The following is a 55,620-nucleotide window of genomic DNA, read 5'->3' as shown; positions in this document are numbered from 1 at the left end:
TTGGTTGCATAGTAAACAGGAACAAGTGCGGCACCGCCGAGTAGAACAGCGACAGCGATAGGTAGGGCCTTACTCATGTAGTATTCCAATATAGGGTTACCGTTAATGTTCAGTCCATCTTAGCAGAAAATTTTCAGAAATCTTGCGTCTGTGACGGAAATTTACTTTAGCATTCGATGGGCTTAATTAGGCCATTAAAAAAGGCCAGAGTAGTTCTGGCCTTGGGGTTTAATGAATTAAATCCAGATCAATACATCACGATACTGCGTGCATTCAGTAAGAGAATAATTGCTTATCTAGAGGGAATTCAATCCCGATTGAAGCACCACCATCCTGGCCATGCAAGTCGGAATCGCTGATCCAGCCATTCACTTTTAAAGGAATATCTGAACGCAGATAATGGGTCCAGGTCAGATCCAGCGCTTTGATTTCATCTTGCGCTGGAAAGGCTAAATTAGTAGTTCGGTTGGATTCATTCAGCTTGGCAAATAGCACTCGAGCATTCAGTCGGTTTAAAGGATCAACACGAAGATCACCCCCCACCGAAACCATTTGTCCATCTCCTCCCATGGCATGTGCCAAGGGATAACCATGCTGGTAGAAGCCATCTGTATAGGTGCTGTTGTGGTTGTAGGAGACACCCCGAGCTGTGCCATTGGTGCGTGTATCGGCCCATTCTGTATAGAGTTGATAAGGCATATTGTTATAGCTGGAAGAATAATCGATACCGGCCAGATACATTTTTTTAGACGGCAGGCCGCCTGCTTCATCTTCACCGACATATTGGGCATAGACACCCATCGGAATCTGAGCAAGAGACTGCAGGTTTAAACGGGCATCAAAGCCGGCAATCTGGTTGGATGGATCTGGCTCGCCGGTTCCTCCATTATCTTTATTCCCTACAAAGGCATCCCAAAGTGAGCTAAAACTTTCCGGGCGACCTTCACCTCCCCACTGAATTGCTCTGGATGCGCCCAGTTCTAAAGACTGCAAGGGTTGCGCTGTCACACGTAAACCAATCAGCTTGGCATCTGGAACCGCAGTATAGTCATCTAACTGACCGGCAAAAGCCTGGTATTGCCATGGACCGATCCAAGAAAGCCATTTCGTTTCAAACGCATGCTGTTCAGCACGCTGTAGACTGACCCCATATACCGGTCGGCTGGCATCGCCACGAATTAAACTGCCATCATGGCCAGGTCCCCAAAATGTCGGAATCTGACCGGCGATTATCCATTGATTCCACAGCTTGCCAGCGATATAGGAACCTTCCAGATTAACGTCCTGGTCATGATCAATCTGTGGGTCTTTTTCTGCATTGACCCGGAGTCTGGCATCCCAGGACTGACCACCCGCATTCAGTTCCAGGCCGGCCTGATACTGGGCTTTTTCCCGGTCGGCAAAGGCCTGTGGTATATTTTTCTGTTCAGTTTCTGCAAACAGGGAAGCTTTCAAGAACTGATTATTGGCATTTAAATGGGCCAAGACACTATCAATCACTTTTTGTTGGTTGTGATCACTGATGTTTGCTTGAGAAAGAGCACGTTGAATTTCGTCCCCACTCATCGGCCAGGTCGAAGTACTGATTTGAATCACACCTTGCTGGTTCAACCAGTTTAAATCGGTACGCAGGTTCTGGTCATTTAACACAATACCTTGGGCAAAGGTCAGTGAGGAGCTCAGTGCCAGGCTAGCGAGCAATATTCTTGATTGAAACATTCTTATCTTCCTAAAGCTTTTAAATAATTGTTAGCAGAAATGGTCATCAGAATCAGGGGGAGGTCAATTGAGTAGATCGATTGAGGCGAAATATCAGCGCAGTGAATGGTCCAGTTGCCATAACCAGCTGGACCATTCAGCGAGAGAACAGATTAATCCTTATCTTTCTGTGCAGTATAGGCATAGGCATAATTATAGCCGTAACCATAGCCATAGCCGCCATTGGCTTTTTGGACATCATTGAGAATCACACCATTGACTTTGATATTGGCCTGTTCAAAGCGATTTACCGTGATTTCTAGTTCTTTGATCTGAGTTCTGGCATGACGGGCCACCAGCAAGTTCACCCCGGCAGACTGGGCAATAATAATCCCATCTGTGACCGCGAGAATCGGCGGAGTATCAATCACCACATGATCAAAGCTGGCTGAAGCCTGATCCAGAAAGGCCTGAAAATGCGCCGTACTCAGCAGCTCGGAAGGATTGACCGGACTTTTGCCACGCGTTACAAAGAACAGGTTGTCGACATCTGAACGCTGGACCACAGAGTCATAACTGTTTTGCTGATTTAGCAATTCGGACAGACCCGGCTGGACTTCACTGTTAAAGTATTTATGCAAATAGCCACGACGCAGGTCACCATCAATCACTAAAACTCGTTTGCCACCTTGGGCTAGAATCGTCGCCAGGTTAACCGTGATAAAGGATTTACCAATTTCCGGAGCCGGGCCAGATAAGGCAATGACATTGTTTTTGGCACTGGACAAGGCAAAATGAATCGCGGTACGCATACTGCGCAGGCTTTCAATCGCAATATCACCACTGTCTTTAACCGCAAGAATAGGAATATTCTTTTTCTTTTTCCGCAGTTTGATCAGGCCTTCCTGAGTCAGCGAGCGGGGCACGGTGGCATAGACCGGCAAATCCAGCTGATTTTCAATTTGTGCTGCATCCTTAATCCCGCTACGCAGCATATTACGTAACAGGGCGATTAAGGTGCCGAGGAAACCACCGAGGAAAATCGACAGAATCAGAATCTGCAGTTTTTTTGGTGCAATTGGCTGAAGGGGTTCAACAGCGGTATCGACAATACGCACGTTGCCAATTTCACCTGCTTTGGCAATTCGTAGCTGCTGATAAGAGTTTAACAAGGCAGTATAGAGCTGCTGTTTCACTTCAACTTCACGGAAGAGTTGCAAGTATCGGCGTTGCAGGTCGGGTAACTGCTTTAAAGTAGCTTCCAGCTCGTTAATTCTTTTATTGATCGCACCCAGTTGCGCATTCATCTGCTGCATCACGGGATGTTCATTGGTGTATTTGGCAGAAGCCTCAGCTACTTGCTGCTCAAGCTGTGATTTCTGGGTTTCCAGGCTAATACTTTGGGTCAGATACAGTTCCGATTCTTTGGTGACATCGACCGTGTTGAATTGCTGACGGAAAGTATTGAATTCCCGCTCAGCTACATCCAGTTGCTGACGCAATTCAGGTAACTGTTCATCCAGAAACTTAAGCGTTTGTGCCGTTTCTGCAGAACGACGTTCAATATTTTGCTGGCTATAGGCAGCGAGAATGGCATTGAGAACTTCAGTGATATGCTGTTTGTCAGTACCCTGATAATTCAGGCCTAATACACCGGTCATTTTGCCTTTTTCTGCAACCGAGTAATTGGCAAGAATTGATTTGACCGCAGCGGGCAGAGATTGCTTGCGAACAATATAAGATGCATTGAACTGGTCCTGGGTATAAATGGCAACTTTCCACTGACCATGTTCAGACTGCAATTCACTAGGCTGATTCAATGGGGCAGAGAAGACCACTTGTTTTGTGGCCGGATCAGTTAAAGTGTATTTACCCTGCTGAAAGTCAAGACCTAAATTTTTGTCATTGAAATAAGCAGGCACTTCAAACTGACGGATATCAAAGGATTTAGCATTGTCTTTAAAAAGAACAGATGTTTTATTGTATTCGCTTTGATAGTCATGCGGTGACAATAAACGGTTCGTAAAGCTGTTTTCAGTTCCAGCAATGCGAAGATCGAGATTTAAAGCCTGAATGGCTGAACCCAGCACCAGACGCGACTTTAATAGTTCTATTTCTGCCTGAGCAGGCTGCTTTTGCTCGATCATGTTGGATAGATCACCCAATAAGGCAGCAGAAGCCCCTTTGTTTTCTTCGACTTGTACCAGCGCATCGACCGAATAGGTATCTGGTGTAACACGTAAATACAGTAAAGCCGCCACAATACTTAAAATGACGCAAAGGGCAATGAGTTTCCATTGAGCAATCAATGAGAAAAAGAGTTCTTTTAAGTCAATGGTATCTTCAGTGTTGGTGGTTTGGCTCATAGTTTATTGTCATTCAATTATTTAAAGATGGGATATCCAGTCATTTACACACTGTTGAATCTGCTCAAAGGTGTGGTCAAAAAAGAGTTGATCCTGCTGGTAGGGGTCAGCAATATTTTTTGATTGCCAGTGCCCCAGGCGAAAAGTTTTTCCTTTGGCAAAAGGCCAGTGCTGCTCTAAATACTGTTGCTGATTTTTACTCATGACCAGCACCAGATCAGCCTGTTTAATCATGTCCCCAGTCAGTTTTTTGGCACGATGAGCCTGCATATCCAGTCCGATGCCTTGCATACAGCGCTGGGCTTTCTCATCTGCCGGATAGCCGATCATCGCTGCAATACCGGCCGAATGGATCTGCCGTTCAGGTAGAGCCTGCTTGAGTAAATATTCAGCCATGGGACTGCGGCAGATATTGCCGACACAGACCACCAGAATATGCTTAAACTGCATTATTGTCCCAGCCGATCCAGATTATACAAGGTGTTCGAGAATGGAATTATCTGGTTCAACACACGTTGCCAGCGTGCCAGACCTGAAGCATCGACATAGACAATATCATTACTGCGCATCTGAAACTGGTTGGCCAGGCCAAAGTCGGCAATGCTGGTCAAGTCTAGATGATAGACCTCAGTATGTGCAGCACTCGGTTGACTACGCACGACATAAATTTTACTGCGACTGGCAGAGAGTGGATTTAAGCCTAAACTTTCACCTAATACATCACTTAAACTCATCCCTTGATCACGCAGTGGCAAGGACTGGTTTTTGCCAGATTCACCCATGACATAGATTTTTTGATTTTCGCGATTGTTCACATATAAAGTGTCATTTGGCTGGATCAGCAAGTTATGCAGTGAAAAACCTGCTTTTTCCAGTTCTACCGTGTTCAGGGTATAGGTCTGTCCCTGACGAACCAAGGTAATGGAAGCATTATTTCCCTGTTGTGCATTGACACCACCGGCCATACCCAAAGCAGTATAAACACTCACCGGCTGATCGCTTAAATAAAACTGCCCGCCTTTGATGACATTGCCCTGAACGGAATAGCGCTGGCCTTGATAGGACAGAACTCGCACAATCACATCCGGAGTTTTTAAATAACGTGACAGCTGGCTGCGTAATTCGCGGTTAACTTGAGTCAGGGATTTGCCTGCAGCCTTGTAGCGGCCTATCATCGGGAAGTGAATATAACCACTTTGGTCAATTTGGTAGCCTTCACTTCCTGAAATATCTGGATAGGCCCATAGGGAAATAGATAAAATATCACCCGGACTCAAACTATAGCTACGATGCGGGGTGCTAAACAAATGGGCATAGTCTTGTTGAATATTTTGTACAGCAGGCTGAACGGCCAGCATAGAGTCCTGGGTGAGTCGAATCACATTGACTGAAGTCCCCAGCTCGGTTTGATAAACACCTTCAGTCGGTAAATCATAGGTTTGCAGACCAGAAGTTACTGCACAGCTGGTCAAAGCGAGACCGCAAGTCAGTAAAAAAGCCAGTTGAGTTTTTCGCACATGAAATCCCGTTTTTAATATTTAATTCGTTAAATCTGCGATATTCTACCTCAGAACTTTGATTTTATTATAACAAAATGTATCTGATTTTAACTGAATAGTGAATGAAGACAATAAACCCTGTTCGCTCAATAAAATCTTTTCCCAAAGTCTTCTTTCATAAGCTTAGTTAACCTGAATCATGGATAAGAAATTCAGTTGAAAAAAAGATGACTAAGTTGATAAGAGAGTTACTCCACAAACCAATCAACTAGCCATCCTATGTTCGAGTTTATAACTTTATTCTGTACGTTTGACGATTTTTTTCAGAAAAATGAAGCCGTCTATTTGCAATACCTAAAACAAGAAAATCCGAAGGTCAGGCAGAGATCAGGTGTTCTTTGTTTATCTGAGATCATTTTTATCGCGGTCTGGTATTAGAACTCTCAATTTCATCATTTCAAAGTATTTTATGGCATGATACAGCGGTTTTATTATAAGCTTTTCAAAGCCCTACCATCCTATCAGCGGATGGTTTATTTAATCAATCAACATCAACTTGCACTTCAAGCATTGCACATTTCTTTAACTTCTAGTGCTCAAACAGCCTGTGCTTGGGTTGATTCTCCAACTCTACCAGTATGTAAAAATCAGCGTATTCAACGTCACAAATCTTTAAAACAGATTGCTACACGAGGTAAAAGCTCAATGGGTTGGTTCTATGGATGCAACTTGCATGTATTGGTGGATGCTCAGGGGCAATTTGTTCAGACTCAACTGTCGAATGGCTATACTTCAGATATAAAAATTCTGCCGAAGCTAGCTCAAGGCTACATCGGTAAGATCTTTGGCGATCGTGGCTACATCAGTGAAGTTTAAAAGATAAATTAGCGAAGCAAGATATTGAATTAATGACCTATCATCGCGAGAATATGCGGCCAGTGGAACTATCATCAGACGATGAAGCAATGCTGAGACAGCGGAATAAAATAGAGACCATCTTTAGCTTATTGAAACAACAATACAACTTGGTAAGCAGTCGCCATCGTTCCATTTCAGGTTATTTCGCTAGGATTTATGCATCGTTATGTGGTTATCAAATCTGTTATCAAAATAAGCCTCAATTTACAATGATATAAAACTAGGCTTATCCATGATTTGGATTAGTTAAATATTTTCTTATTTTTTTGTTTTTTGGTGTTAAATCACAACAGAATTTTCATATTTTTCTGCTAGTATGCCTGCCGAAAGATTTAATCTTCATAAGTACAGTACATAAATAAGGCGTTGAAATGCTATCTATTGCAGATTTAAAAATTGCGGTGATTGGTTTGGGCTATGTGGGCTTACCACTTGCAGTTGAATTTGGGAAAAAAGTACCTGTAGTTGGTTTTGATATCTACCAGAAACGAATTGATGAACTTAAAAGTGGTCAAGACCATACCCTTGAAGTTTCCCCAGAAGAACTCAAACAGGCAAATCAACTGAGCTATTCAGCAAATTTAGAAGATTTTAAAAGCTGTAACTTTTTTATTGTCACTGTACCTACGCCAATTGATGAATTTAAACAGCCAGATTTAACGCCGCTTGTTAAAGCCTCGACCAGCATTGGACAGGTACTGAAAAAAGGCGATGTGGTGGTGTATGAGTCTACGGTATATCCGGGTGCGACTGAAGAAACCTGTATTCCGGTTCTGGAGCAAGTGTCAGGCCTGAAGTTCAATCAGGACTTTTTTGCTGGTTATAGCCCAGAACGTATTAACCCAGGCGATAAACTGCACCGCGTCACCAATATTCTGAAAATTACCTCAGGTTCTACTCCTGAAGTCGCAGAACTTGTTGATCAAGTGTATAACCTGGTGATTGAGGCAGGTACACATAAAGCGACTAGCATTAAAGTGGCTGAAGCGGCAAAAGTGATTGAAAATACCCAGCGTGATGTCAACATTGCTCTGATTAATGAACTGGCTGTGATCTTTAATAAAATGGGAATTGATACGGAAGCAGTTTTGCAGGCTGCCGGTACCAAATGGAATTTCTTGCCATTCCGTCCAGGTCTGGTCGGTGGACACTGTATTGGTGTTGATCCGTACTATTTAACCCATAAAGCGCAGTCTATCGGTTACCATCCTGAAATCATTCTGGCAGGCCGCCGTTTAAATGACGGTATGGGGGCGTATGTGGTTACCCAGCTGGTCAAGGCGATGATCAAGAAAAAAATTCAGGTCGAAGGTGCCAAGGTTCTGGTTTTAGGCTTAAGTTTTAAAGAAAACTGTCCGGATATTCGTAATACCAAAATTATTGATATTGTCAATGAACTGACAGAATACAATATTTCTGCCGATGTGTATGATCCATGGGTAGATGCAAGCGAAGCTCAACATGAATACGGAATTACTCCAGTCGTAAATTTGGAACAGGGTCACTATGACGCAGTGATTCTGGCTGTTGCCCATGATCAGTTTAAAGCTATGGGCGCTAAAGCATTACGTGCCTTGGGCAAGTCAGCACATATTTTATATGATCTAAAATATGTACTGGATCAATCTGAATCTGACCTTCGTCTGTAATTTATAGGGACCATAAAAATGAGCCAATATCAAACTGTATGCGAGCAATTACAACAAGTACCAAAAACCTGGTTAATTACCGGTGTGGCAGGCTTTATTGGCTCAAATTTACTGGAAACCCTGTTAAAGCTGAACCAGAATGTAGTGGGTCTAGACAATTTTGCTACAGGTCATCAGCATAATCTGGATGAAGTGCAAAGTCTGGTGAAACCTGAACAGTGGGCAAACTTCAAGTTTTATAAAGGTGATATCCGTAATTTTGAAGATTGCCAGACAGCATGTGCAGGGGTGAACTATGTTTTGCATCAGGCTGCTTTAGGTTCTGTACCCCGTTCGATTGCTGACCCGATTACCACCAATGCAGCCAATATTACCGGCTTTTTAAATATGCTGACTGCTGCACGTGATGCAGAAGTGAAAAGCTTTACCTATGCCGCCAGCAGTTCAACTTATGGTGACCATCCGGCACTGCCTAAAGTTGAAGACAATATCGGCAAGCCACTTTCGCCTTATGCGGTCACCAAATATGTAAATGAGCTGTATGCTGAAGTCTTTGCACGGACTTATGGGTTTAAAGCCATTGGCCTACGTTACTTTAATGTTTTTGGTAAGCGCCAAGACCCTAATGGGGCTTATGCCGCAGTTATTCCAAAATGGACCGCAGCCATGATTGCCGGTGATGATGTATTCATTAATGGTGATGGTGAAACCAGCCGTGATTTCTGTTTTATTGAAAACACGGTTCAGGCCAATATTCTGGCAGCCACTACGCAAAATGATGAAGCCAAAAATCAGGTTTATAATGTCGCAGTAGGAGATCGTACCACGCTAAATGATTTATTTAATGCCATTAAAGCAGCATTAAATGAAGCTGGTGTGACGTATACGAAAGAGCCTGTATATCGGGACTTCCGTGCAGGAGATGTTAGACATTCACAAGCCAGTATAGAAAAAATTAAGAAATCACTTTTTTTTAGGCCAGTAAAGAAGATTTCTGAAGGAATTACTGAAGCGGTAGCCTGGTATAAAAGTTAATAAAATTGTATGTCAAATAAAAAAATATTTTTTAATACTATATTCTTATATTTTAGGACGGTATTATTATTACTAATTTCTTTATATACTACTAGGATTATTTATAATATTTTGGGGGTAAAAGATTTTGGTATATTTAGTTTAATAGCCGGTTTTATAATTTTATTTAGTTTTTTAAATTCTGCAATGAGAAGTGGAACTCAAAGATATCTAAACTATGCACTTTCTAATGATAAAAATTATAATGTTGGTGAGATTTTTAAAATTTCATTAAAAATACATGTAGTTATTTCATTATTTATATTTTTTATTTTAGAAACTGTAGGTTATTGGATTTTAAATAATAAATTAAATATTCCTTCAGATCGAATGCCTGTTGCGAATATTGTTTTTCAGAGCTCAATATTTATTTCTCTAATAAGCGTATGGGTTGTACCATATCAATCCTTAATATTGGCTAAAGAAGAAATGAAAGTTTATGCTTATATTGGAATATGTGAAGCCTTTTTGAAATTAATTCTTGTTATTATTATTTCATATATTAATTTTTTTGATAAACTTGCAGCCTATAGTTTTATTTTAATGGTTAATTCGTTAATCATGTTTTTATTATATTACTGCTATGTAAAGAAAAATTATAAAACAGAGTTGCATTTCAAAACTAAAGAAAATAAAAAAGTTAAGAAAGAAATGATTATATTTTCAGGTTGGAATATATTTGGTCAGCTTGCATCAGTTTTAAATACTCAAGGGATTTCTATTATATTTAATTATTTTTTAGGGGTTTTAATTAATGCCTCAATAGCTATTTCTAACCAAATTAATTTTATAATATTTACATTTGTTTCTAACTTACATTCGGCTTTTAATCCTCAAATTGTAAAATCTTTTGCAGAAAAAAATTTCAAAAGGCATGTGGAGTTGGTAATTAATTCTTCTAAGTATTCAGTATATCTAATAACACTAATATCATTGCCATTTTTTATAATAACAGATTTTGTATTAAAAATATGGCTGGGGGATATTTTACCTGAATATGTTTCATTTTTATGTAAGGTGATTGTTATATGTGGAATATTTAGTGCTGCTTCAGGTCCATTATGGATGTCTACTTATGCACAAGGGAATATAAAAAAGTATCAAATCATTATATCTGGTATATTGCTACTAAATCTTCCACTCACTTGGATACTTCTTATTAATGGTTATTATTTGGAATTAGTTTTTTCTTCTACTATTCTCATTAGTATTTTAAGTTTTAGTTATAGGTTTTATTTTTTTTATAATAGTATAGTTTTATGTAGGAACATAAATTTAAATCTGATTAAATATTTTTCTGATATATTGTATTGTATTTTAATTTTATTAGGAGGATTGTTTATTTATGAAAAAATTAAAATAAATGATTCTTTTTTACTAAATATTTTTTATATATTAATCTTAGAAATTTTTTCTATACTATTCTTTTATTTTAGGCTTAATGGTATTGAAAAAAAGTTTATCTTAAATGTTTTATTTGATAGAATAAAAAAATTACTATGAGGTGTTGTTATGTCTGAAAAGAAATTTGGTATTTTAGTTTATGAAGAGCTAAAAGGAAGATTTAATATTGGTGATTATATTCAAAGTTTAGCTGCTCAAAGTTTTTTTGAAAACTATACAGCTAAAATAAACAGGGAGAAATCTGCATATTATGATGGAGATGAAATTAATTTAATTATGAATGGTTGGTTCACCCATACAACAACTAATGAATGGATTCCTTCAGAAAAAATAAAACCACTGTTAATTTCATTTCATTTAAATCACTCTTCTGTACCATATCTACTAAATAAAGAAGGAATTGAATTTTTTAAAAAGAACCAACCTATAGGATGTCGAGATGAGTTTACTGTGAATGAATTTAAAAAAAGAGGTATAGATGCATACTTTAGTGGTTGTTTAACTCTTACTTTGGATAGATATAAGAAGAGTAATGTTAAAAGAGAAGGTATATATATTGTAGACCCTTTATATGATTATCCTCAAAAAATGTATATTATGGAGAGCTATAAATCTTTAATAAAATCAATGCTTAATGGGGATATCTTTAAAACTAAAAAAATTGAGAAACATATGAAAAAAATATTTTCTCAAGAGTTACTTGAGCAAGCTGAATATATAACACAAGTTTTACCAGGGGATAAATATACATATGAAGAAAAATTCAAAATAGCAGATTCTTTATTAGAAAAATATTCTACCGCTAAACTTGTAATCACTTCTAGAATTCATTGTGCTTTGCCATGTTTAGCAATGGGAACACCTGTTATTTATATTAATGGTTTCGATAGTTTTTTTGACACATGTAGATTTGAAGGTATTTTAGAACTATTTAATAGAGTTGATGTTAATAAAAAAACAGGTTCTTTTATAGCTAATTTCGATTATAAAGGTGAAAAAATAACATCTGATATTGATATTCATAATAAGGATGATTATTTAATATTGGCTAATAAGATGAAAAAAATTTGTGAAGATTTCGTGAAATGAAAATAGCTTTTTTAATTAATAATCTTTCAAATTCAGGGGGCACACAACGTATGTTATGTGTTCTCAGTAATTTGTTGATAGACCAGTTTGATATTACTATTTTTGTTCATAAAGCAGGTGCTTCATTTTATCAATTGGATACGCGTGTAAATATTATTGATTTATCAAGTGAAAAAAGTGGGATTTTTTCTAAAAATATTAAGATATATAAGATTTTAAAAGAAAAAAGAATTGACTTTTATATTAATTTAGATTCAAATTCAATCTTGTTTAATGGATTTTTTTTGCCTCGAAAAACTAAATTAATTCTTTGGGAACATTTTTCTCTAGAAACTAATTATAACAAATTAATATTTAAACTATCGAGATTTTATGCTGTATTAAAATGTTTTAAAATTATTGTCTTGTCCCAGTCTGAATTAGTTGCTTGGAAAAAATATAATAAATTATGTATAGATAAGTTGTCTTTAATATATAACCCTTTAACAGTTAGTCCTTTACTTGCCCCTCCAAGTCTGTTAAAGAAAAAATTTCTCGCAATCGGGAATGATATAACAGTTAAAGGCTTTGATATTCTTTTAGACGCATGGGAATTACAGAAAAATAAAGAGTGGTCTTTACAAATTGTAGGTTTAAGTAAGAGTGATATAGATATGCTTAATCGGATCATATTTGAAAAGAAGTTATCTAATATTCAGTTGTTTGGGCGAATAAGTAATATTGAGAAATTTTACCAGAATGCAACAGTATTTCTTTTACCTTCTAGAAAAGAAGCGACCCCACTGGTGCTGATAGAAAGTCAAGCTTATGGACTTCCCGCTATTGTCTTTGATCATTTGCCAGGAGTTTTAGAGTTGCTCAATGATTCTGGTATTATTGTCGATTATAAACAAAAAAGTACTGGTTTTGCAGCCGCAATGGATAAAATTTCAAATGACTTTGAATATTTAAAATCTCTTTCTAGCGCTGCTATAATGAATTCGCATCGATTTAACACCGAAAGCTTCAAAAAGTCTTGGGTAGAAATTTTTAATGATTAGAGTATTACACATAGTTGGAAAGATGGATAGAGCTGGTGCAGAAACTATGCTTATGAATCTATATCGCCATATTGATCGTACACAAGTGCAATTTGACTTTATTACCTTCACACAAGAAAAAGGTGATTATGATGATGAAATACTGGCATTAGGTGGCAAAATCATTCCGATTATTGCGAGTAACTCATTAGGTAGAATGATCAAGTTATATCATTTTTTGAAATCCCACCCAGAGTACCAAACGATCCATAGCCATGTACTTCTGAACAATGCATTTCATTTAACGGCAGCATCCTTGGCAGGTGTGAATACAAGAATTTCACATTCACACAATACTAGCAATGGTGGCTCAAACACTTTTACGAGAACCTATGAAATTTTAGCTAAATTAGCTATTAACAAATTAGCTACCCATAAGATTGCTTGTGGTGATGAGGCTGGAAAATATCTATATAAAGATGATCAAAATATATTGATATTACCCAATGCTGTTGATGTTAGAGAAATCCACCGTATCGTGGAGGAAAGCCATAAATCACCTAATGAGCAATTTGATAAGGATAAGTTAAATATTATCCATGTGGCTCGATTCATGCCGGTAAAAAATCATGCATTTATCTTAGATATTGCGGAAGAACTTATTAAGAAGCAAGTAAAATTTGTCATTCATCTAGTAGGTGATGGCCCACTGCGTGCACATATTGAACAACAAATTCAAGCGAGAAACCTTAGTGAATATATCAAGTTATTAGGTTTACGTTCTAATGTAGTTGAGCTAATGGCAAATGCAGATGTCATGATTTTACCATCACTCCATGAGGGATTTCCCGTTGTCTTAGTAGAAAGTCAGGCAGTAGGATTACCAACCTTAGTAGCAGACACTGTTGCTGAAGAAGTAGATTTGGGTCTTGATCTTGTTAATTTTATACCATTAGATAATGCTCGCGATTGGGCTTTAAAGTTACTCAGTCGTGATAAGAAAATAGTATCTAATGAAAAAATTTTGGAAAAGTTATCTAAGTTAGGATTTGATGTATCACGAAATGCTAGATTGTTAGAAAAAATTTATATAGCGTGAATAAGGGAGAATATATTATGAACTTACCTTCTAATAGTCAAAAAAATCTTATCTTTGGTAATGCTGTAGCTCGAAAATTGAAGCTGCCTAGTATTTTCTTAGATAATCAATTGTTTGCAAGTAGTTTGTATAGTGTATATCAAGGGTATAGATACTTTAAGTATCACTTACATAATATGACATATACCAAAAATAATAATGGGATTAAGCCAGTTAATTTTAAACCTTACGATTTTAAGCCATCACAATTTTTAGGGTTTGACTACGAGTCAAGTGTTAAATTAACTATTATTGTGCCAGCATATAATGTTGAAAAATATATCATCCAATGCTTGGATTCGATTGCCAATGCACTCACAGGGTTCAATGATTATGAAATTATTGTTGTAGAAGATTGTTCAACAGATAATACATTGGAATTATTGAAAGAAATTAGTTCAAATTACAAAAACCTAAGATTATTAATAAATGAAACAAATCTTGGCTTGTCAGGAGCTCGTAATAAAGCTTTGAAGTATAGCTTGGGTCATTATGTTACTTTTGTTGATTCTGATGATATGCTTTCGTACGGCATATTAACGGCTGTTGCTAAAAAAATTGATGAAAATAATAATATTGATATTTTTGAGTTTGATTTTAAGCACTATGTTTTAGAAACAGACGTTAGTATTTTTTTAAATAATACACTTCCTTCAATTGGGGAAATAACTTTATTAAGCAATACTAATGAATTTTATGAATTTTCTAAAGGGTTTGCTTGGGGGAAAGTATACAAACGAGACCTGTTTGAATTGGTTAGATTTCCAGAAGGTTTGTACTGGGAAGATGCTATTATTAGTAATGTCATCCTGCGTAAGGCTAAAACTTACATGTATTTAGATGCTATTGGTTATTTATATCGTATGAATCCTAATGGTATTTCTAATTCAGTAAAAACTAGAAATTTAGGATATGATCAGTTTTATGTTACAAGATATTGTTTAGAAGTCGCTAGATACTCTAATCTAATTGTCGATAGTGATTTCTATAAAAGGTTGTTTTTAGAGGCATCAATTTTTCTGAATAATCGCACTTCTTATCTTGACGATGTAGATATCTTATATATGTTTAATGAACTTGAGCCTATATTTAATGATGTTAATTTAGAAGATAATTTAAATGCTAGACAAAAACTTATGATTAAAGCTATGCGTGATAAGAATGTTGCAGCTTGGCGTGCCATTACGTTTTGAAAGTGATTATATGATTCCATATTTTATAATTTTATTTAGTATTCTTCTGTGGCTTAATCTTGAAAAATATTCACTTAATAGAAAGGCTTTTTGGGTTCCATTATTGCTACTTTCTATATTTGCCGGCGTGAGAAGCAGTAGGGTTGGTACTGACTCAGGAACATATACCTCTGATTTCAGAAATCAGCTAAATCTTGAATATTTTGTTTTTAGGGAAGATATCGAGTATGGTTATCAATTATTAAGCTATATTATTTTAAATTTTACTCATAACTATTTTTGGCTTTTTTTTATTTCTTCTATAATAGTGGTAGGTAGTTATTTACATTTATTTAAAAAGATATCTAAAGATTACTTTTTGTCAATTTATATATTTATAACATTTGGTTTTTATACTTTCTATTTTAATGGGTTACGTCAAGGATTAGCGATGGCAGTAGCCATTTGGGCAACTCCATATTTGATAGAAAGAAAAATATTTAATTTTAGTTTGTTAATAGTAGTTGCTAGTTTTTTTCATAAATCTGCTTTAATAATGTTTTTCATGTATTTAATAGTTAATTTGAAAGTAAAACTAGAATACAAATTAGTATCTACATTTTTGGGATCATTTTTCTTAAGTAGCTTGGTAATTGAGTATTTGGCTTCTGAGAATGAAAGGTATACTGCATATACTAGTTCTTCTGAAAATGCAGGAGGATATTTAGTATTAGGGATTTTTTTATTATTTGGAATTATTTTTTATTTTTTAAATAATACAAAAAATATCTTTGATAGATCGGAATATATATTATTACAATTGTATCTTATTGGCTTGACATTTTTAATACCAGTGGCCTTATTGGGAACTAACCCTTCTGGTCCACAAAGGCTTTTGTTTTATTTTGTTTGGCCGATAACTATACTTCTACCTACCATTTTATTAAAAATAAATATAAAATTAATTTATTTACTATTTATAACTTTATCTGGTATATACTTTTATTTAAGGACTTCAAGATTTTCTAATTTAACCCCTTATCAAATTAATGAAATTTTTAGGATCTTTTAGATGAATGTTACTATTGGTATTCCTTTTTATAATGCAGAGAAATATTTAGAAGATGCTATTAAATCGATATTAGCCCAAACATATTCTTGTTGGGAGTTGATTTTAATTGACGATGGCTCAAAAGATAACTCTCTACAAGTGGCGCAAGAGTATGCTAAAGTAGATAGTCGGATTAGAGTTATTTCAGACGGAACAAATAAAAGGCTACCTTATCGTTTAAATCAGATTATTTCTGAAGCTAAAGGTTGCTATATAGCTAGAATGGATGCTGATGATTTAATAGCTGTAGATCGTCTAGAAAAACAAGTAAACTTTTTAGAAGAAAATAAACAATTTGATCTTGTATCGACAGGTATTTTATCTGTTAAAAATAATTTATCTTTAGTTGGTTATAGAGGTTCTAAATCAAATAAAAAACCAAATCTTGCTGATGCAGTATTAGGAAGAACCGGTATTATTCATGCTTCCATATTAGCTAAAAAAAATTGGTATGATAGAAATTTATATAATGTAAATAATAAACTAGCAGAAGATTATGAATTATGGCTAAATGCTTATTTAAAAGGTGACTTGACTATAGGTTTTATCGAAGAACCACTCTATTTTTATCGCGAAGAGCAAAGCATTAAACTGGATAAACTAATTACAGCTTACAGTACCCAAATCTCAATCATTCAAAATATTGATAATCAACTATTATCTAATAAAATAAAAAATAGATATATAGCAAAAATAAAAAATAAAAGAATTATAGCGAAGATATTGTTTTATACAAAAATGAATCATATTCTTCATAAAAGAAGAGTATCAAATCAAAATTCAATCGAATATGAAGAATTTTTGAAAAATCAGATTAAAATGATTGGATTGTAAATTTTAGGATTATTATGAAACGTAAAATCGCTTTAGTAGTATCAACGCCGTCTACTTTTAATTCTTTCTATCGTAATCATATTAAGGTATTAAGTCAAAATTTTGATGTCACATTGATTGCAAATTTTAAGTTAAGTGAATGTGACATAGATAATGTTAAGAAGATTCATGTTGATATTCAAAGAAAACCATCTTTAGTTGTAGATATAAAAGTATTATTTGAATTAATTAAGATATTTAAAGAAGAGAGATTTGAAGTTGTTCATTCAACTACTCCTAAGGCCGGTTTACTTACACAAATTGCTGGTAAATTAGCGAGAGTTAAGTTCAGAATTCATACTTTTACCGGTCAAGTCTGGGCTACAAAAACTGGTTATAAACGTGAAATATTAAAAAAATTAGATAGCCTAATTGCAGTCTCAGCAACACACTTATTGGCTGATAGCTTTACACAGAGAGATTTTTTAGAAGACCAAGATGTTGTTCCTAAAAATAAAATCCAGGTGCTTGGATTAGGTTCTATTTCTGGTATTAATACGGATAAATTTAGGCCTCTTAAAACTGATAATTTAAGAGAAGAGCTAAATATATCAAAAGAGAGCTTTCTATATTTATATTTAGGTAGATTAAATAGAGATAAAGGGATTCTTGATTTATTGGCTGCTTTTGAAAAGGTTTATAGTAAAAATCCTAATACGTATCTCTTGCTTGTTGGAAGAGATGAAGAACAATTAGTTCCTATTATTGAAAAACACTATTTATTTAAAAAGTCAATTTCATATCTGAATTTTACAAAACAACCAGAAAAATTTATGTCTATGGCAGATGTATTCTGTATACCCTCATATAGAGAGGGTTTTGGCTCAGTTGTTATAGAAGCTGCAGCATGTAAAACGCCAAGTATAGGCTCTAATATTTACGGTTTGTCTGACTCAATTGAGGATGGTAAGTCTGGTTTACTATTTAAGGTTGGTAATATTAATGATTTAGCTAATAAAATGGACTACTGTTATAATCATAGTGAAGATTTAAAAAAATATGCTGAATATGGTTATGAAAGAGTTTGCAAAAACTTTACACAAGAAATTTCATCAAATGATCTGCTTATTTTTTATAAAGAAAATATAGGAAAAAATTTGTAATGAAAAGATTGCTAGATATTATTATAGCTTCAATAGCACTTATATTACTTAGCCCACTTTATATATATGTCGCATATAAAGTACGTAAAAATCTAGGATCACCAGTTATTTTTCGTCAGGTTCGTCCAGGTTTACATGGCAAACCTTTTGAAATGATTAAGTTCCGTACCATGACGGATGAGCGTGATGCAGAGGGTAATTTGTTGCCTAATGAACAGCGGTTACCAAAGTTTGGAAAAATGTTACGTGCGACGAGCTTGGACGAAATGCCTGAACTTTGGAATGTGATCAAAGGTGATATGAGTATTGTAGGACCACGTCCCTTACTTATGGAATACTTGCCACTTTATAATGAAGAGCAAGCCAAACGGCATAATGTACGACCAGGTATGACTGGTCATGCACAAGTGAATGGGCGCAATGCGATAAGCTGGGAAAAGAAATTTGAACTTGATGTTTGGTATGTGGAGAATCAGTCAATCTGGCTGGATTTTAAAATTATGTTCCAAACTGTGAAAAAAGTATTGTTTAAAGAAGGGATTAATCAATCTGAAGAAGTAACTATGACAAAATTTACCGGTAATAAAGAAAAATGAGCATTGTATATGCGGTTTATGGAGCGGGCGGCTTTGGACGACAAGTATTAAGTTTCTTTAAACTACAATTTGCGAGTAATAAGCAAAAAGATATTCTTTTTTGCTATATCGATGATAATTCTAATTTAGATTCTATTGATGGAGATAAAGTTCTTTCTTATTCTGAATTTTTAGAATTAGATTGTCCAAAAAAGTATATTAATATCACTATTGCTAATAGTGTAATACGAGAGAAGATTTCTAATAATCTCCATTTAGATAGAGCTAAATTGTTTTCGATTATATCGAACCAAAGTACTATTCTTTCTCCCATTAAAGCTGATATTGCGCTTATTTTAAGTCCTTATACTGTTATTAGTACGAATGTTTATATAGGAAAATTTTGTCATATAGGATTTCATAGTTCTATTTCACATGATTGTACCATTGGGGACTATGTCACTATAGCAACAGGGGTACGATGTAATGGAAATGTTTGTATAGAAGATCATGCCTATATCGGTAGTGGAGCTGTAATTAAACAAGGAACGCCAGAAAAACCATTGGTGATTGGTAAAGGGGCAGTGGTCGGGATGGGTGCTGTGGTCACCAAGAGTGTTCCACCAAGCGTGACAGTAGTCGGTAATCCGGCACGGATCTTAGAGAAAAAATAAGTTTTTAAATTTTAAAAATTCAGGAAACATCATGTTAAACACTGCATTTGAACCATGGCCAAGTTTTACTCAGGAAGAAGCGGATGCGGTTTCCCAGGTTTTGTTGTCGAATAAAGTCAACTACTGGACCGGACAAGAGTGCCGTGAGTTCGAAAAAGAATTTGCCCGGTTTGCAGAAACTCAGTATGCCGTGGCATTGGCCAATGGAACTGTAGCGCTGGATGTCGCACTCAAGGCATTAGGTATTGGCGCAGGGGATGATGTGATTGTCACTTCACGTACCTTTCTGGCCTCGGCCAGCTCCATTGTAACAGCTGGGGCAAACCCGATTTTCGCCGATGTTGAACTAGATTCACAGAATATCTCCGCTCAAACTATTGAAGCAGTACTTACCCCAAATACCAAAGCGATTATCTGTGTGCATCTAGCAGGCTGGATGTGTGACATGGATCCGATCATGCAATTGGCTGCCGATAAAGGCCTGTATGTGATTGAAGACTGTGCACAGGCACATGGCGCGAAATATAAAGGTAAATCGGCCGGCTCAATTGGTCATATCGCGGCTTGGTCTTTCTGTCAGGACAAGATCATGACCACAGGCGGTGAAGGTGGTATGGTCACCACCAATGATGAAGAGCTGTGGAAAAAAATGTGGTCCTATAAAGACCATGGTAAGAATTTTGACAGTATTTATAACAAGCAGCATCCGCCGGGTTTCCGCTGGTTACATGATTCTTTTGGTACTAACTGGCGCATGCTAGAAATGCAAGCGGTGATTGGACGTATCCAGCTTAAAATGATGCCGGAATGGACTACAAAACGTATTGCCAATATGGAAAAAATTTATGTTGCATTTGCAGACAGTCCATTTTTTACCGTACATCGCCCATCAGATGATTATATCCATGCTGCATATAAATGTTACGTACAGGTCAATAGGGAGGTTCTACCAAAAGAGTGGTCGCGTGATCGCATCATAAATGAACTTAATGCGCTAAATGTGCCCTGTTTTAGCGGTTCCTGTTCAGAAGTCTACTTGGAGCATGCTTTTGATGATACGCCGTGGCGTCCACTACAGCGTTTGCCAAATGCGCAAAAACTTGGTGAAACCAGTCTGATGTTTCTGATCCATCCTACTTTAAGTGATGAAAGTATTAACAGAACAGTGACGGCAATCCAACAAGTGATTCATAGAATAGTTACTTAAACTTTTGTAAGATAAGTGCACCGTATTCGGTGCATTTCTCTACATATTATCGCTCTAAGTTATTAATAAAGTCATGATTCATTAAAAATTTATTAAAATTGAGAAAACGTACCCAGTGAAATCGATCATTACACCCTTTGTAGAATCACCACGAGTCGCCAAACTCGCATTTTTGATTATTCTGGATTTCTGTGCTTTTCCAGTCTTGATCTGGCTTTGTTACGCCATTCGCCAATTTGATCTCGGGGCAGATGTGGTACCGAATCTGGCTCTTGGTACGCTCTGGGTCAGCGTAATTGCAGTAGCCTCACTTTTTATCTGTGGGGTGTATCGCTTTATTGTCCGTACGTATAATGAAGCGTTTATGATCAAGATGGGGCTGGCGACGGCATTGACGGTCGCTGGCCTTTACGCCTTGGCTTACTTCACGCCTGCCTTTATTCCGACTTCTATTCCTCTGATGTTCGGCTTTATGATGTTTGCCTGGATCTGGTTTAGCCGGGGCATCATCCGTTTTATTATCCGTTCCTACTTGCAGGCCGATGTACAGAAAAAACGCATTGCGATTTATGGTGCGGGTCATGCCGGTCAACAGGTTGCTGCTGCACTGTATCGTTCCAATGAACATTTGCCGATCATGTTTATTGACGACAAACGCTCGCTGGCGGGACAGCAGCTGGGTCGACTTAAAGTCTATGATGCCCAGACTGCCTTAAAACTCATGCGCAAGCAAAAAATTGACGAAATCCTGATTGCGTTGCCTTCGGTAGGGCGGGTCCGTAAAAGTGAAATCATCAAGTTTTTAGAACCGGCTCATTTAAAAATTACTGAAATTCCAGGTCTGACCAAACTGGTCGATGGTGAAATTCGAATTTCTGATATTCAGGAAGTAGATATTATTGACCTGCTGGGACGTGATCCTGTTCCGCCGGTTCCTGAGCTGCTGGCCAGAAATATTCAAGATAAAGTGGTGATGGTCACAGGCGCGGGTGGTTCGATTGGTTCAGAGCTGTGCCGCCAGATCATTAAAAACCAACCGGCAAAAATTATCATTTATGAACTGACTGAATTTGCGCTCTATAGTATTGAAAAAGAGTTACGCCTCACGGCAAGCTGTGAAATTATTCCGATTCTGGGCTCTGTACTGGATGAATCCAAGCTGGAACGGGTGATTGAACAATATGGCGTACAGACGATTTACCATGCTGCCGCCTATAAACATGTACCGCTGGTGGAATGTAATCCTCTGGCAGGTCTGAAAAACAATGCCGTCGGAACTGCTTTTAGTGTGAATGCTGCGGTGAAAAAAGGCGTCGAAACCTTTGTATTAATTTCAACCGATAAGGCGGTACGTCCAACCAACGTGATGGGGGCGACCAAGCGTATGGCCGAGTTGTATTGTCAGGCCATGGCAGAGGCTCAGGATCAGACCCAGATCAGTATTGTGCGCTTTGGCAATGTACTCGGTTCTTCGGGCTCGGTGGTGCCGCTGTTTAAACAGCAAATTGCCAAAGGTGGTCCGATTACTGTGACTGATCCAGAAGTGACCCGGTTCTTTATGACCATTCCGGAAGCTTCGCAACTGGTGATTCAGGCCGGTGCTTTGGGTACAGGAGGCGATGTGTTCCTGCTGGATATGGGCGAGCCGGTACGGATTCAGGATCTGGCACGACAAATGATTGCCCTTAGCGGACTCAAAGTCAGAGATAATAAAGACCCGAATGGTGATATTGAAATTCAATATACTGGGCTACGTCCAGGCGAAAAACTCTATGAAGAACTGCTGATTGACGAAGAAAATACAGAAATTACTGCGCATACGCGTATTCTACGATCTGTCGAAAAACATTATCCATTGGCAGAAATTCTGGCAGTATTTAACCGTATACATGAACTTACCGTGACTCAGGCTGATATTGAATGGGCACTGGCACAACTGGAATATTATGTCGACGGTTATGTACGCGGTAACGAAATTAAAGTGAACTAGGTTTTTATAGATATGATTAAGAAAGCAATTCTCCCTGTGGCTGGTTTAGGTACGCGTTTCTTACCTGCCAGTAAATCTATTCCCAAAGAGATGGTGACTGTCGTGGATCGCCCTGCGATTGAATATGTGGTGCGTGAAGCAGTTGCTGCCGGGATTGAGCAGATTATTCTGGTGACCCATTCTTCCAAGGCCTCGATTGAAAACTATTTTGACCGCAACTTCGAACTTGAAACTACCCTTGCGCAAAAAAACAAAACCGACTTACTCAAAGAAATTACTGAAATTTTGCCTGCGGGTGTCAGTGTGATTAGTGTACGTCAGCCGCAGCCTTTGGGTCTGGGCCATGCGGTACTGTGTGCCAAAGCGGTGATTGGCGATGATGATTTTGCGGTGTTATTACCGGATGTACTGGTCAAGGATCAGGATCCGGAAAATGACCTATCACGCATGATTCAGCGCTATGTACAATCTCAAGCTTCACAAATCATGGTGGAAGCAGTGCCTGAACATCTGGTCGACCAGTATGGCATTGTTGATGTTGCTGCATCACCTGAGGAAGGTGAAAGCATTGTCATGCAAGGGATCGTCGAGAAACCGGCCGTCGGTACTGCACCTTCAAATCTGTCTGTGGTCGGACGTTATATTCTGCCGGCCAAAATCATGCAGCTTTTAGAACAGACACCACGCGGGGCAGGCAATGAAATCCAGCTCACAGATGCGATTGCCATGCTGCAGCAGACAGAAGCTGTAGAAGCCTACCGCATGAAAGGCCAGACCTTTGACTGTGGCAGTAAGTTAGGTTATCTAAAAGCTGTTTTACATTATGGCATCGATCATCCTAAACTCGGTAGCGAGTTTAAAGCATTGATTCAGGAACTTGCTTTATAAGAAAGGAAAATTATGAAAGTCGCAGTATTGGGAAAAACCTTATTTTCCGGAGTCATGTCGGCTCTTTTATCTGAATGTGGTCACCAGGTGGTCTGGTGTAATAGCTTCAATGCAGATGAGTCAGCCCGGCCCTATTTCCAGGATGAATCTCTACAACAATTACTGCAAAAACAGGAAAAATCTGGCTTTTTAAACTGTTGCGATTTTCAGCATCTGGATTTTAATCAGGATGTGTTTTTCTTTAGTTTTAATGCGACTGAAGAACAGCAGGCGTTTCAGATGCTGGACACCATCCGGCATGCCTGTTTTGCCCATCCCAAACTGATGATTAATGCCTCGACCTTTGGCTTGCATGGTACCCAGCGCTTTCAGCAGTTGCTGCCGAATGATGACTGGATTTATCTGCCAGATATTATTCAGGAAGGCAATGCACTGCGTAGCTTTACTCAGGCCACCCAGCTGATTGTGGGCTGTGATCATGCAGATATCCAGCCTAAAATCAAAGAACTCTTACGTCCCCTTTTTCCACGTGCGCAGCAGTATCTATTTATGCCGGTTCTGGATGCCGAATTTACCAAGCTGAGTATTTCCGGCATGCTGGCCACCCGGATCAGTTATATGAATGATCTGGCCAGTGTGGCAGAAAAGCTTGGCATTGATATTGAACAGGTAAGGCAAGGCATGGCTGCGGATAACCGGATTGGTTCTGCCTATCTGTTCCCCGGCGTTGGTTTTGGTGGAGAGAATTTCTCTCATGATATCCGGACTTTGACACATGCAGTGGCAGATTCGGGAGTAAAAAACCAGCTGCTGGAACAGGTCTGGGATATTAACGAACAACAAAAAGAACTGCTGTTCCGTAAACTCTGGAACTATTTCCGTGGAGATCTGAAAGGCAAGGTCATTGCGATCTGGGGGGCAGCCTTTAAGGAAAATACACCGAGTATCCAGCAGTCTCCGGTACATGCCATGCTGACCGCTTTGTGGGCGCAAGGCGTGACGGTCAAACTACATGATCCGCAGGCAATCGCAAATATTGAAAAAGTCTATGGACCACGGGAAGACCTGATCCTGTGTAAAGACCAGTATCAGGCCGTGGAAGGGGCGCATGCCTTGTGTCTGATTACGGCATGGAAACAGTACGGCAGTCCGGATTATCCGTATTTGATCAAACTAATGCAGCATCCCCTGATTCTGGATGGGCGTAATCTGTATGATCCGACTTATGTCAAGACACGTGGTTTTAATTATATTGGGGTAGGACGTTAATGTTGAGCCATTTTAATCCAAATCTCGACACTGAAACTGTGTGTCAGAAACTCGCCTCGAATAAAGAACAACTTGATGCGGTGCATCTACGAGAACTGTTTGCCGCAGACCCCCAGCGTTTTAACAAATATTCAATTCAGTTTGAACAGCTGGTCTTCGATTATAGTAAACACAGAATGAACAGTACGGTGATGCAGGGCCTGATTGAATGGGCAGATGCACAAAACCTAAGATCCTGGATCGGGTCTTTATTTTCAAATCAGGATATTAATTATACCGAGCAACGTGCTGCCATGCATTGGGCATTACGCTTGCCAGCACAGGATCAGCAGCATGCGGATCTGGCCGCTGATGTGCATGCTCAACTTGAGCGCATGTATGCCTTGGTCGAGCAAATTCATGCCGGGCAGCGTCGTGGTGCCACCGGGGAAGTGATTCAGGATGTAGTCAATATTGGCGTGGGCGGATCAGATCTTGGCCCTCTAATGGTCACCCATGCCTTATCGGATTTTAAATACCAGTCTGCCCAGCCACTCAATGTGCATTTCGTCTCGACCATGGATGGCAGTCAGCTGTCCGAGTTGTTGCATCAACTGCGTCCGGAAACCACGCTATTTATTATTTCGTCCAAATCATTTGGCACGATTGATACTCTGACCAATGCCCAGACAGTACGCTTGTGGTTAGAAAAGGCCTTGGGTCAGCATCCCTATATTCTGAAGCATCATTTTATCGGGGTATCGACCAAACCGGAAAAAATGACGGCCTGGGGAATTGCTCCGGAAAACCAGCTCTTATTATGGGATTGGGTCGGTGGTCGCTATTCACTGTGGTCCTGTATCGGATTGCCGATTGCACTGAGTATCGGCATTGAAGGTTTTAAGCAGCTGCTGGCCGGTGCCTATGCGGTTGATCAGCATTTTCAGTACCAGCCTTTTGAGCGCAATATTCCGGTGTTGATGGGGCTCTTGGGGGCATGGAATAACAATTTTCTGGATATTCAGACCCATGCCATCCTGCCTTATGATGGACGACTGAAATACTTTGCTTCTTATTTGCAACAGCTGGAAATGGAATCCAACGGTAAGTCGATTCAACGTGATGGTGAAAAAGTCCAGCTGGATACCTGCCCGATTATTTGGGGAGAGGTCGGTCCGAATGCGCAACATGCCTTCTACCAACTCCTACATCAAGGCACACAGTCGGTTAGCTGTGACTTTATTGCCCCTGTAGAGCGCTATAACAGTCAGCAATATACCTATGCCGATAGTGCTGAGGCATTAATCGAGCAGCATCATTTGGCATTGTCGAATTGTCTGGCGCAATCGCGTTTACTGGCCTTTGGTAATGAAGCGCTGGATCAAAACGAATTGGCGAGCTTGCCGGCTTATAAGCAGTATGAAGGCAACCAGCCAAGCAGTACTTTATTATTGCAAGAACTGAATCCCTATAGTCTGGGCATGCTGATTGCATTGTATGAGCATAAGGTGTTTGTTCAGTCGGTGCTGTGGAACATCAACCCATTTGATCAGTGGGGCGTGGAAAAAGGCAAGGAAATTGCCAACCAGTTGCTGCCTATTTTGAATGGTGAACAGTCTGAGCTAGGTGGTCTGGATGGTTCAACTCAAGGTTTAATTAACATTTTATTAGGGAAGCAGCATGGCTAAAATTCTGGTAACGGGCGGGGCAGGCTATATTGGTTCGCATACTTGTGTTGAGTTATTAAATGCCGGCCATGAGGTGGTGGTTTTAGATAATCTGTGCAATAGCGCTGCTGAGTCTTTAAATCGGGTGCAACAGTTGACCCAAAAAAGCCTGACATTTATACAAGGTGATATCCGTGATGCTCAATTATTAGATCAGGTATTTCAGCAACACTCGATTGAGGCCGTGATTCATTTTGCCGGTCTGAAAGCGGTCGGAGAAAGCCAGCAAATACCATTGGCTTATTTTGACAATAATATTGCCGGTTCAATCAGCCTGGTTCAGGCGATGCAGCGCGCACAGGTTTTTAAACTGGTGTTTAGTTCCTCAGCCACGGTCTATGGCGAAAATAATCCTTCACCTTTAAACGAAGAAATGCCTACCGGAATGCCGACCAATAACTATGGCTATACCAAACTTATTGTTGAGCAGCTCTTGGAAAAGTTGTCTGTGGCGGATGAACGTTGGTCGATTGCCTTATTACGTTATTTTAATCCGGTCGGCGCGCATAAAAGTGGCCAGATTGGAGAAGATCCACAAGGTATTCCCAATAACCTGATGCCTTTTGTGACTCAAGTGGCAGTCGGTCGTCGTGAAAAGCTATCTATTTTTGGTCATGATTATGACACGGTGGATGGGACTGGTGTGCGCGATTATATACACGTAGTCGACTTGGCCAATGCACACTTATGTGCTCTCAATAATCGTCTAACTGCGCAAGGTTGCCGTGCCTGGAATATTGGTACAGGGAATGGGATTTCAGTGCTACAAGTTAAAGATACGTTTGAGCAAGTGAATGGTGTGGCGATTGCATTTGAATTAGCCCCTCGTCGTGAAGGCGATGTGGCCACCTGTTTTGCAGACAATACCCGTGCAGTCCAAGAGTTGGGCTGGCAACCTCAGTATGGTTTAGAGGATATGCTCGCTGATAGCTGGAACTGGCAGAAGCAGAATCCGAATGGTTATCGCTAAAATCTTTATAGCGATATAAATAAAAATGGGAGCTTTTGATGAACAGCTCCCATTTTTATTGTACTGTATGCGTGAAGATTAACTCTGAATCAGCTGAGTCAATTCATCGACATAGTCCTGCATTGGTCGGGGATTATGATCACGATGGCTTTCAATATTTAGACGCAATAGCGGTTCAGTATTCGATGCACGCACATTAAAACGCCATGCACCAAAATTAAGGCTGACCCCATCGGTCTGATCGATCTCCGGCTGCTGATCGGCATAATGATCGAAAAGTTTTTGGATGGTTGCTTGGGTATCGGCGACTTTAAAGTTGATTTCACCACTGCATGGGAACTTGGCGATCATCTCCTCCACCAGAGAAGATAAGGATTTTCCTGTTTCAGACAGTACTACTATCGCCAGTAACCATGGAATCATGCCGCTATCGCAATAGGCAAAGTCACGGAAATAATGATGGGCACTCATTTCCCCACCATAGGCCGCATTATGCTCACGCATCACATCTTTAATAAAGGCGTGACCTGATTTTGACTGAACCGTGATCCCTTGGAATTGTTCCACGATATCCAGCGTATTCCAGACCAGACGTGGATCATGGACAATTTTCTCACCAGCCTGTTTCAATAAGAAAGCCTGTGCTAACAGACCGACAATATAATAACCTTCAATAAACTGGCCTTTTTCGTCGAACAGGAAGCAGCGGTCAAAGTCACCATCCCAGGCAATACCCATGTCTGCTTGATGTTCTAATACTGCATTACGGGTGCTGTCACGGTTTTCAATTAAAATCGGGTTAGGGATTCCGTTGGGGAAATTGCCATCGGCTTCATTGTGAATTTTCACGAATTCCACTGGAATCTGCAGCTGTTGAAACTTCTGTTCAATTGCATCAACGACATGACCTGCAGCACCATTACCGGCATTCATCACCAGTTTCATCGGGCGGATTTTTGCCGGATCAATATAAGTCATCAGGTGATCAATAAACTCAGGCAAAATATTGTATTTTTCAGTATGCCCTTTTTGTGCAACTTCAATAAACTGACCTGATTCTGCTAAAGCCTGAATCTCTTTAAGACCAGTATCGGCACTGATTGGACGTGCATTTTCACGTACCAATTTCATGCCATTATAGTCCATAGGGTTATGACTGGCCGTCACTTCAATACCACCTTGCACATCGAGGTGGAAGGCACCAAAATAGACTTCTTCAGTCCCTGTCATGCCAAGATCAAGCACATTGACTCCAGCATCATTTAAACCACCAATGGTGGCCTGTTTTAAGCCTTCACTGCTGAGTCGAATATCACAGCCAATCACCACGGTTTTTGGTTGATAGATCTGTCCATAGGCACGACCGATCCGATAGGCAATATCTTCATTGAGTTCAGTATCGAGTTTGCCACGAATATCATAGGCTTTAAAGCAGGTCAGTTTGGTCATGTAAGTCATTAAAATCCCTGAAAATAAGAAAAAGATATAATATATGCTAGTAGTATAGAGCCAAAATTATTTAATTCAGCTTCCTTCATTCGTAATTTTGTGAGCCAGCATTCCAGAATATTCAGCCAGTAATTGTAAGATCTCACGATCAGTACTTTTGTTAGAGAATAACTTTGGAGATTTATGGTGAGTCATATATAGATTTCCATTTTTCTAGAATGCGCTGTGCCCAGTCTGCATGATAAGTATTTGATACAACGTGATCTTTTTTTGAAATATGGTTAATCATTATATATGACTGGATATTACAAACTTTGTTAATAAAGTCTTTTGGCCAACTTAAAGACTGTGACAAAATTGCAATTTTGAAAGATTCTAAGGTTTTGTTCAAGAAGATTTTATTTGCATTAACATCGTATGGTATCAGTAATGTGGAAATATTCTTTTTTCCATCAGAGGTATCAATTTCACATAAATAAAAAAGCTCATTATCTTCTCTGTCGAGTATTAGATTTACATAAAATCGGCGATTTTGACCATTAGTCAATTTATGCCCTCTGAATCGGCCATATTTTATGAAAGACTTATTATGAATTTGTTTGACTTTATAGCCTTTGCCTTCTATTTTTTTCAGCATTTTGCTAAGGTCTTGATAAGTTGAACTTGTAAAATTATTTTCTGCCTCTATGCCAAATCCTGGCCGGGTGCCTTCGTCTTCTCCTTCTCCACCAGCAAATGGTTGGTCCTCATAAAGAGCTTCCCCACTTGTATTTCGTCTTGTTATATTAATTTCTGAGCATGAAGTATTTAGTGAGATTTGTAGGTCTTCTATGGTATAAATTTCCCCCACAATATTTTTGAGTTGTGTAATTTCCTGATCAATATCAGCGTTAGCTTCATCATCAAATTTAGATTTATCCTGACTTGTCTGTTTTTTAGTATGCTGGTTTTTATCTAGTATATCTTTAGCCTGTCCAAAACTTTTTTGGGATAAAAAATGAAATTTAACAGGTTTATGTATTCCTGTTTCTAAATTTCCGAATGAATTGATACGTTCGATCCGAAATATTTTGCTGTCTGAATAAATACATCCATCAACATCAAGTTCAATGTTTTTGAGGATAGGGGCATCCATATCAAAATCATAGGCTTTAGATTGAGCTTGGTTTTTAATGGTTTTTTCATAAATACTTAAAAAAGATTGATTTAATTCAGGGTGTAATAAAATTAATGCTAGTTTTTTTAGAAAAACAGGGTCCTTCAGATCCTTGGCTGTTATTTTTCTGTTTGGTGCAACAAAAATATGAAAGGCTTTAGCATCATTACGATCAATTAAGACATCAGTTGTATATCTTTCAGAAAATAATGCAGCACGTAATAAATACGGATGAGAGAAAAAAAGATCTCGTGCGAGTACCAGTTTAGGTAATTGGATGGTCCACCCCTCCAAAGCATCTCCTGGATTGTGATATTGGAAACTGAAGCAGGGACGATTGCGATATGCCGGACGGGTATTTACAGTTGAATTTTCTGCATTGGTCTTGTTCAAAAATCCCAAATTGATTTGAGTGAGCTTATGGTTGACTAAACGGACAGGGAAAACACTGCTCAGTGGTGTTTTGTAGTGGTATAAAAGGATACTTTCAATTGGTCTTTTTGAATGAAAAAAACGCTTTTCTTCGGGATCGCGCATTGTAGTTTCAATATTGAAACGAGTTTCACCACGATGAGTTATCTGTGCTGCACTGTAGTATTGTGTTGCTTCAGGTAAACATACGAATGGAAGGTTAGCCACTTTTATTTCCCCATAATATTCTTAAAAAATCGACGTGCTTCTGGCGTTAATCGCTGCTCACTTAATCCGGATTCACGTAAAAAAACACTTGGTGGATAGTCTTTATTATCAGTTTGTTGACGAATATAGGTTCGAGTCAGACGACGTATTTGATAACAATCCACAGACTCAGCGTAACGATCTAGAAATGCAGCAGTCAATGGGAAAAAATTCCAGTTTTTTTCAATCATACTCACTGAACCCAGTTGTCTAATAAAAAACTTTTTTGTCCATTGTGGGGAGTCTAGATCTTCTAATAATTCATTCCGTATTTTGATAAGTTGTTTAACAAACTGTCGATCTCGAGCTCTCCAGTCAATACGTGGTTTAGGGACAGAAGGAGGAGGAGTTAAAGCTGATTTATTGATAAATAATAGCCAATCTTTATGATTGCGATATAAGCGAGCATACAGTGAGCCATTTTGTTGGCGAGCCTGTTTGACTGGGCTTTCTAGGATTAATTTTGTCCATTGTTTTTGGTCCTCAGATAATGTTCGATCTACTTTATTATCCATACATATTGTTACTGTTGTGGTGGCTTCCTCTAGATCCATTGATGCTAGGTGAATATATTGCTTATATGTTTCAATCGGATTCTTCTCTGGAACAAGAGCTTTTAATACGATGAGATGCTCAAGATAAGAAAATGCTTTACGATGTTTTCTTAATATATTTTTCAGCCAGCAGTTTTCACTATCTAAATCTGCTAATTGATAATATGCAAGAAAACTTTCGCCCCAATATTCAATGACTAATTGACGGACTTTTTTGTAATTGATATTTTTACGGCCTGAGAGTAATTCGCTATCTTTTAAGATAAGAAAATAAGCATCTGATACAGTAGAAAAATCCTGCACATTGAAGGGTGTTGAATGACCGAGTAGCTCTTCAATCAGTCCCGAAAGCTCGATATGGTGATTTAAGTCCTGAGGATTAAGTACAAGCTGTGAAGAACTTTTCAGGGCATTTAAGTGAGCACAGTAAAATTTTCTGTCTATCCCGTTGCAAGGGATAGCACTCACAAAGAGAGGTTGCTCATGTTGGGTACAGTACTCGTATCCAGTAATCTGCCAGCTACGTTTCCAGTAAACTTCACCATATTGCTCCATCTGGTCTTTCCAGCAATGAGGACAGAATCGAAAAAAACTCACAGCTTTGATCCGCGATGCATTTTTTCCCAATTTAGTATGCAGTGATTGATACTGTTCATTTCGCAATGCCTGCACAGCATAACGCATCACTGTATCAGGTTGGAATGGTTGGTAAATTGGTAGTAGGGTGTGCTGGCTAATTAAAATAAGCGCATCATAATGACCTGGTAAGTAACCGGCCAACCTGTCTAGATGCGAAGGTAAATCGTAAGTTGGTGTTAAATTCCTGCTATTGAATAATTCTTCAGTGAGATATTTGGGACTCAGAATCCCATTGTGAACAGCATAACGGGCAATTACACTGTAAATTAGCTCATCCGGATATGGCATTGGAAAATTCGAAATCATAATACCGTGCTCTCCATTCTTTGTTGCTTAATGCAAAATAGGACGAGTAGGATCAAACAAATAGTGAGATGATTTTAATAACTCATAAACATCTATTTCCTGTTCTTGTGCTTGACTGAAAAAGTTTCGTAAGTCAGTAGCTTCAGTACTTTTCCATTCCTCTGCCTTCATGACTTTACGAGATGTCCGTGGCTTCCTTGCCGGAGTCGTGGTTTGATGCTGTTTAAACTTATCTTCTGCTACAGAGCCGTCTAATACTTCCAGAATATGCTGGAGTAGTACCTGTAAGTTCTCGTTTGGATATTTTTTTAATGCAGAAGTGACATGCAGATCTATTGTAGCAGCGGGGTGACCTAAGGCCGTTAGCATACCTATCAGTGTGGAATAATGTGGTCCTAGATCTTTATGCTGTTTTTCCGTTTTTAATGCAGCTTTGAAACGGTGTTGTTCAACATATTCCTCAATTTGAACTTGAGGGATAGTTAAGTCAGAATACCGTGCAATACGTGTGGGGTTGCCTGAGCGGAGTGCATCCAAAATATCGTGGACTGGCTGTAATTGTTCTTCGTAGACTTTTTTAAAAAGTTCAGATGTGATTTTTTCCAGACCAATGGTGATTGCATGAATCTGCACCAAGCAGAACAGTTTAACCACTAAATCTGGAATGCCCTGCGTATAATAATACCAAGTGTTTCTTAATTCATCGGACAGTTCAGCTGGTTGTTGAACCCATTGATATTGCCACAGCTTGTTGGTAAAAGCATACCATTCGGAAATTATCATTTGATCAGGGGTGCTAGGATCGGGAGTGGGTGCTTCATTGCGCATAGGTTCCCAGATTAAAGAGCCTAATCCCGCACTGCGTCTAGCTGATCTTAAGTCTTCTTGCAGAATTTCATTGGCTTTGGGTGTCCCAATCATCACAATTGGAATGGATGCCACATTCACAAGTGTGACAAAGAAATTAAGAATGATTTCAGCCCCGCCAGATTTTTTTGTATTCAAATGCTGGATTTCATCAATGATTAAAAGTCCAATAGAATAATTATTTGCGATAATTTTCATCTGCTGCAGCATGGCATTCACATTTAAGCGACTTCTGGTGAAACGATGCTCGAAGTTTGTATCTCCTAATGCTAAATCTACTGCTCTAAAAAAGTTTGAGCATAAGTTTTTTAAAGAGCTGTCATGCGGACAATCAATTTTAAGGTAAACAATTTGTTTTAATCCCAGCTCTCTATGTTCAATCACTTGCGGGTAATAACGCAAAATTTTGTTTATTGTCGTTGTTTTACCGCTTCCCGAACATCCTATAATTGACATGCTGGTTGCAGTCGACTCTGGAGGTGCATAGCGGTAAGAGCTTTCATTTGATGGTTCTAGTTGCTGAAAAGCAGCGTGTAAATGTCGATGTCTATCCCCATTAGTGATGTTTCTACTCACATAACCTTGCCGAATCATAATAGAAATTTTTTGCTCAAGGGATAGATGTTTGGTCAGTGGTTGAAAAAAATCATGAGGCAATTGAGCAATCAGATGGATTCTTTCGGGTTGGGGCAAGAAACGCTGCTCTGGAATAAATTTCAGTTTCCCTCGTAGATGTTTAATGACCGACTTGGTGTCAAGGATAGGCGGTAATTGAGTAATAAGAGGATTATCCCCATAGATGTCTTCTATTGATGTATTGAGCGCGAGTTCATTATTATTCATTCTTCATCGTCCTCTTCGAATAATTGTCTCATTAAATCTGGCTGACTGGTCAAATCCAGATTGCTATTTTGAGATGGGGGTGTTTGAGTATTATTTTGGTTGGGATGGATAGTTCGGATAGAATTAAAAGGCCTGTTTTGGAGGTGTTCTGCACGTTCCACTTGAATCGCTTCTTGTTTGTTCTGGCGGATATCTCTAGTACGTTGTGCTTTAGAAAGTTGATGCACTCCTGCTTGGGTCTGTCGACTTTGTGCAGTTTGGATGATTTTGTCAGTGAAATCCTGTAATTCAACGACAGCTACAGATTTCAGTTGTGAATGTTGTTTTTCAACAATTTTAATTGCCTTATAGATTTGTTCAGCTTCCCACCATGTTAAATGCTGATATTGACGTGAAGCATCACTTAAATGTGCTTCCCAGTATTCCAATTTATTTTCATTAAAGAAAACATATATAGTATTTACTGAATATGGGTCAAAACCAATCTGTAGTTTTTTGGGACGAGATTTTGCAGTGTTTCGAATAAACCAGCCCTGTTTATGCATTTCCACACATTGATAGACTAATCCTTTGACTTTAAGCCCGTGGTCACTTAATGACGCATCGATCCTAGGTAGCAAGCCAACAGATAGTGATTTACTATCTACTTGTCTCAACATCCCAGTACGGTGCTGTAGACCCCACTGCCAGAGCTTAAGGGGGATAGAAGGTAGGTCAGTCGGCATATCGGCACTACGATCATATTTTGTCAAAATATCAAAATTATTGCGTAACAAGACGCAGCTTAATATGATTTTTCTGAACTCTTCCAGAGTTAGACAAGCTTCTAGTCGATAATCATGTCCGCCTTTCTTTTTTTCCTTGAATCCAGAAACAACACCAATATTCTCGTAGGATTTAAAGCGTGACTGAATGATTCCGAAAGCTCTCTCCACAATAGCTTTGGCATCGCTTCGATAGGGTGGCGCATTTTCAATACGAACAGAAAAGTTTTTTTCAAGAAGTTCAATTTGATAACCAATGAGTTCACCGCGGTCTGCAAGTATGGCACCAGGTAAACCATAAGCAGGCCAATCTTCCGGTTGTATTTGCAAGCCATAACTCTGACAGAATGTCACTTTATCTTGGATTGCCACGCTGAGGCATTGTATGGCTGTATTAAATGAACTGTTTTCCATGCCGACATAAAGCCCAGTAATCATCCGGCTGAATACATCGATAACAATATAGACGGTAGGTCGGCCAATAATCTGTGATGGATCTCGTGATGATACAAGGTAGATATCAGCGACTGTTGAATCTATCTCATAACGTGCACCAGGACCATTTGCTTGCTTAGTCGCTGTTGATGTCAGAGGTTTGTGATCTTTAAGGGTTTTTTGATTCTTTAGGATTTCGTTGGAATTGTTCTTATTTCTGTATCGAGTATTATAAAAATAATAGAATTGAGCATACGTTGGAATATCTGCGGCTTGTACTTGATGAAATTGCTTAGAAAATGAATTTTTAAACCGAAGATAAGTTTCGTTAATGGATTGTTTTTTGACAGGAACTAAATACTCTTCGATGGCTTTCTTAAAATATAATTCAACCTGTTCAGTGACATTCTTACCTTCATTTGATTCATAGATGCGTGGTCTGCCAATTTTTTTATCACCTATAGCTCTTTTTTGGCCTTTTCCACCTGAATTTTCATAGTCTGGTACCAAAGCATTTATAGTTTGACCACGCTGCCAGTAACGTCTCAGGAGTCGTAAAAGTTTATTAATTGATACCTCTTTTTCCAAATGTATAGTTTTTATTCTTGCTGTCCTAATTTTTGCATTGATAAGCACGTGCTCATCATTAATTAGATCTTGAATAATGGAAAAGTTTTCATCTCTTTTTTTGAGTTGAATAGAATTTTCACTCAAGTTTAATCGTTTTAAGTATTCATAAGGATCTTGTGCTGGTATGAGGCTTTGATCCTCTGAGAGGGTTTTAAGCTCCTTGGACAAAATAAGTTCAGGGAAAGCATTTTTATTACCAATATCGATCCATACCGTATACTGCGGTAAGAATTTGAGTATTCGGTATTGTTTTGAATTCAATAGGTAAACTGAATTAATTAGTTGCATGGACTGTATTCTCATTCTGGAGCAAATTACTTGCATGAATATCAGAGAGTTTAAGCTCCAAGTACGAAATTTCTAGATTAAATTGAAGTATTCGCAGTGCAAATAATTTTCTAAACAATGCGAGCGTCGCTCCGATACCCATTTTTTGAGTTTGGTCAGAATGCTTACAAAATTGGATTAATGAGCTTTGAGGGTACTGGCTAATTTCTTTCATAAAATAAACTGCTAAATCAATCATCTGATTTGTTATTTCAAGGTCATTTTTTTCTACATATAGCCATTTAATGTTCTCTAGTACTGTAGTAGGAATGTCTTTTTCAGTAATCAACTTGAACGGCGTATTGTGCTCTTCTTCCCAGTAACGACGTTTAATTTCTAATGACTCAATAACATGAGCTTTATTGAGATCCTTGCTGTAAAGAGTGTCAAGGGCTATAGAAAACTTACCAAAATCAACTAAAAAATCTGAAGATAGAGTAAAAGGTATATAGTCAATCGATACTTTTTTCATTCGGAAACGAGAACAGATGGAGTTAAGATCATAGATATCCAAAGGATAATGTTCGCGAATATCTGTAACGTTCTGATTCCAGTCAAGCAGTAAAAAGGTAGACAGCTCTAGATCAGAAAATAAGTGATGAAGACGTTTACTGACACGGCCTTGTACTCTGTGAGAGCGACCAATTGAACTGAAGTTTTGAACAGTTTTACAAGGTTTATAGTCGCGTCCATGGCCCTGGCCATACCCTTCTGTTACTAGTTCTTCATAGTTTTTTATAATTTTTGGCATACAGAAGACCTGTGTATTTTGATTGATAATTAATCATATCTTAAGGGGGTTAATTTTGTATTTGGCAAAAAAATACAAACTTAAATATATTTTTATACAAACAAAATTTTATAATTATTTATATATTAATTATATAAATCAATAACTTAAAATTAGAATGAGTATTATAGTACCCAATTAATAAATCTTAGAGGTATTGATGATAGGCAAAATCATTCACAATGCATCCTAGTAAACATAGCTATTTCTTCCTGATTTTAATTTCATGGCTAAATTCTATGCTTAAGTATTGGAATTTAATTAAGTTTGTTTAATTTTTTTATGTAACTTATTGATATTTATGATTCTTGGATTTTTTAATTTTAAAATTAAGTTTATTTAGTAATTTTAAAATTAAATTATGAGTGTAATTAAGTTTGTCTGAAGATTCTCATGTGTAGAACACTATTTTTGCTTAGAAAAGGCAAAAAATACCTTGAAGAAGAAGAGTGTTGCAGGGGGATTTTAAAAAAAATGATACTTATTAGGCGGTTAAATAAGAGGTTTAAATTAGTATATGTTTTTGAATATATTTGATATTTAAAAAATTTGTTTTTGTGATGATATTCGTTTCAATTTAGATTTTTTACATTAAAAATCCTTTAGATATGGCAGTGAACTACCATATCTAAAGGGTTGGATGTACTATTTGTGTGCTTCATCAATGTACAAACTAAAATAATTAAATCTAAACTTAATTATTTGATACAAACATAATTATATAAACACAGGTATTGATGATAGGCAAAATCATTCACAATGCATCCTAGTAAACATAGCTATTTCTTCCTGATTTTAATTTCATGGCTAAATTCTATGCTTAAGTATTGGAATTTAATTAAGTTTGTTTAATTTTTTTATGTAACTTATTGATATTTATGATTCTTGGATTTTTTAATTTTAAAATTAAGTTTATTTAGTAATTTTAAAATTAAATTATGAGTGTAATTAAGTTTGTCTGAAGATTCTCATGTGTAGAACACTATTTTTGCTTAGAAAAGGCAAAAAATACCTTGAAGAAGAAGAGTGTTGCAGGGGGATTTTAAAAAAAATGATACTTATTAGGCGGTTAAATAAGAGGTTTAAATTAGTATATGTTTTTGAATATATTTGATATTTAAAAAATTTGTTTTTGTGATGATATTCGTTTCAATTTAGATTTTTTACATTAAAAATCCTTTAGATATGGCAGTGAACTACCATATCTAAAGGGTTGGATGTACTATTTGTGTGCTTCATCAATGTACAAACTAAAATAATTAAATCTAAACTTAATTATTTGATACAAACATAATTATATAAACACACATATACGAATACATTTCATCGAAAAATTATTCCACCGTTACCGATTTGGCCAAATTACGTGGCTGATCGACATCCGTACCACGCAGTACAGCGACATGGTAGGAGAGCAGCTGTACCGGAATACTGTAAACAATCGGGGCTAAAATTTCATTTACGCTCGGCACATAGACCACATGTTGACGCTCTTTGGCTTTAATGCCGCTATTTTCATCCGCAAAGACAAACAGTTCACCGCCGCGTGCCTGAACTTCTTCCATATTGGATTTGAGCTTGTCTAACATGTCATCTTTTGGCGCCAAAATCACCACTGGCATGTCATTGTCGACAAGAGCCAATGGACCGTGTTTAAGTTCACCCGCCGCATAGCCTTCGGCATGAATATAAGAAATTTCTTTCAGCTTCAATGCACCTTCAAGTGCAATCGGGAACTCTGTACCACGACCCAAGAACAGGCAGTGATTTTTTTCTACAAACAGTTCTGATAAACGCAAAATTTCAGCATTATTTTGTAGTGTATCTAGAATGACTTTTGGTGTGTGCCAAAGTTCAGCCACAATTTCAGAAATTCGAGTATCTGTAATGCTGTGTTTGATTTGACCAATTTTGAGTACCAACAACATCAGTGCTGCAAGTTGTGTGGTAAATGCTTTGGTCGATGCCACACCAATTTCAGGGCCTGCAAGGGTTAATAGGCTGTGATTGGTTTCGCGCACCATTGATGATGTTGCAACGTTACAAATCGTCATCGTGGTGATATTTAAACTTTTTGCCGCTGCACGTTTTTGTGTGTCACGTAGCGCAGCTAAAGTATCGGCGGTTTCACCAGATTGAGAAATACAGACATACAATGTGTTGTTGACAATCACCGGTGAGCGATAACGGAATTCGCTGGCAATTTCCACTTGGCAAGGTACATTGACCAATTGTTCAAACCAGTATTTTGCAATCATCCCAGCATGGTAACTGGTGCCGCAGGCAATAATCTGGACTTGTTGAATTTGCTCAAAATCAGCAACGGCATGTGCAAGGAAATCTTCACGCAGTGTATTGCCATTTAAGGCTTGAGAAATGGTTTGCTTAATCGCTTCAGGTTGCTCATAAATTTCTTTGAGCATGTAGTGCTTGTATTCACCTTTTGAAGCATTGCTGACGGTTGCATCCAGCTCTTTAACTGGACGATTGACCAATTGACCATCGACAAAAATTTCAATGGTGTTACGGGTTAAGCGCGCAATATCACCTTCTTCAAGGTAAATAAAACGGTTGGTAATCGGCAGCAGTGCCAATTGGTCAGAGCTAATGAAGTTCTCGCCAATCCCGACACCAATCACCAAAGGTGAACCTTCACGTACCGTGATCAATTCATCTGGATGATTGGTATGGATGATGCCTAGAGCATAAGCACCTTTTAATTGCGGCACCACTTGTTTCACTGCTTCTAACAAACTTGGCGTAGTTTTTAAGGCATCATTAACTAAATGTGCAACCACTTCAGTATCGGTTTGTGAAGTAAACACATAACCCAGTGCTTCTAGATCATCTTTCAGCTCTTGGTAATTTTCAATAATCCCGTTGTGAACAACTGCCACATTGCCTGAAATATGCGGATGTGCATTATTTTCAGTCGGTTTGCCGTGGGTTGCCCAGCGCGTATGCGCAATACCGAGCGAACCTGAAATATCGGCTTCTGCAACAGCTTGAGCAAGGTTTGCGACCTTACCGACACGGCGTTCACGCAAGACTTGCCCTTGATTGATCAGGGCTAAACCTGCTGAGTCATAGCCACGATATTCAAGGCGCGTTAAGCCTTCAATTAAAATATTGGTAATACTACGTTCTGCAACGCCACCGACGATACCACACATAATTTTATCCTCTTATTTCTTCAACTTCTGGGGACGTTGATAATTTTCTTTGTCAAATTGTTTTGAGCGTTCTACAGCAAGACTATTTTCAGCCACATCACGGGTGATGGTCGAACCTGCACCGACGGTTGCGCCATTACCAATGTGAACAGGGGCAACTAATGAACTGTTTGAACCGATAAAGGCATGATCGCCAATGATGGTTTTAAATTTGTTGGCACCGTCATAGTTGCAAGTAATGGTTCCTGCACCAATGTTTGAGCCTGCACCGACTTCTGCATCACCGAGGTAGGTGAAATGATTGGCTTTGGAACCAAGGCCGATACTGGAGTTTTTCACTTCGACGAAGTTGCCAATATGTACTTCATTGGCAAGTTTGGCACCCGGACGTAAACGTGAGAATGGGCCAATTTGAGCATCTTCACCGACGATTGCGCTGTCAAATACACTATAGGGTTGAACTTTAGTGCCTGCGGCAATTTTGGTATTTTTAATGATACAGCCCGCGCCAATTTCAACGTTGTCACCGAGCTCGCAGTCACCTTCAATAATTACGTTAATATCAATACGAACATCTTGACCAACCGTTAAGGTGCCACGTAAGTCAAAACGCGCAGGATCAATCAGATGGACCCCTTGCTGCATTAAGCTTTTGGCTTGGAAATGTTGAAATTCACGTTCCAAAGCAGCCAATTGTACGCGGTCATTTACGCCTTCGACTTCAAAAGCACGTTCAGGTTCAACCGATGCAACTTCCAGTCCATCGGCAATTGCCATCGCTACGATGTCGGTTAGATAATATTCACCTTGCGCATTGTTATTGCTCAAATTCGGGAGCCATTCGTGCAATTTGGCATTGCTGACGGCATAAATACCGGTATTAAATTCTTTGATTTTACGTTGTTCTTCAGAAGCATCTTTATGTTCAACAATGGCTTGAATTTTGCCATTTTCACGAACAATACGACCATAACCTGTTGCATCATCGACTGTGAGTGTAACGAGGCCTAGACCTGTTTCACGTGAAGCATTTAATAGTTTTTCGAGGGTTTCTGGACTGATACAAGGAACATCACCTGAAAGAATCAACGACATGCCAGTGGGTGCCAATACCGGTAGGGTCACTTTTACCGCGTGACCTGTACCCAATTGTTCGGCTTGCTCAACCCATTTAACATTTTCATGGGCAAATGCAGCTTGGACCAGTTGGCCACCATGTCCATAAATGGTAATTATTTCTTCTGCTTGAAGTTTTTTGGCAGTATTGATGACATGACCGAGTAAGGGTTGTCCTGCAAGAGGTTGTAAGACTTTCGGTAATTTAGAACGCATACGTGTTCCTTTACCTGCAGCAAGAATAATAACGCTAGTAGACATGTGAAATCCTAGGTGTGTTTATTATACAGACACAATATAAAAATAAAGACAGATACAGAGCGCGGCCCAAAGGCCTGCAATAATGTCGTCAAACATAATGCCAAAACCACCACCGACCTGACGGTCAATGACACGAATGGGCCAAGGTTTCCAGACATCAAATAGTCTGAATAATGCAAAACCAATCAATACCCAGGTCCAACTCATTTGTCCTAAATACAAAACAGGAAGAAAGGTAATGGACTGGCCAGCAAATTCATCCCACACAATCCGGCCGTCATCATGTACGCCCATCACTTTTGCCGTTTGACCACAGATATAGATGCCGACAATGGACATGAGGATCATGGCGATCATTGAGTTGAAAAAGCCGATTGCCAGCCAACCCGGTATAAATAGTAGGGCAAAAGCGGAGCCAAATGTACCCGGAGCTTTAGGTGCAAGACCTGAGCCGAATCCAACACCACAGAATGCAATGATTCTGTTTGACCAAGACATTGCTTTAAAATTCATGACTGGTTTATGCAAAGTGTTGATATCCATGAAATTGAATAGGGCAATCTACGCCATTCTTTAAAAAAGTTAATCCCAAGTTTTTGGTAATTTGACCAATTTTACTAATATTGATATCTAATTGTTGTTGCAAGAGCGCTTCATAATTCTGCGGACTGATTGTAAAACACAACTCATAGTCATCGCCACCCGCGAGTGCATACTGCCATTGGGTTTCTTGTTGTAATTTCTTTAAAGCAGCATCAACAGGCAACTGATTTAACTCAATTTCTGCGCCGACTTGTGATGCGGCTAAGATATGTCCTAAATCTTGTGCGAGACCATCCGAAACATCAATCATACTATGGGCTAAGCCTTTGAGTTGTTGACCGAGTTGACAACGTGGCGTTGGGTAATCGAGGCGTTGTTGGAGCGGATGCCCCAAATGTCGTAAGCCAAAAGCCGCATCACCAACTTGGCCGCTAACACAAATATAATCACCGACTTGAGCACCTGAACGTGGCACTGCTTTGCCGATATCCACCCAACCAAGGGCCGTGACGGAAATGGTCAGATGTGGACTTTGTGTGGTATCGCCACCAATTAAACTCACTCCAAATTGATCGCAACAATCATATAGGCCCTGACTGAAGCCTTTGAGCCAGTCATTATCAATTTGGGGTAGGCTCAATGCGAGTAAAATGCTGTGTGGTTTAGCACCCATTGCAGCAATATCAGATAAATTGACCGCAACAGATTTCCAGCCGATGGCATGGGGAGAGGTATCGAGCGGATAATGTCGGCCAGCAATCAATGTATCGGTACAGATGACCAATTGTTGCTGTGGTGGAGGGGTGAGCAAGGCTGAGTCATCACCGACACCTAAATCGACAGAATTGCCATTCTTACGATTAAAATAAGTATCAATGATCGAGAACTCAGCCATACAACCTACTACTTAAAAATTAATTAGCTTGTTGTTTTTCTGCTGCACGCAATGTAGTCGCTAAACGATCCAATACACCGTTGATGTATTTGTGGCTGTCTGCACCGCCAAAATGTTTAGCAAGCTCGATCGCTTCATCAAGCACAACGCGATATGGAATTTCAAGATGTTCTTTCAATTCATAGGCACCCAGACGAAGTGTTGCAAGTTCAACACCGTCTAGCGCTTCGACTTCGCGATCAAGTACAGGGATTAAAAGCGCATCCAATGCTTCATGATTGGCAACGACCTCGGTCAATAACTCGTGGTAATAGCCAAGATCGACCTTGTGCATGGCATTTTCCACACGCGTACGTGCTTCAATCTCATGGACAGGATTGTGGCTCATTTGCCATTCATAAATTCCTTGTACAGCAAAGCGACGTGCTTTACGTTTTGCTGCATAAGTAGCTTGAAGTGTTTGCGACATAGTGTTAAATAGCCTTTAACAAGTTAACCATTTCAATAGCAGTCAAGGCAGCTTCACTACCTTTATTGCCTGCTTTTGTACCTGAGCGTTCAATCGCTTGTTCAATACTATCCGTAGTCAATACACCATTAATTACTGGTAAGCCAGTGTCTAGACCAACAACGCCTAAACCTTTGGCACATTCGCCAGCAACAAAATCGAAGTGAGGCGTGCTACCACGAATCACTGCGCCAAGCGCGATGATGGCATCGAAACGATCTGAAGCTGCAAGTTTCTTTGCAACCACTGGAAGTTCCCAAGCACCTGGTGCATGAACAACAGTGATATTATCCTCTGATACGCCATGACGTTTCAATGTATCAACGGCACCTTCTAGCAAATGTTCAACAACAAAGCTATTAAAACGACCAACTAAAATCGCATAACGGTCTTCGTTCGCGAGATGTAACATACCTTCAATACGGCGAACTGCCATAGCAACCTCGATTATTTCTCTGATGTTTGATTAGCGGCGATATATTCCACCACTTCTAAATTAAAACCTGATAATGCATTAAAACGTAATGGTGAGCTGAGCAGTTTCATTTTCTCCACACCCAAATCACGTAAAATTTGTGCGCCGACACCAATCGTTTGATATTGTTGTGAAAGTGCTGAATTAGATTTTACATTTTTCGGTGCAGCCAGATTTTCTAGTGCTGGACCTAAGTCTTGTAAATGACGTTGACCGATCCACACCAGAACACCACGGTCGCTTGCTGCGATTTCTTTTAATGCTTTGTCCAGATTCCACGCAGCTGCGCCATCTTGCTTGTTCAATTTCAACAAGTCACGGACAGGGCTGAAACCATGTACACGAACGGTAGTCACGCCTTGTTTCGGTTCGCCTTTGACAAGGGCTAAATGAATATCTGGGTTACCCACTTCGCGGTAGCGATACAATTCAAAAGTACCGTATTCTGTATCTAGGGTTTGTTGATCAATACGCTCAACCGTTTGCTCATTGGTCATGCGGTAATGAATCAGGTCGGCAATGGTTCCGATTTTCAAGCCATGCTTTTCTGCGAAAATTTCAAGGTCTGGACGGCGCGCCATGGTGCCATCTTCTTTAATGATTTCACAAATCACTGATGCCGGTTCAAGTCCAGCAAGACGTGATAAGTCACAGCCTGCTTCGGTATGACCTGCACGGTGCAATACGCCGCCCGGCTGTGCCATCAATGGGAAGATATGGCCTGGTTGTACGATGTCAGCAGGTTTGGCATGTGCCGCCACCGCAGTTTGAATCGTGTGCGCACGTTCTGCTGCAGAAATACCAGTAGTAATGCCATTAGCTGCTTCAATCGACAGTGTGAAGTTGGTACCGTGCTGTGCGCCATTGGCATCGACCATTAAAGGTAGATTAAGCTGCTGGCAACGCTCTTTACTTAAAGTCAGGCAAACAAGACCACGCGCGTGCGTAATCATGAAGTTGATATCTTCTGGACGTACGTGAGTCGCAGCGATTACGAGGTCGCCTTCATTTTCACGATCTTCATCATCCATCAGGATGACCATTTTACCTGCACGAATATCAGCGACCAGTTCTTCAACAGTATTGAGCGGCATCAATCTTCACCTTTTTGTTTGTCTCGAATGACATTTACTTGCATTGATTGTCGCATAGTCTAACGTTTTTTTACGTTGTTTGCCTATGCTTATCATTTTGCATTACTGGCTCATTGTTATACACAGTCGCTATAGGCTTGAAAAGAGGGCTTTGTTTGAATTGCACTATTTATGCCCAATCTTTAAGCAATTGAAAAAGTATAAAAATCGCTAAGCTGAAGCCGATATAGAATAGAAATTGAACTTGCGAGCCATAATTTGTCGGAAAACAGTAATGCTCTCAGGGGATCTATATGATTGGTATCTGGAAAGTGTTGTATTGAGAAGAAGATCTTGCATTCCATATACAATTTAAACTCAATCAACGCAGGGCATCAAAAAAGCGAACCGAAGTTCGCTTTTTTTGAATCATCTTGATTTGATTGAATCAAGACTTAGAAGAAGCCCATTGGTTTAGTATCATAGCTGACCAACAGGTTTTTGGTTTGTTGATAATGATCAAGCATCATTTTGTGGTTTTCACGGCCGATCCCTGATTTTTTATAACCACCGAATGCTGCATGTGCAGGGTAGATATGGTAGCAGTTAGTCCATACACGACCGGCTTGGATCGCACGACCCGCACGGTATGAAGTATGTGCTGAACGTGACCAAACGCCTGCGCCTAAACCATAAATCGTATCGTTGGCAATTCTGATGGCATCATCAAAGTCTTTAAAGGTCGCGACCGATAATACCGGACCAAAGATTTCTTCTTGGAAAATCTTCATGTCATTGGTGCCTTTGAAAATGGTCGGTTCAATATAGAAACCTGAACCCACTTCATTACGTGAATCACCACCGGTGATCAGTTGAGCACCTTCATTTTTACCTGTTGCGATACAGCCCAAGATTTTGTCTTGCTGCTCTTGTGAGGCTTGCGCACCAATCATGGTGTCGGTATCCAGCGGGTGACCGGTCTTAATACGTTTAACGCGTTCTACTGCCATTTCCAAGAATTTATCGGCAATGCTTTCTTGCACTAAGGCACGTGAAGGACACGTACAGATTTCGCCTTGGTTCAGTGCAAACATGGCAAAACCTTCCAGCGCTTTATCTAAGTAGTCATCATCACGATCCATGATGTCTTCAAAGAATAGGTTTGGTGATTTACCCCCCAACTCTAAAGTCACTGGAATGATATTTTCAGTGGCATATTGCATGATCATTTGACCGACTGCGGTTGAACCGGTAAACGCAATTTTTGCGATACGTGGGTTGGTTGCCAGCGGACGGCCGACTTCAACACCATAACCATTGACAATATTCAGTACGCCTGGCGGTAAAATGTCTTGGATTAATTCGGCTAAGATTAAAATGCTGACCGGTGTTTGCTCAGCAGGTTTAAGCACAATACAGTTACCCGCTGCCAATGCTGGCGCAAGTTTCCACGCCGCCATGAGAATCGGGAAGTTCCATGGAATGATTTGACCTACTACACCCAAAGGTTCGTGGAAATGGTAAGCAATGGTATTTTCATCAATTTCTGAAATCCCGCCTTCTTGAGCACGGATACCGCCGGCAAAATAACGGAAATGGTCAATACACAGTGGAATATCTGCAGCTAAGGTTTCGCGTACAGGTTTACCGTTATCCCAAGTTTCAGCCACCGCCAATAATTCAAGATTTTCTTCTAAACGATCAGCAATTTTCAGCAAAATGTTAGAACGTGTCGTTGGAGACGCTGAACCCCACTGTGCTTTGGCTTTATGCGCGGCATCCAGTGCAAGCTCAATATCTTCAGCAGAAGAACGTGGAACTTTAGTAAAAACTTTACCGTCTACAGGGGAGATATTGTCAAAGTATTCACCTTTTACAGGTGCAACCCATTGGCCACCAATGAAGTTTTCATACTGAGCTTTAAATTGAACTTTTGAACCGGGTTGATTAGGATCGACATAGCGCATATAGAATCTTCCTTTGCTTGTTTATTATGATCGTGTCTTGCTGCCAGTAGCTTTTTTCTGGCGATCTACAGCTTTGGTATAAGGTACTTTTGTACATTATTTAACTAGCATATCTTGTCTAAGGTTGGAAAAAGGTTGGAAACAAAAAGGGTTACAATTTTTTTTTTAGACTTTAAAAACAAAAGCTGTAAAAATGGTTTTTTAAGTCATGAATTGTTGTGAGAATAATGAATGATGACCCAACAAGATTTGTTGAAAAAACGACAGAATATTGAACAGCTTAGGCATGGCATGAGCCTGTCTAATACGCAAAAAATGCAATTAAATGAAAGTATTGAAAGTTCTTGGCAGCGTTCGGTTCAAGCAGCCATTCCCGAAAACCGAAGTGCTGCACCACTCGTTTCACTGGCGCAGCAAAAATCGGCCTTGCATCAGGCTTTGCAGCATTGTGCAGCAGATTTAAAGCACATTGCTGAACAATCGTCGATGGTCATCGCTGTGGGTGATATTGGCAGCACGATTATTTGGAGTGCATCCAGTCAGCACATGCAAAGTGCGGCAGAAAGTGTGCACTTTATTGCAGGTGGACAATGGCGTGAAGAATTGGTTGGCACCAATGCTTTGGCGCTGTCTTTGAAAACGCAACAATCGAGTTGTGTGTTTTCCAATGAACACTATATGCCGTCGGTACATGATTGGGTCTGTTATGCCGCGCCGATTATTGATCCACATACTCAGCAAATACTCGGCGTCATTGATTTATCCACGGTGTGGAAAAATCACAATAGCCTAGGCTTGCTTGCCGCAGAACGCTGTGCCTCGATTATTCAATCAGCGTTGTTGGAGTTCCAAAAACAGCATTTATATATTCGTGCTTTTTCAGTGCCACAAGTGCTATTTAATGGCAAAATTATCGTACTGACGCCACGTCAAATTGAAATTTTAACCATTTTGTCGCTGTGCCCACAGGGCATGACTTTAGATACCTTACATCAAGCTTTATATGGTGAGCGTAAAGTTAGTATGGGGACTTTAAAGGCAGAAATGTCGCAGCTCAGAGATGTGCTGGGCGGTATGCTCGGTTCACGACCTTATCGTTTGCTGGTACAAGTGGAAGCCGATTATTTACAGGCTGAGCAAGCGTTGGATGCAGGTTATCTCGATTCGGCATTAAAACTGTGTTCGGGTATTTTCTTGGCCAAAACCGAAAGCCCATTTTTATGTGCATGGCGTGATTGCTTAGAGTCGAGGTTGAGTCAGGCGATTTTCAATGCCAAAGAAACTGATGTTTTACTTAAACATTTGGCCCGCTTCCCCGAGGCGATTGATGCTGTTGAGCGTTTAATTGAATTGATGCCGAATAACCATCCGATTCATCAAAACTTATTAAAATTCAAATAGCATCAATCACATCCTTCACCTTGGTGGGTGTTTATAGGCCTTTACTGTTTAGCCATTGAAACAGCTGTTGGTAGACTTGATCACGTGCTGGTTTTTCTGACAGCACCAGATCATGTAAGCCATTTTTGATGCTCTGAATTGTGACATCGCCTTGAATTTTCTTGGCATATTTCTGAATATCTTTCACGCCTAAAATCACATCGCTGCGCTGTGCGGCTTTGCCCCATTTTTTCGGATTTTGAGTTTGATGTGAGTGCATCACTAAAACGGGCACATCGATTTTAACTCCGCGATGAATCTCTTTTTGCGCTTCATAGATTGTGCGGATAAAACTGATATAAACCATTGGATAGCGTGTTTTTTTCCAGTCCAGATTAAAGTTCCATTCACCTTTTAAATCTTGATGCAGGCTGGTGGTGTACCACTTATTCAGTTCACTTGGAAATTTGAGATTGGGAAATTTTTTGGCTAATTTACTGATCTGCGGAATGCCCAAGGCGCGTTTAACTGGATTCATATTAAAGTCATAAAATGGACTATTGACCCAAAGCGCTTTAATCAGCGGATGATTGGCGTGATGTGCTGCATATAGGGTGGTGGTGAGACCGCCAGTTGAGTGGCCGCACAGCAGTAGGGCATCATGACCTTCGGCCGCAATGATCTTCAGAGCTTGGTCAATTTCAGCATCGTATTCAGAAAGGTCGCGGACGTTGTAATACTTTTGATGTGGCAAAATCGAGCGGCCATATTTGCGCAAATCTAGCGCATAAAAATCAAAACCATGCTGGTTGAATTGCTCGGCCATTTCGGTCTGGAAAAAATAATCAATAAACCCATGAATATAGAGCACGGCTTTGCTGGTCGGTTGGCTGGCTTTCTTACGCACCAAGGTAGCAATCACTTGGCCTTCATAGTCATCTGGGAAATTTAAAGTCGCTTGTTCATAGCCCTGACCGAGAATATCGGCTTGATAATGTGGTGCATGTGCATTCATTTTTATACTCATCAAAATTTTTAAATTTGTGCTTTATCCTTGATGAGGACGTTGCTTTTGTCAAATTAAAAACGTGAGCTATGAATGCCAGAAAAGAGGGCGATGGGAAAAATAAAAAAGAGTAACCTAAGGATGAAAGTGACCCGTCCTTAGTCATCTTTCCTGAATAGAAGTAAAATGAAGATTCAGTGTGGCCTGTAAATGATTACAGGCCCTTAGGTTACTTAAGCATGAAGCAAGAGAGAGTGACTTACACGGCCGCTTTGAAATTCACCACTTCAGCATTGGATTTGAGTGCTGCTTTAAAGATCTCCACTACTTGAGCATGCGTCGCTTTGCGTGGATTGGTTAGCATGCAGGCATCTTTTTGCGCATTTTCAGACATGACGCCCAAGTCTTGTTCTTTCACACCCAACTCAGAAAGACTCGATGGAATACCAATTGACGCTGACAATTCACGAATTGCATCAATGGCTGCAAAAGCGGCTTCTGTCACGGTTAAACCGTCTGTATTCACCCCCATCAATTGTGCAATACGTGCATAGCGGTCAGGGCAGGCAATCAGGTTGAACTCGCAGACATGCGGCAGCAGTACTGCGTTGCAGACACCGTGCGGTAGGTTGTAGAAACCGCCAAGCTGGTGCGCCATTGCATGCACATAACCCAGTGATGCATTGTTAAATGCCATCCCTGCAAGATATTGCGCATAGCTCATCGCATCACGCGCTTCAAGGTTTTCACCATTCGCGACCGCTGGGCTGAGCCATTCACTGATCATGCTAATAGCTTTTTCAGCACAAGCATCGGTAATCGGGTTAGCCGCAGTAGAGACATAGGCTTCAACTGCATGTGTCAGTGCATCCATACCGGTTGCCGCTGTGAGTGCAGCTGGTTTTGCAATCATCAGTTTTGGATCATCAATGGCAATCAGTGGGGTACAGCGCCAATCGACAATCGCCATTTTAACGTGGGTTTCAGTGTTGGTGATGATACAGAAACGGGTCATTTCCGATGCCGTACCTGCTGTGGTGTTGATTGCAATCAGCGGGGTCATCGGCACAGTACTTTTATCGATGCCTTCATAGTCGCGAATGTGGCCGCCACCTGCGGTCACTAAGCCAATACCTTTGGCACAGTCATGTGACGAGCCACCACCGAGTGACACAATAAAGTCACAGCCGTTGTCGTTGTATTCGTTCACACCGTTGTGCACGTTGATGTCGGTTGGGTTCGGTTCAGCGCCTGGGAAAATGTGGCTGTCGACACCGGCATCTTTCAGATAGCCTGCGATGGTGTCTGCCACGCCAAATTTAAATAGTCCTGCGTCAGTCACGATCAGCGCTTTTTTTGCGCCTAAATTTTGTGCTTTGCTGCCAATTTCTTTGGCACAGCCCGGACCAAAAAGTGAAACACAAGGGATGTAAAAACCGTTGGTTTGATCTGCAATATTTTTAAAAGCCATGGTGCGATTCCTTCTACCATTCATTGTCATTTGTTATCGGTGATACTCACCTAAACTGAGTATTGCGATGACCACTTTAAATGTGCACCTACCAAAGACCTACCAAAAAGAGGGTGTTACATGGAAAATTTTTAATTGATTGATATTTATTCATTATTAAAATTATGAATTATTTTTTCTTAGCTAAAAGTCGTATATTTCTGCTGAAAAATACCATGCCGTTGAGTACTGAATCCAACCGTAAAATAAAAATGTGCTATCAGCTGATAAAATCCTGCTAAAACTACTATCAATTTATTAAATACCCCAAAGGGGCAGAATCAGGATAGGCTGTAGCAGATAAAGAAATGGATGCCAATGCTATTTTTTGTGAATGTACAAATAGCGAAAGATTAATTAAATGAGTTAAAGAATGCCCAGTCAAAATTTGAAAGCCAAACGCCCCCTATATATTCCCTATGCTGGAAATACCCTGTTAGAACTTCCGTTATTAAATAAAGGTTCTGCATTTAATGAAGAAGAACGTAAGAGCTTTAATTTACATGGTTTAATTCCACATGTGACCGAGACGATTGAAGAGCAAAGCCAGCGTTCCTATCAACAATACTGCGCTTTTAATAGCGACATTAACAAACATATTTATCTGCGTAATATTCAAGATACCAACGAAACCTTATTCCATCATCTTATTCAACATCATCTCAGTGAGATGATGCCTATTATTTATACTCCAACGGTGGGGGAGGCGTGCCAGCGTTTCTCTGATATTTACCGTCGTCATCGCGGGATTTTCATTTCCTATCCAGATCGTGATCATATCGATCAGATTGTCCATAACGTCAGTAAAAAGAATGTCAAAGTCATCGTGATTACGGATGGCGAGCGCATTCTCGGTCTAGGCGACCAAGGGATTGGTGGGATGGGGATTCCAATCGGAAAATTATCGCTCTATACCGCATGTGGCGGGATTAGTCCGGCCTATACCTTGCCGATTACTCTGGATGTCGGGACCAATAATCAACAACTACTGAATGACCCGATTTATATGGGATGGCGTCAACCGCGGATCAGTGGCGATGAATATTACGATTTTGTTGAAAATGTGATTAAAGCCATTCAACGCCGCTGGCCGAAAGCTTTGATTCAGTTTGAGGATTTTGCACAAAAGAATGCCATGCCTTTACTGGAAAAATATCGTGATCAAATTTGCTGTTTTAATGATGATATTCAAGGCACTGCTGCGGTTGCGGTGGGCAGTTTAATTGCGGCTTCACATGCTGCGGGTAAACAATTGAAAGACCAAGTCGTGACTTTCTTGGGTGCAGGTTCTGCGGGGTGTGGGATTGCAGAACAAATCATTAAGCAAATGGTGGCTGAAGGACTGACCGATGCCGAAGCGCGTGCTCGCGTATTTATGGTCGATCGCTTTGGTTTAATCACTGAAAATCAGCCGAATCTACTCAATTTCCAACGTAAATTGGCGCAGTCACTTGAAAATGTTGCGCATTGGGCAAATGCTGAGTCGGTAATTTCTCTGTTGGATGTAGTGAAACAGGCACGTCCAAGTGTGTTGATTGGTGTATCTGGGCAGCCGGGTTTATTCAGTCAAGAAGTGATTGAAGCGATGGTGGAAAATAGTGAGCAACCCATTATCTTCCCACTTTCAAATCCAACTTCACAAGTCGAAGCGCTACCCGCAGATATTTTACAATGGACACAAGGCAAAGCCTTAATTGCCACAGGTAGCCCGTTTGCACCAGTGAACTATCAAGGGCAAATTTTTAATATCTCGCAGTGTAATAACTCCTATATTTTCCCCGGTATTGGCTTAGGCGTTATTGCCTGTGGTGCAACTCGTGTGACAGACAATATGTTGATGGCGTCGAGTAATGCATTGGCAGCTTGTTCACCGAAGTTGGATAACCCATTGGCGGATTTATTGCCTGATTTAGATCAGTTACAAGTGATTTCTAAGCAAATTGCGTTGCAAGTTGCTTTGGCTGCCATCGCGGATGGTGTGGCTTTACAGATGAGTACTGAAGATTTAGAGCAGACGATTGAGCGTAATTTCTGGAGTCCTGAATATCGTGATTATCAGCGCGTTACTTACTGATCGTAATAGATGTACTGATTGAGATTGGTATTGAATAGACAGGAAGTCCTTATCGCAAGATAGGGGCTTTTTTTTATTGTTGATGTATTGGGTGATCAGACTGCTTTGTTTTATTCGGTTGAGATTAATGCCATCCATCACAAAGGAGAAATGGCATTAATTTAAAATATCTTAAAGCAGTTCTTTACGTAATTGCTCAGGTGTTTTGATGGAAAGTAGTGCTGGTGCAACATCAAATGCGGTTTTTGCACCGTATTGCTGCATTTGATTTAAACGGTAGCAAGCACGTGCATAAGCGACCAGTACGCTCGCAGTAAATTCAGGGTTGCTATCCAACTTTAATGAAAATTCAATCACTTGAGATTGTTCATCGCTGGTATTGCCGCTACGGATCACAAAACCACCATGCGGCATACGTTGATGATCACGCTTTAAGGTGTCTTCATCGATAAAGTGAACCGTCGTATTATAGTCAGCAAAATAATCTGGCATTGTCACAATGGTCTGTTCAACTGTTGCAGCATCTGCACCTTGTTCTAAGACCACATAGCATTCACGATGATGCTTATCTTTGGTCGAAAGTTCAGGGCGTGCACCGCTACGGACTTGTTCAATCGCATCGGTGGATGGAATAGTGTATTGAACACCAGCTTTGACACCCTCAACACGGCGAATCGCATCTGAGTGACCTTGGCTTAAACCTTTACCCCAGAACGTATAAGTTTCACCATCTGGTAATAATGCTTCACCAAATAGGCGGTTAATTGAGAACATGCCTGGATCCCAGCCAATGGAAATCATGGCGGTTTTTTTGTTTGCAGTCGCGGGTGTATTTACAGCAGCATAATATTCAGGAATACGAGCATGGGTATCAAAACTATCTACTGTATTGAATTTAGTTGCAAAAATAGGCCCTTGCTGCGGCAAGTCATCTTTTGAACCACCACACAGAATTAGCACATCGATTTTATCGCTAAAATCATTGAGTAGTGCATCCATGCTGTAGACCGGTGTCTCTGCAAAGCAAGGCGAAACACTCTCAGGTGCACGACGGGTAAAAATGCCGACCAGTTGCATGTCTGGATTTTTTTGAATTGCGGTTTCAACGCCACGACCAAGGTTGCCGTAACCTGCAATACCGATACGAATAGAATTTTGCATAAAGACAAGATCACTGAAGAATAAAGAGTATGAAAGATAAGTAAGATCACGATTACCGTAAATTATGCTGTCGGTAGGTCAGTTGCATCTGACTTATGCTTTGTTTTCAAAAATATTATAGAACGATCAGTTGAATTTTATCACCCTCAAAAAGAAATACCGATTGATTTCTAATTGAATTTTTTATTAGCTAAATCGTTTCTTGGGCTGTCGAATCAATTGTTGATATGGAGGGAGGGGAAAGTTACTTGGCCTTATATCTTGTTTGATGACGATAAAAATAAGCATCCAAGTTGCTTATTTTTATCGTACTCATGAGGCTGATTTCAGCACATTAGAATTGACGTGCTACACCCAAAAATACAGATGTTTGTGAATCAGCATCCATCAGTGGACCATCGGCTACCTTATTTGGAAGTACGTGATGGGTCACGACGGCATTGGCTTTCCAGCGTGGATTGACTTGATAACTGGTACTTAGAGAAACATGCGGAATGACCTGGCTATCTGGGTGGTATCTTTGAATGCCACGCGCTTCCTCGGCATCTAAAGTACCGTAATAATAATTTGCACGATCATCAGATAACCACGTTGCACCAATATTTGGAATGATGGTCCATTGATCATTCAACTGCCAAAAATATTGATAGTTGATTTTTGCCGCTGCTGCCTCACTTGCACCACCAATATCGCCTAAAGCTTGTAATGAAACACTGCCGTATTGACCTTTCCAGATCAGTTCCAGACCTGCATCAGCACTCATATCACGATCTTCAATTTGCTCGCGGGTTAAATTACGTGAAGCAAGTTTGGATCTGCTGAGTTCATCGACATCCAATTTTTGAATATTGCTGCTTAAGATTGCACTGACATTGAAATTCGAGTCTTTGTAGAGGTGAACACCACCATAGGCACTGCGTAAAAATAAACGCTCACCTTCATAAGCGAAAGTGGGAAAAGGCATCACATATAGCTGATTACTTAACTCTTCAGTACACCAAAGACCTTAAAGAATGAAATTTTACAGGTATTTTTACGTGCTGATATTTTTAGAATTTAGCTATAGGTATCTTCTCCTAAATATTTACCGGTCTGGGCAACCATACCTAAACCAATATTTAAGCCACGCGGTTGATCTGCATTTTCAGCAGAAAATACTTGAAGGGAAACGGAGAGTAATGCCAATCCTAAGAATTTTTTTAACATAAAGTAAAATTAAGTCGCCTAAAAAACAGCTAATGCTATACGATGAGTGTAATAAAGTGTACTGATCAGTACACTTTTGTTGGATAATTTTTATTTATTAAAATGATAGATTTGCCTCAAACTAAAATATTTGGGTCCATGGAAATGACTTATTGATTGAGTATCAATGACTCTAGAACTTGTTAAGATTATACTAAGTTTTATTTAACTATTTGAATTTAAAACGATTGTGATATTTTTAAAGTCTAAATGTGTTGTTCGAATTTGGTGAGCCAATCAACGCTAATAGATATGGCTCTAGACTAGCAGATTTATACTTAATTTTATCTAATGATGTTCCACAACTCAGTTGCTAACTCATTAGATTCTCTCATCCAACGCCATTCAGACTCCTTCAGATGGTAGTCAAAATAGTCTTTTGAGATACCATTGAACTTGGATA

The 55,620-nt window shown here is 39.5% G+C and carries 42 protein-coding genes and 3 pseudogenes; 21 read left to right on the top strand and 24 right to left on the bottom strand.

Translation table 11 applies throughout. The features are described from left to right. Positions 1 to 273: 273 nt before the first annotated feature. The 4 genes from ACN6OV_RS04290 to ACN6OV_RS04275 form a co-directional block, all read right to left on the bottom strand. Entirely contained in the window at positions 274 to 1,719 is a 1,446-nt protein-coding gene (locus ACN6OV_RS04290; RefSeq protein WP_427949917.1) for a capsule assembly Wzi family protein, read from the bottom strand. A gap of 152 nt (positions 1,720 to 1,871) precedes the next feature. After that, on the bottom strand, positions 1,872 to 4,064 hold the full coding sequence (locus ACN6OV_RS04285) for a polysaccharide biosynthesis tyrosine autokinase (protein WP_427949915.1): 2,193 nt from the start codon (positions 4,062 to 4,064) through the stop codon (positions 1,872 to 1,874). Between the two features lie 21 nt (positions 4,065 to 4,085). Further along, positions 4,086 to 4,514, bottom strand: a complete 429-nt coding sequence (locus ACN6OV_RS04280) for a low molecular weight protein-tyrosine-phosphatase (protein ID WP_427949913.1) — start codon at positions 4,512 to 4,514, stop codon at positions 4,086 to 4,088. Further along, positions 4,514 to 5,581 (bottom strand): polysaccharide biosynthesis/export family protein, encoded by a 1,068-nt coding sequence (locus ACN6OV_RS04275; protein ID WP_427949912.1) that lies wholly within the window; start codon positions 5,579 to 5,581, stop codon positions 4,514 to 4,516. The genes ACN6OV_RS04280 and ACN6OV_RS04275 overlap by 1 nt, the downstream gene beginning before the upstream one ends. Positions 5,582 to 5,842: 261 nt before the next feature. Here ACN6OV_RS04275 and ACN6OV_RS04270 point away from each other — a divergent pair. The 19 genes and pseudogenes from ACN6OV_RS04270 (at position 5,843) to galE (ending at position 27,392) form a co-directional block, all read left to right on the top strand. Continuing rightward, positions 5,843 to 6,699 (top strand): annotated as a pseudogene (locus ACN6OV_RS04270) (IS982 family transposase). Positions 6,700 to 6,852: 153 nt separating this feature from the next. After that, on the top strand, positions 6,853 to 8,130 hold the full coding sequence (gene tviB, locus ACN6OV_RS04265; protein WP_427949910.1) for a Vi polysaccharide biosynthesis UDP-N-acetylglucosamine C-6 dehydrogenase TviB: 1,278 nt from the start codon (positions 6,853 to 6,855) through the stop codon (positions 8,128 to 8,130). A gap of 18 nt (positions 8,131 to 8,148) precedes the next feature. Then, positions 8,149 to 9,165, top strand: a complete 1,017-nt coding sequence (locus ACN6OV_RS04260) for an NAD-dependent epimerase/dehydratase family protein (protein WP_427949909.1) — start codon at positions 8,149 to 8,151, stop codon at positions 9,163 to 9,165. A gap of 9 nt (positions 9,166 to 9,174) precedes the next feature. Continuing rightward, positions 9,175 to 10,707: a hypothetical protein gene (locus tag ACN6OV_RS04255; RefSeq protein ID WP_427949908.1), complete on the top strand. Its 1,533-nt coding sequence runs from the start codon at positions 9,175 to 9,177 to the stop codon at positions 10,705 to 10,707. A 9-nt stretch (positions 10,708 to 10,716) separates the two neighbouring features. Continuing rightward, entirely contained in the window at positions 10,717 to 11,697 is a 981-nt protein-coding gene (locus ACN6OV_RS04250) for a polysaccharide pyruvyl transferase family protein (protein WP_427949906.1), read from the top strand. Next, positions 11,694 to 12,737 carry a glycosyltransferase gene (locus tag ACN6OV_RS04245; protein ID WP_427949904.1) on the top strand — a complete coding sequence of 348 codons (1,044 nt, stop codon included), beginning with the start codon at positions 11,694 to 11,696 and terminating at the stop codon, positions 12,735 to 12,737. The genes ACN6OV_RS04250 and ACN6OV_RS04245 overlap by 4 nt, the downstream gene beginning before the upstream one ends. Before the next feature lie 22 nt (positions 12,738 to 12,759). Further along, entirely contained in the window at positions 12,760 to 13,815 is a 1,056-nt protein-coding gene (locus ACN6OV_RS04240) for a glycosyltransferase (protein WP_427949902.1), read from the top strand. Between the two features lie 17 nt (positions 13,816 to 13,832). Next, a complete protein-coding gene (locus tag ACN6OV_RS04235; RefSeq protein WP_427949901.1) occupies positions 13,833 to 15,047 on the top strand; it encodes a glycosyltransferase family 2 protein in 1,215 nt (404 codons plus the stop codon). Beyond that, on the top strand, positions 15,016 to 16,098 hold the full coding sequence (locus tag ACN6OV_RS04230) for an EpsG family protein (protein WP_427949899.1): 1,083 nt from the start codon (positions 15,016 to 15,018) through the stop codon (positions 16,096 to 16,098). Before ACN6OV_RS04235 ends, ACN6OV_RS04230 begins: the two co-directional genes overlap by 32 nt. Beyond that, complete coding sequence (locus ACN6OV_RS04225) at positions 16,099 to 16,971, top strand: glycosyltransferase family 2 protein (protein ID WP_427949897.1); 873 nt, start codon at positions 16,099 to 16,101, stop codon at positions 16,969 to 16,971. Between the two features lie 14 nt (positions 16,972 to 16,985). Continuing rightward, positions 16,986 to 18,113 (top strand): glycosyltransferase, encoded by a 1,128-nt coding sequence (locus ACN6OV_RS04220; RefSeq protein WP_427949895.1) that lies wholly within the window; start codon positions 16,986 to 16,988, stop codon positions 18,111 to 18,113. Next, a complete protein-coding gene (locus ACN6OV_RS04215) occupies positions 18,113 to 18,709 on the top strand; it encodes a sugar transferase (RefSeq protein ID WP_427949893.1) in 597 nt (198 codons plus the stop codon). The genes ACN6OV_RS04220 and ACN6OV_RS04215 overlap by 1 nt, the downstream gene beginning before the upstream one ends. Continuing rightward, positions 18,706 to 19,362, top strand: coding sequence for a DapH/DapD/GlmU-related protein (locus ACN6OV_RS04210; RefSeq protein ID WP_348939069.1), 657 nt, complete (start codon positions 18,706 to 18,708; stop codon positions 19,360 to 19,362). Before ACN6OV_RS04215 ends, ACN6OV_RS04210 begins: the two co-directional genes overlap by 4 nt. A 31-nt stretch (positions 19,363 to 19,393) precedes the next feature. After that, positions 19,394 to 20,569 (top strand): DegT/DnrJ/EryC1/StrS family aminotransferase, encoded by a 1,176-nt coding sequence (locus tag ACN6OV_RS04205; RefSeq protein ID WP_427949890.1) that lies wholly within the window; start codon positions 19,394 to 19,396, stop codon positions 20,567 to 20,569. 115 nt (positions 20,570 to 20,684) lie between these two features. Beyond that, the gene (locus ACN6OV_RS04200; protein WP_427949888.1) at positions 20,685 to 22,559 is read left to right on the top strand and encodes a polysaccharide biosynthesis protein; all 1,875 of its coding nucleotides are present in this window, start codon (positions 20,685 to 20,687) and stop codon (positions 22,557 to 22,559) included. Between the two features lie 12 nt (positions 22,560 to 22,571). Then, the gene (gene galU / locus ACN6OV_RS04195) at positions 22,572 to 23,447 is read left to right on the top strand and encodes a UTP--glucose-1-phosphate uridylyltransferase GalU (protein WP_427949886.1); all 876 of its coding nucleotides are present in this window, start codon (positions 22,572 to 22,574) and stop codon (positions 23,445 to 23,447) included. A gap of 12 nt (positions 23,448 to 23,459) precedes the next feature. Further along, a complete protein-coding gene (locus tag ACN6OV_RS04190) occupies positions 23,460 to 24,716 on the top strand; it encodes a nucleotide sugar dehydrogenase (RefSeq protein WP_064101686.1) in 1,257 nt (418 codons plus the stop codon). Beyond that, positions 24,716 to 26,383 carry a glucose-6-phosphate isomerase gene (gene pgi, locus ACN6OV_RS04185; protein WP_427949884.1) on the top strand — a complete coding sequence of 556 codons (1,668 nt, stop codon included), beginning with the start codon at positions 24,716 to 24,718 and terminating at the stop codon, positions 26,381 to 26,383. The genes ACN6OV_RS04190 and pgi overlap by 1 nt, the downstream gene beginning before the upstream one ends. After that, positions 26,376 to 27,392, top strand: a complete 1,017-nt coding sequence (gene galE, locus ACN6OV_RS04180) for a UDP-glucose 4-epimerase GalE (protein WP_129716956.1) — start codon at positions 26,376 to 26,378, stop codon at positions 27,390 to 27,392. The genes pgi and galE overlap by 8 nt, the downstream gene beginning before the upstream one ends. A gap of 78 nt (positions 27,393 to 27,470) precedes the next feature. Here galE and ACN6OV_RS04175 read toward each other — a convergent pair whose 3' ends face one another. The 14 genes from ACN6OV_RS04175 to exaC all read right to left on the bottom strand — a co-directional run bounded on the left by ACN6OV_RS04175 (position 27,471) and on the right by exaC (position 46,841). Beyond that, entirely contained in the window at positions 27,471 to 28,841 is a 1,371-nt protein-coding gene (locus ACN6OV_RS04175) for a phosphomannomutase CpsG (RefSeq protein ID WP_427949919.1), read from the bottom strand. A 181-nt stretch (positions 28,842 to 29,022) separates the two neighbouring features. After that, positions 29,023 to 30,636: a Tn7-like element transposition protein TnsE gene (locus ACN6OV_RS04170; protein WP_427949881.1), complete on the bottom strand. Its 1,614-nt coding sequence runs from the start codon at positions 30,634 to 30,636 to the stop codon at positions 29,023 to 29,025. Between the two features lie 2 nt (positions 30,637 to 30,638). Further along, entirely contained in the window at positions 30,639 to 32,174 is a 1,536-nt protein-coding gene (locus ACN6OV_RS04165) for a TnsD family Tn7-like transposition protein (protein ID WP_427949879.1), read from the bottom strand. 27 nt (positions 32,175 to 32,201) lie between these two features. Continuing rightward, a complete protein-coding gene (locus tag ACN6OV_RS04160; RefSeq protein ID WP_427949877.1) occupies positions 32,202 to 33,884 on the bottom strand; it encodes an AAA family ATPase in 1,683 nt (560 codons plus the stop codon). Continuing rightward, a complete protein-coding gene (locus ACN6OV_RS04155; RefSeq protein ID WP_427949875.1) occupies positions 33,881 to 36,001 on the bottom strand; it encodes a transposase in 2,121 nt (706 codons plus the stop codon). The genes ACN6OV_RS04160 and ACN6OV_RS04155 overlap by 4 nt, the downstream gene beginning before the upstream one ends. Beyond that, complete coding sequence (locus ACN6OV_RS04150; RefSeq protein WP_427949873.1) at positions 35,988 to 36,791, bottom strand: TnsA endonuclease C-terminal domain-containing protein; 804 nt, start codon at positions 36,789 to 36,791, stop codon at positions 35,988 to 35,990. The genes ACN6OV_RS04155 and ACN6OV_RS04150 overlap by 14 nt, the downstream gene beginning before the upstream one ends. A 1,373-nt stretch (positions 36,792 to 38,164) precedes the next feature. Continuing rightward, complete coding sequence (glmS, locus tag ACN6OV_RS04145; protein ID WP_427949871.1) at positions 38,165 to 40,003, bottom strand: glutamine--fructose-6-phosphate transaminase (isomerizing); 1,839 nt, start codon at positions 40,001 to 40,003, stop codon at positions 38,165 to 38,167. Positions 40,004 to 40,015: 12 nt separating this feature from the next. After that, a complete protein-coding gene (gene glmU / locus ACN6OV_RS04140; RefSeq protein WP_427949869.1) occupies positions 40,016 to 41,380 on the bottom strand; it encodes a bifunctional UDP-N-acetylglucosamine diphosphorylase/glucosamine-1-phosphate N-acetyltransferase GlmU in 1,365 nt (454 codons plus the stop codon). Between the two features lie 21 nt (positions 41,381 to 41,401). After that, positions 41,402 to 41,923 (bottom strand): phosphatidylglycerophosphatase A family protein, encoded by a 522-nt coding sequence (locus ACN6OV_RS04135; protein ID WP_427949867.1) that lies wholly within the window; start codon positions 41,921 to 41,923, stop codon positions 41,402 to 41,404. Then, positions 41,901 to 42,818 (bottom strand): thiamine-phosphate kinase, encoded by a 918-nt coding sequence (gene thiL, locus ACN6OV_RS04130; RefSeq protein WP_427949865.1) that lies wholly within the window; start codon positions 42,816 to 42,818, stop codon positions 41,901 to 41,903. The genes ACN6OV_RS04135 and thiL overlap by 23 nt, the downstream gene beginning before the upstream one ends. Before the next feature lie 19 nt (positions 42,819 to 42,837). After that, a complete protein-coding gene (nusB, locus tag ACN6OV_RS04125; protein WP_427949864.1) occupies positions 42,838 to 43,287 on the bottom strand; it encodes a transcription antitermination factor NusB in 450 nt (149 codons plus the stop codon). Between the two features lie 4 nt (positions 43,288 to 43,291). Next, positions 43,292 to 43,762 carry a 6,7-dimethyl-8-ribityllumazine synthase gene (gene ribH / locus ACN6OV_RS04120; RefSeq protein ID WP_067765591.1) on the bottom strand — a complete coding sequence of 157 codons (471 nt, stop codon included), beginning with the start codon at positions 43,760 to 43,762 and terminating at the stop codon, positions 43,292 to 43,294. Positions 43,763 to 43,773: 11 nt separating this feature from the next. Then, entirely contained in the window at positions 43,774 to 44,895 is a 1,122-nt protein-coding gene (gene ribBA / locus ACN6OV_RS04115) for a bifunctional 3,4-dihydroxy-2-butanone-4-phosphate synthase/GTP cyclohydrolase II (RefSeq protein WP_427949862.1), read from the bottom strand. A gap of 434 nt (positions 44,896 to 45,329) precedes the next feature. Further along, positions 45,330 to 46,841, bottom strand: coding sequence for an acetaldehyde dehydrogenase ExaC (exaC, locus tag ACN6OV_RS04110; protein ID WP_427949861.1), 1,512 nt, complete (start codon positions 46,839 to 46,841; stop codon positions 45,330 to 45,332). 231 nt (positions 46,842 to 47,072) lie between these two features. Here exaC and ACN6OV_RS04105 point away from each other — a divergent pair, with 231 nt between their 5' ends. Further along, the gene (locus tag ACN6OV_RS04105; protein WP_427949860.1) at positions 47,073 to 48,242 is read left to right on the top strand and encodes a transcriptional regulator; all 1,170 of its coding nucleotides are present in this window, start codon (positions 47,073 to 47,075) and stop codon (positions 48,240 to 48,242) included. 31 nt (positions 48,243 to 48,273) lie between these two features. Here the strand turns inward: ACN6OV_RS04105 and ACN6OV_RS04100 are convergent, their stop codons facing one another. Beyond that, positions 48,274 to 49,236 (bottom strand): alpha/beta hydrolase, encoded by a 963-nt coding sequence (locus ACN6OV_RS04100; RefSeq protein ID WP_427949858.1) that lies wholly within the window; start codon positions 49,234 to 49,236, stop codon positions 48,274 to 48,276. A gap of 250 nt (positions 49,237 to 49,486) precedes the next feature. After that, a complete protein-coding gene (gene mdh / locus ACN6OV_RS04095) occupies positions 49,487 to 50,698 on the bottom strand; it encodes an iron-dependent methanol dehydrogenase (protein ID WP_427949856.1) in 1,212 nt (403 codons plus the stop codon). A 412-nt stretch (positions 50,699 to 51,110) separates the two neighbouring features. On the opposite strand from mdh, the gene ACN6OV_RS04090 reads away from it, so the two are divergent. Beyond that, complete coding sequence (locus ACN6OV_RS04090) at positions 51,111 to 52,811, top strand: NAD-dependent malic enzyme (protein WP_427949854.1); 1,701 nt, start codon at positions 51,111 to 51,113, stop codon at positions 52,809 to 52,811. 171 nt (positions 52,812 to 52,982) lie between these two features. Here ACN6OV_RS04090 and ACN6OV_RS04085 read toward each other — a convergent pair whose 3' ends face one another. The 4 genes and pseudogenes from ACN6OV_RS04085 to ACN6OV_RS04070 all read right to left on the bottom strand — a co-directional run. Continuing rightward, a complete protein-coding gene (locus tag ACN6OV_RS04085) occupies positions 52,983 to 53,972 on the bottom strand; it encodes a diaminopimelate dehydrogenase (RefSeq protein WP_427949853.1) in 990 nt (329 codons plus the stop codon). A gap of 334 nt (positions 53,973 to 54,306) precedes the next feature. Further along, a pseudogene (locus ACN6OV_RS04080) lies at positions 54,307 to 54,942 on the bottom strand (MipA/OmpV family protein); the annotation flags it as partial. Between the two features lie 86 nt (positions 54,943 to 55,028). Next, positions 55,029 to 55,178, bottom strand: a complete 150-nt coding sequence (locus tag ACN6OV_RS04075) for a hypothetical protein (RefSeq protein WP_427949851.1) — start codon at positions 55,176 to 55,178, stop codon at positions 55,029 to 55,031. Between the two features lie 323 nt (positions 55,179 to 55,501). Further along, positions 55,502 to 55,620: pseudogene (locus ACN6OV_RS04070) on the bottom strand (IS1595 family transposase); the annotation flags it as partial.

Source organism: Acinetobacter sp. (assembly GCF_050285345.1).
In the GTDB taxonomy this organism is placed as follows: domain Bacteria; phylum Pseudomonadota; class Gammaproteobacteria; order Pseudomonadales; family Moraxellaceae; genus Acinetobacter.
Note: the sequence above shows the minus strand (reverse complement) of the source record. Positions and strands in the feature narration are given on the sequence as shown.

Coding starts and splice junctions, on each gene's coding strand:
- glmS (WP_427949871.1), bottom strand. CDS start 40,003: ATGTGTGGTATCGTCGGTGGCGTTGCAGAACGTAGTATTACCAATATT.
- ACN6OV_RS04210 (WP_348939069.1), top strand. CDS start 18,706: ATGAGCATTGTATATGCGGTTTATGGAGCGGGCGGCTTTGGACGACAA.
- ACN6OV_RS04165 (WP_427949879.1), bottom strand. CDS start 32,174: ATGATTTCGAATTTTCCAATGCCATATCCGGATGAGCTAATTTACAGT.
- ACN6OV_RS04225 (WP_427949897.1), top strand. CDS start 16,099: ATGAATGTTACTATTGGTATTCCTTTTTATAATGCAGAGAAATATTTA.
- thiL (WP_427949865.1), bottom strand. CDS start 42,818: ATGGCTGAGTTCTCGATCATTGATACTTATTTTAATCGTAAGAATGGC.
- ACN6OV_RS04280 (WP_427949913.1), bottom strand. CDS start 4,514: ATGCAGTTTAAGCATATTCTGGTGGTCTGTGTCGGCAATATCTGCCGC.
- ACN6OV_RS04135 (WP_427949867.1), bottom strand. CDS start 41,923: ATGGATATCAACACTTTGCATAAACCAGTCATGAATTTTAAAGCAATG.
- glmU (WP_427949869.1), bottom strand. CDS start 41,380: ATGTCTACTAGCGTTATTATTCTTGCTGCAGGTAAAGGAACACGTATG.
- ACN6OV_RS04075 (WP_427949851.1), bottom strand. CDS start 55,178: ATGTTAAAAAAATTCTTAGGATTGGCATTACTCTCCGTTTCCCTTCAA.
- ACN6OV_RS04220 (WP_427949895.1), top strand. CDS start 16,986: ATGAAACGTAAAATCGCTTTAGTAGTATCAACGCCGTCTACTTTTAAT.
- ACN6OV_RS04085 (WP_427949853.1), bottom strand. CDS start 53,972: ATGCAAAATTCTATTCGTATCGGTATTGCAGGTTACGGCAACCTTGGT.
- ACN6OV_RS04230 (WP_427949899.1), top strand. CDS start 15,016: ATGTTGCAGCTTGGCGTGCCATTACGTTTTGAAAGTGATTATATGATT.
- ACN6OV_RS04205 (WP_427949890.1), top strand. CDS start 19,394: ATGTTAAACACTGCATTTGAACCATGGCCAAGTTTTACTCAGGAAGAA.
- tviB (WP_427949910.1), top strand. CDS start 6,853: ATGCTATCTATTGCAGATTTAAAAATTGCGGTGATTGGTTTGGGCTAT.
- ACN6OV_RS04215 (WP_427949893.1), top strand. CDS start 18,113: ATGAAAAGATTGCTAGATATTATTATAGCTTCAATAGCACTTATATTA.
- ACN6OV_RS04285 (WP_427949915.1), bottom strand. CDS start 4,064: ATGAGCCAAACCACCAACACTGAAGATACCATTGACTTAAAAGAACTC.
- ACN6OV_RS04090 (WP_427949854.1), top strand. CDS start 51,111: ATGCCCAGTCAAAATTTGAAAGCCAAACGCCCCCTATATATTCCCTAT.
- ACN6OV_RS04100 (WP_427949858.1), bottom strand. CDS start 49,236: ATGAATGCACATGCACCACATTATCAAGCCGATATTCTCGGTCAGGGC.
- ACN6OV_RS04255 (WP_427949908.1), top strand. CDS start 9,175: ATGTCAAATAAAAAAATATTTTTTAATACTATATTCTTATATTTTAGG.
- ACN6OV_RS04160 (WP_427949877.1), bottom strand. CDS start 33,884: ATGAATAATAATGAACTCGCGCTCAATACATCAATAGAAGACATCTAT.
- mdh (WP_427949856.1), bottom strand. CDS start 50,698: ATGGCTTTTAAAAATATTGCAGATCAAACCAACGGTTTTTACATCCCT.
- ACN6OV_RS04150 (WP_427949873.1), bottom strand. CDS start 36,791: ATGCCAAAAATTATAAAAAACTATGAAGAACTAGTAACAGAAGGGTAT.
- galE (WP_129716956.1), top strand. CDS start 26,376: ATGGCTAAAATTCTGGTAACGGGCGGGGCAGGCTATATTGGTTCGCAT.
- galU (WP_427949886.1), top strand. CDS start 22,572: ATGATTAAGAAAGCAATTCTCCCTGTGGCTGGTTTAGGTACGCGTTTC.
- ACN6OV_RS04190 (WP_064101686.1), top strand. CDS start 23,460: ATGAAAGTCGCAGTATTGGGAAAAACCTTATTTTCCGGAGTCATGTCG.
- pgi (WP_427949884.1), top strand. CDS start 24,716: ATGTTGAGCCATTTTAATCCAAATCTCGACACTGAAACTGTGTGTCAG.
- exaC (WP_427949861.1), bottom strand. CDS start 46,841: ATGCGCTATGTCGATCCTAATCAACCCGGTTCAAAAGTTCAATTTAAA.
- ACN6OV_RS04290 (WP_427949917.1), bottom strand. CDS start 1,719: ATGTTTCAATCAAGAATATTGCTCGCTAGCCTGGCACTGAGCTCCTCA.
- ACN6OV_RS04245 (WP_427949904.1), top strand. CDS start 11,694: ATGAAAATAGCTTTTTTAATTAATAATCTTTCAAATTCAGGGGGCACA.
- ACN6OV_RS04250 (WP_427949906.1), top strand. CDS start 10,717: ATGTCTGAAAAGAAATTTGGTATTTTAGTTTATGAAGAGCTAAAAGGA.
- ribBA (WP_427949862.1), bottom strand. CDS start 44,895: ATGCCGCTCAATACTGTTGAAGAACTGGTCGCTGATATTCGTGCAGGT.
- ACN6OV_RS04260 (WP_427949909.1), top strand. CDS start 8,149: ATGAGCCAATATCAAACTGTATGCGAGCAATTACAACAAGTACCAAAA.
- ACN6OV_RS04240 (WP_427949902.1), top strand. CDS start 12,760: ATGGATAGAGCTGGTGCAGAAACTATGCTTATGAATCTATATCGCCAT.
- ACN6OV_RS04235 (WP_427949901.1), top strand. CDS start 13,833: ATGAACTTACCTTCTAATAGTCAAAAAAATCTTATCTTTGGTAATGCT.
- ACN6OV_RS04105 (WP_427949860.1), top strand. CDS start 47,073: ATGATGACCCAACAAGATTTGTTGAAAAAACGACAGAATATTGAACAG.
- ribH (WP_067765591.1), bottom strand. CDS start 43,762: ATGGCAGTTCGCCGTATTGAAGGTATGTTACATCTCGCGAACGAAGAC.
- ACN6OV_RS04155 (WP_427949875.1), bottom strand. CDS start 36,001: ATGCAACTAATTAATTCAGTTTACCTATTGAATTCAAAACAATACCGA.
- ACN6OV_RS04175 (WP_427949919.1), bottom strand. CDS start 28,841: ATGACCAAACTGACCTGCTTTAAAGCCTATGATATTCGTGGCAAACTC.
- nusB (WP_427949864.1), bottom strand. CDS start 43,287: ATGTCGCAAACACTTCAAGCTACTTATGCAGCAAAACGTAAAGCACGT.